This window comes from Streptomyces sp. NRRL F-5123, from assembly GCF_000721495.1.
Lineage (GTDB): Bacteria > Actinomycetota > Actinomycetes > Streptomycetales > Streptomycetaceae > Actinacidiphila.
In genome coordinates, this window is record NZ_JOHY01000032.1 from 1 (window position 1) to 57,139 (window position 57,139).

Here is a 57,139-nt window from a genome sequence, read left to right on the forward strand (position 1 = left end):
GAGATTTCTGCCTGTCTCGTGGGCTCGGAGATGTGTATAAGAGACAGGTGTGGCTCTGGGGCGGGGCCGGGGGGATCCCCTAATGTGTGGGTTTGTCGGCCACGCGGAGTTGGGGAAGGGGCTACATGGAGCGCACTGTTCGTTGTGCGGAGGGGCATGTGTTCACCACCGGGTCGTTTCCGTTGCAGCAGTTGGGGGCTGAGCGGCTGGGGCCGGGGCGGTTGGTGAGGTGTCCGCGGTGTGCGCGGCTGCGGCACGCGGTGCCCGTCGGAGAGGGTGCCCGCGGGGAGAAGTGAGGCGGGGGAGGCGTCGGGGCGCCTTGGGTTAGGGTCGGTCTGTGCTTCTCTCAGACAAGGACATCCGGACCGAAATCGACAACGGGCGCGTACGCGTCGACCCGTTCGAACCGTCGATGGTGCAGCCGTCGAGTATCGACGTGCGGCTGGACCGCTTCTTCCGGGTGTTCGAGAACCACCGGTACCCGCACATCGACCCGGCGGTCGAGCAGCCGGATCTCACGCGGCTGGTGGAGCCCGAGGGGGACGACGCCTTCATCCTGCATCCCGGCGAATTCGTGCTGGCCTCGACGTACGAGGTCATCACGCTGCCGGACGACGTCGCCTCGCGGCTGGAGGGGAAGTCGAGCCTCGGGCGGCTGGGGCTGCTCACGCACTCCACCGCCGGGTTCATCGACCCGGGCTTCTCCGGGCACGTGACCCTGGAGCTGTCGAACGTCGCGACGCTGCCGATCAAGCTGTGGCCGGGGATGAAGATCGGGCAGCTGTGCCTGTTCCGGCTCACCTCCCCGGCCGAATTCCCGTACGGCTCGCAGCAGTACGGCTCCCGCTACCAGGGGCAGCGCGGGCCGACCGCCTCCCGCTCGTACCTGAACTTCCACCGCACGCAGGTGTGACCCGCTGGTGCTGTGACCGGGAGGGTTTGCCAATAGCTTGCGGCGTCCGGTGCGGTGCGTCGCAAGGCGCCGGATCGGCCTCGTAGCGGGCTACTCGGTCGATGCGGCAACGCAGCGAGGTGCCGGGCCGGGCGTCGCAAGCCGGTGAACCCTCCCGGTCACAGCACTAGATCAGCGGGAGCTTGAACAGCATCAGCAGCGCGATCAGCTGGATCGCCGACGCGCCCAGCGCCTTCGGCCACGGCAGGTCGTGGGATTTCGCGACCATCGACGTCATGAGCGCCACGCACGCGAGCCAGGTGAGCCAGCCCAGCAGTTGGACGAAGCTGTTGGCGCCGCCGAGGAAGAGCGCGAAGAACAGGCGCGGGGCGTCGGTCACGGCCGTGACGAGGAGGGCCAGGCCCACCGTCGGGGCCCAGGCGCCGTCGCCGCCGAGCTGGCGGGCCAGCGTGGTGGTGACCGCGCTGAGCAGCACGCCGCTCAGGGTGACGGCGACGGCCGTCATCACCACCAGCGGGATGCTCGCGGACAGCGTCGCGCCGAGGACGTCGTGGCGGGCGCTGTCGAAACCGAAGACGGCGAGCAGGCCGTAGACGAACGTCACGGTGAGGGCGGGGGTCCACATCGTGTGGTCGCGCATCTGCCAGAACGTCCGGCCGGGGCGCAGCACGATGCCGCTGAGCAGCTGCTTCCAGTGCAGCCGCGGGCCGGAGGGCGGGGCCGCGCTCTGGCCGGCGCGGTAGGTCGCCACGTTGTCGTCGGCGTAGGCGTTCGCGTAGCCGCCGCCGTCCGCGTAGCCGGGGCCCGCGCCGCCGCCGTCCGCGTAGCCGTCGCCGTACGCGTACGGGTCCGCGAGCTGCGCCGGCTCGCCCATCGTGAAGGCCCGCGTGTGGCCGGGCGCGTCGTCGTACGCGGGCGCCTGCTCGAAATACTCCGGCTCGCCCGGCGCGGCGTACGGGCCCTGGGGCCCGCCGTAGGGCGCCCCCTGCGGACCCCGGGCCGGACCGCGGGGCGGGCCGCCGGCGGGGCGCCCGGCCGGGCCCCGACCCCGGCCCGGACCCCCGTACGGCGGAGGCGGCGGGTAACCCGCCGCGTTCGGGTCCTGCCCTCGTCGGTCGCGGTTCTCGAATCCAGCCACGATTCGAACGTACCCGCTGCCGCGAAAGGCCGGGCCCGGCGGGAAGCCGGGCCCGGCCTTTGCTGCCAACCTGTGACACGCCCTGTGACACGCCCTGTGACACGCCCTGTGGCACGCCCCGCCGGGCCGCGCCTCAGCCCGCCGCGGAGTCCGCCCCCGCGGCCGCCGCCGAGGCGACGGGCGCGGGCCTGACGGAGTCGAGCAGCAGCTGCGCGACGTCCACCACCTGCACGGACTCCTTCGCCTTGCCCTCGTTCTTCTTCCCGTTGACGGAGTCGGTCAGCATCACCAGGCAGAACGGGCAGGCCGTCGAGACGATGTCCGGGTCGAGGGACAGCGCCTCGTCGACGCGCTCGTTGTTGATGCGCTTGCCGATCCGCTCCTCCATCCACATCCGGGCGCCGCCCGCGCCGCAGCAGAAGCCGCGGTCCTTGTGGCGGTGCATCTCCTCGCTGCGCAGGCCCGGAACCTTCGCGATGATCTCGCGCGGCGGTGTGTAGACCTTGTTGTGCCGGCCCAGGTAGCACGGGTCGTGGTAGGTGATGAGCCCCTCGACCGGGGTGACGGGGACGAGCCGGCCTTCGTCCACGAGCGTCTGCAGCAGCTGCGTGTGGTGGATGACCTCGTACTCGCCGCCGAGCTGCGGGTATTCGTTGGCGATCGTGTTGAAGCAGTGCGGGCAGGTCGCGACGATCTTCTTCGACGAGCGCGGCTTGCGGCTCGCGGCGACGGTCCTGCCGTCGTCGTCCAGCTCCTCGCCGAAGGCCGTGTTGAGCATGGCGACGTTCTCGGCGCCGAGCTGCTGGAAGAGGAACTCGTTGCCGAGGCGGCGCGGCGAGTCGCCGGTGCAGTTCTCCTCGCCGCCCATGATCGCGAAGTTGACGCCCGCCATGTGCAGCAGCTCGGCGAAGGCCTTGGTGGTCTTCTTGGCGCGGTCCTCCAGGGAGCCCGCGCAGCCGACCCAGTACAGGTAGTCGACCGACGTCAGGTCCTCGACGTCCTCGCCCACGACGGGCACGGGGAAGTCGACCTCCTTCACCCACGCCAGCCGCTGCTTCTTCGGCAGGCCCCAGGGGTTGCCCTTCTTCTCCAGGTTCTTGAGCATCGTGCCCGCCTCGGACGGGAAGGACGACTCGATCATCACCTGGTAGCGGCGCATGTCGATGATGTGGTCGATGTGCTCGATGTCGACCGGGCACTGCTCGACGCACGCACCGCACGTGGTGCAGGACCACAGCACGTCGGGGTCGATGACGCCGTTCTCCTCGGCGGTGCCGATCAGCGGCCGCTCGGCCTCGGCGAGCGCGGCGGCGGGGACGCCGGCCAGCTGCTCGGGCGTGGCGCGCTCCTCGCCCTCCGCGGACTTGCCGCCGCCGGCCAGCAGGTAGGGGGCTTTGGCGTTGGCGTGGTCGCGCAGCGACATGATCAGCAGCTTGGGCGACAGCGGCTTGCCGGTGTTCCAGGCCGGGCACTGCGACTGGCAGCGGCCGCACTCGGTGCAGGTGGAGAAGTCGAGGATGCCCTTCCAGGAGAACTCCTCGATCTTGGAGACGCCGAAGACGTCGTCCTCGCCCGGGTCCTCGAAGTCGATCGGCTTGCCCTCGCTGGTCATGGGCTGCAGGGCGCCCAGCGAGACCTCGCCGCGCGCGTTGCGCTTGAACCAGATGTTGAAGAAAGCCAGGAAGCGGTGCCAGGCCACCGACATGTCGGTGTTGAGGCCGACGACGATCGCCCACGTCATGGTGACGGCGAGCTTGACCATGGCCACGGCGTACACGAGGTTCTGCAGCGTGTCCGTGCTCAGCCCGCGGAAGCCCGCGACGAGCGGGTACGAGGCGAAGTACGCGGCCTCGTAGCCGTCCACGCCGTGCAGCGCGCCCTCCAGGCCGCGCAGCGTGAGGATCGCCAGGCCGATGACGAGGATGACGTACTCGACGAAATACGCCTGCCAGGCCGTGGAGCCGGCGAAGCGGGACTTGCGGCCCGCCCGCGAGGGCAGGCTCAGCAGCCGGATCGCGATGAGGGTGACGATGCCGAGCGTGGTGAACAGGGCGATGAACTCGGTGTAGAGCTCGTACGGCAGCCAGTCGCCGATCACCGGCAGCATCCAGTCGGCCTTGAAGAGCTGGCCGTAGGCGTTGACGATCGTCAGGCCCAGGGTCAGGAAGCCGACCGCGACGAACCAGTGGGCGACGCCGACGACGCCCCACTTGTTCATCCGGGTGTGGCCGACGAACTCCCGCAGCATCGTCGTCGTACGGGCCTTGGGGTCGTTCGTGCGGCTGCCGGCCGGCACCGGCTTGCCCAGCCGGACGAACCGGTAGATCTGCGCGACGGCGAGGCTGAAGAGCGCGACGCCGACCGCGGTGAGGACCAGCGACACGATGATCGCGGCGAGTTGCATGGGGGCTCCTCGGGCCTGCGCACGGTACGAAATTCTACTAAGCGGTAACTTACTGCGGTCCTGGCTGAGGGTACCCGGGATCGGGGGGCCCATAAAGCCGCATCACTGGTGATCTGTGTCGCGCGTCGCGCCGGGCCCGGGTGCGCGGGGCCCACGCGGCTAAGTTGAGTCGACCGGACTCACCTCTGTTGACACGATCGCGGACCTCGTGCACTCTTGAGTCAGTTCCACTCAAGTAGTCAGCAGGAGGAATCCACCATGGCACGTGCGGTCGGCATCGACCTGGGCACGACAAACTCCGTCGTCAGCGTTCTCGAAGGCGGCGAGCCCACCGTCATCACCAACGCAGAGGGTGCCAGGACCACGCCGTCCGTCGTCGCCTTCGCCAAGAACGGCGAGGTGCTGGTCGGTGAGGTGGCCAAGCGCCAGGCGGTCACCAACGTCGACAGGACCGTCCGGTCGGTCAAGCGCCACATGGGCACCGACTGGAAGATCAACCTGGACGGCAAGGACTTCAACCCGCAGCAGATGAGCGCCTTCATCCTGCAGAAGCTCAAGCGGGACGCGGAGTCCTACCTCGGTGAGAAGGTCACCGACGCGGTTATCACCGTGCCGGCGTACTTCAACGACTCCGAGCGGCAGGCCACCAAGGAGGCCGGCGAGATCGCGGGCCTGAACGTGCTGCGGATCGTCAACGAGCCGACCGCGGCCGCGCTCGCGTACGGCCTGGACAAGGACGACCAGACGATCCTGGTCTTCGACCTCGGCGGCGGCACCTTCGACGTCTCGCTGCTGGAGATCGGCGACGGCGTCGTGGAGGTCAAGGCCACCAACGGCGACAACCACCTCGGTGGTGACGACTGGGACCAGCGCGTCGTCGACTACCTGGTCAAGCAGTTCCAGTCCGGCCACGGCGTGGACCTGGGCAAGGACAAGATGGCCCTCCAGCGCCTGCGCGAGGCGGCGGAGAAGGCGAAGATCGAGCTGTCGAGCTCGACCGAGACGTCCATCAACCTGCCCTACATCACGGCGTCCGCCGAGGGCCCGCTGCACCTGGACGAGAAGCTCACCCGGGCGCAGTTCCAGCAGCTGACCAGCGACCTGCTGGAGCGCTGCAAGACGCCCTTCCACAACGTGATCAAGGACGCCGGCATCCAGCTGTCCGAGATCGACCACGTCGTCCTCGTCGGCGGCTCCACCCGTATGCCCGCCGTCGCCGAGCTGGTGCGCGAGCTGACCGGCGGCAAGGAGGCCAACAAGGGCGTCAACCCGGACGAGGTCGTCGCCATCGGCGCGTCCCTCCAGGCCGGCGTGCTCAAGGGCGAGGTCAAGGACGTCCTGCTGCTCGACGTCACCCCGCTGTCCCTCGGTATCGAGACCAAGGGCGGCATCATGACCAAGCTCATCGAGCGCAACACCACGATCCCGACCAAGCGCTCGGAGATCTTCACGACGGCCGAGGACAACCAGCCGTCCGTGCAGATCCAGGTCTACCAGGGCGAGCGCGAGATCGCCGCGTACAACAAGAAGCTCGGGATGTTCGAGCTGACCGGTCTGCCGCCGGCCCCGCGCGGCATGCCCCAGATCGAGGTCACCTTCGACATCGACGCCAACGGCATCATGCACGTCGGCGCGAAGGACCTGGGCACGGGCAAGGAGCAGCGGATGACCGTCACCGGCGGCTCCTCGCTGCCGAAGGACGAGGTCGACCGCATGCGGTCCGAGGCCGAGCAGTACGCGGAGGAGGACCACCGCCGCCGCGAGGCCGCCGAGACCCGCAACCAGGGCGAGCAGCTGGCCTACCAGACCGAGAAGTTCATCGCGGACAACAAGGACAAGCTCCCCGAGGACGTGAAGTCCGAGGTCGAGGCCGCCATCGCGGACCTCAAGGAGAAGCTGAAGAACGAGTCGACCGACGCCGACAACACCGCGTCGATCCGCGAGGCCACCGAGAAGGTCGCCGCCGTCAGCCAGAAGCTGGGCCAGGCGCTCTACGCCAACGCCCCCGGTGACGGCGCCGCCCAGGCGGGTGCCGGCGCGCCCGAGGGCGAGCAGGCCGGGGCCGCGGACGACGACGTCGTGGACGCCGAGATCGTCGACGACGAGAAGAGGGACGGTGCCGCGTGACGGAGGAGCCGAAGGGCTTCGAGCAGGAGCCCGACGTCCCTTCCGAGGCCGGTGACGCCAAGCCGGGCAAGGGCCCGGCAGCAGGCAAGGACTCCGGGACCGCCGACGAGGCGGCCCCGGGGGCCGGCGGCGGGGACGCCCAGGAGCTGACCGCGCTGCGGGCACAGCTGGACCAGGTGCGCACCGCGCTCAACGAGCGCACCGCGGACCTCCAGCGCCTGCAGGCCGAATACCAGAACTACCGCCGCAGGGTGGAGCGCGACCGGGTCGCCGTCAAGGAGATCGCGGTGGCCAACCTGCTCACCGAGCTGCTCCCGGTGCTCGACGACATCGGCCGGGCGCGTGAGCACGGCGAGCTGGTCGGCGGCTTCAAGTCGGTGGCCGAGTCGCTGGAGACGGTCGCGGCGAAGCTGGGGCTGCAGCAGTTCGGCAAGGAGGGTGAAGCCTTCGACCCGCTGGTGCACGAAGCCCTGATGCACAGCTATTCGCCGGATGTCACGCAGACGACATGCGTGCAGATCCTCCAGCCCGGGTACCGCCTCGGTGAGCGCAATCTGCGGCCCGCCCGGGTCGCGGTCGCCGAACCGCAGCCGGGCTCCGGGAAGGCCGGCGACGAGACGGCGGACGACCGGGACGCGAAGGCGGACACGGCGGACGACGAGGAGAACGGTGGCCCGGAGCAGGGCTGACGGTGTAGAGAGAGCCTTCAAGGCCGGAAGGAGGGACGCCGGGGATGAGCATCAGTAGGGACCTGCTGGAAAAGGACCTGTACAAGGTCCTCGGCGTCCCCAAGGACGCCACGGAAGCCGAGATCAAGAAGGCGTACCGGAAGCTCGCCCGCGAGTTCCACCCGGACGCCAACAAGGGCGACGCGAAGGCGGAGGAGCGCTTCAAGGAGATCTCCGAGGCCAACGACGTCCTCTCGGACGCCAAGCGGCGCAAGGAGTACGACGAGGGCCGCGCGCTCTTCGGGAACGGCGGCTTCCGCCCGGGCCCGGGCGCGGGCGGCACCGGCGGCTTCAACTTCGACCTCGGCGACCTCTTCGGCGGCGGCGGCCAGGCCCCCGGCGGGGGCCAGGGCGGCGGCTTCGGCGGCGGGCTCGGAGACGTCTTCGGCGGGCTCTTCAACCGCGGCGGCGGCACCCGGGTGCAGCCGCGGCGGGGCCAGGACATCGAGTCCGAGGTCACGCTGAGCTTCACCGAGGCCGTCGACGGGGCCACGGTCCCGCTGCGGATGTCCTCGCAGGCCCCCTGCAAGGCCTGCTCCGGCACCGGCGACAGGAACGGCACGCCCCGGGTGTGCCCGACCTGCGTCGGTACGGGCCAGGTCTCGCGCGGCGGCGGGGGCGGCTTCTCGCTCACCGACCCCTGCGTGGACTGCAAGGGCCGCGGCCTGATCGCGGAGAACCCCTGCGAGGTCTGCCACGGCAGCGGGCGCGCCAAGAGCTCGCGCACCATGCAGGTCCGCATCCCGGCGGGCGTCACCGACGGGCAGCGCATCCGGTTGCGCGGCAAGGGCGCCCCCGGCGAGCGCGGCGGCCCGGCGGGCGACCTCTACGTTGTCGTGCACGTCGGGCAGCACCCGGTCTTCGGCCGCAAGGACGCCAACCTCACGGTGACCGTACCGGTCAGCTTCCCGGAGGCGGCGCTCGGCGGCGAGGTCAAGGTGCCCACGCTCGGCGGCCCGCCGGTCACCCTCAAGCTCCCGCCGGGCACCCCCAACGGCCGCACCCTGCGCGCCCGCGGCAAGGGCGCCGTCCGCAAGGACGGCACGCGCGGCGACCTGCTCGTCACCGTCGAGGTGGCGGTGCCGGACAAGAGCGAGGGCAAGGCGCTCGACGCGCTGGAGGCCTACCGGGAGGCGACCGCGGACTTCGACCCGCGGGCCGAGCTGTTCAAGGCGGCAAAGGGAGTGTGAACGGATGAGCATCGACGGCCGGACGGACGGTACGGCGCCGGGCCCGCGTGGCACCGGCACCGGCGGCGCGCGCGTTCCGCGGGGTCCGGGCGGTGCCCCGCGCGGGCGCAACCCGTACCAGCTCACCGAGGAGACCCCGGTCTACGTCATCTCCGTGGCGGCCGAGCTGTCCGGGCTGCACCCGCAGACCCTGCGGCAGTACGACCGCCTGGGCCTGGTCTCGCCCGACCGCACGGCCGGGCGGGGCCGCCGCTACTCCGCACGCGACATCGAGCAGCTGCGCGAGGTGCAGCGGCTCTCCCAGGACGACGGCATCAACCTGGCCGGCATCAAGCGCATCATCGAGCTGGAGAACCAGGTCGCCGCCCTCCAGGCGCGCGTCGCCGAGCTGTCCGCGACGGTGGAGGGCGCGGCGGCCCTCATCCAGCAGCGCGAGGCGGCGGTCCACGCGTCGTACCGCCGCGATCTCGTCCCCTACCAGGACGTCCAGCACACCAGCGCGCTGGTGGTGTGGCGCCCCAAGCGCGATGGCGCCTGACGGCGCCTTATGACGAAGGGGCTCGGCCCCTCTCCCCGCCCGCCGGGCGCGCGGTCCGGGCTGCGGCTGCGCCGCCGGGCACGCCAGGGGCGCGTGGGGGCACCTCCCGGGCGAAGCCTGGGGGAGAACTGCGTGCTCAGCCCACCACCGGCCGGTGGTCCGGGAACGACAGCAACTGCCCCCTTTCGGTCGGTGACGACCCGCGCCACCGTCGTGGCTGGTCGCGCAGTCTCCCGCGCCCCTGAAAACGTGTGCCCCGCGGCGCAGCCGCAGCCCGGAAACGCCCACCCCGCGGCGCAGCCGCGCCCGCGGCGCCGCCGCGCCCTCATGGCAGGGACGGGCCAGAATGGAAAACGCACCTCCGAGGAGGATCCGACCCGTGGACGCCGAGCTGACGAACAAGAGCCGGGAAGCGCTCAACGCCGCCAACACCCGGGCGGTCTCCGAGGGCAACCCGGACCTCACTCCCGCGCACCTGCTGCTCGCGCTGCTGAGCGGCGCGGACAACGAGAACGTCCTGGACCTGCTCACCGCCGTCGGGGCCGACCCGGCGGCGCTGCGCGCGGAGGCCGGGGAGCTCGTCGAGCGGCTGCCGAAGGTCCAGGGCTCGACCGTGGCCCCGCCGCAGGCCAACCGCGAGCTGCTCGCGGTCATCGCGGACGCGGCGGAGCGGGCGAAGGAGCTCGGGGACGCATATCTTTCCACCGAGCACCTGCTCATCGGTATCGCCGTCAAGGGCGGCGCGGCCGGCGAGCTGCTCACCCGCCAGGGGGCCGGCGGCAAGCAGTTGCTGGCCGCCTTCGAGACCGCCCGTGGGGGGCAGCGCGTGACCAGCCAGGACCCGGAAGGCACGTACAAGGCGCTGGAGAAGTACGGCACCGACTTCACCGCGGCAGCCCGCGAGGGCCGGCTCGACCCGGTGATCGGCCGCGACCAGGAGATCCGCCGGGTCGTGCAGGTGCTCTCCCGGCGCACCAAGAACAACCCGGTGCTGATCGGCGAGCCCGGCGTCGGCAAGACCGCCGTCGTCGAGGGCCTGGCGCAGCGCATCGTCAAGGGCGACGTGCCCGAGTCGCTGCGCAACAAGCGGCTGGTCTCGCTCGACCTCGGCGCGATGGTCGCGGGCGCGAAGTACCGCGGCGAGTTCGAGGAGCGGCTGAAGGCCGTGCTCGCCGAGATCAAGGACAGCGACGGGCGGATCGTCACCTTCATCGACGAGCTGCACACGGTCGTCGGCGCGGGCGCCGGTGGCGACTCGGCGATGGACGCGGGCAACATGCTCAAGCCGATGCTGGCGCGCGGCGAGCTGCGCATGGTCGGCGCGACGACGCTGGACGAATACCGCGAGCGGATCGAGAAGGACCCGGCGCTGGAGCGCCGCTTCCAGCAGGTGCTGGTCGCCGAGCCGACCGTGGAGGACACCGTCGCGATCCTGCGCGGACTCAAGGGCCGCTACGAGGCGCACCACAAGGTCCAGATCGCCGACTCCGCGCTGGTCGCCGCGGCGACCCTGTCCGACCGCTACATCACCTCGCGCTTCCTGCCCGACAAGGCCATCGACCTGGTCGACGAGTCCGCGTCCCGGCTGCGGATGGAGATCGACTCCTCGCCCGTCGAGATCGACGAGCTGCAGCGCTCCGTCGACCGGCTGCGCATGGAGGAGATGGCGCTGCGCAGCGAGACGGACCCGGCGTCCGTCCAGCGGCTGGAAAAGCTGCGCAAGGACCTCGCCGACCGCGAGGAGGAGCTGCGCGGCCTGACCGCCCGCTGGGAGAAGGAGAAGCAGGGCCTCAACCGGGTCGGCGAGCTCAAGGAGCACCTCGACGACATCGACACCCGGATCGAGCGCGCCCAGCGCGACGGCGACTTCGAGACCGCCTCCAAGCTGCTCTACGCCGAGAAGCCCAAGCTGGAGGCCGAGCTGGAGGAGGCCACCAGGGAGGAGCAGGAGGCCGCCGCGCAGGAGACGATGGTCAAGGAGGAGGTCGGCCCGGACGACATCGCCGACGTCGTCGCCGCCTGGACCGGCATCCCGGCCGGCCGGCTGCTGGAGGGCGAGACGCAGAAGCTGCTGCGGATGGAGGACGAGCTGGGCCGCCGGCTCATCGGCCAGGCCGAGGCGGTGCGCGCGGTGTCCGACGCGGTACGCCGCTCCCGCTCCGGCATCGCCGACCCCGACCGCCCGACCGGCTCCTTCCTCTTCCTCGGCCCGACCGGCGTCGGCAAGACCGAGCTGGCCAAGGCGCTCGCCGACTTCCTCTTCGACGACGAGCGGGCCATGGTCCGCATCGACATGAGCGAGTACGGCGAGAAGCACTCCGTCGCCCGGCTCGTCGGCGCCCCGCCCGGGTACGTGGGCTACGAGGAGGGCGGCCAGCTCACCGAGGCGGTGCGCCGCCGCCCGTACAGCGTGGTGCTGCTCGATGAGGTCGAGAAGGCGCACCCGGAGGTCTTCGACGTCCTGCTCCAGGTGCTCGACGACGGGCGGCTCACCGACGGCCAGGGCCGTACGGTCGACTTCCGGAACGTGATCCTCGTCCTGACCTCCAACCTCGGCAGCCAGTACCTGGTGGACCCGGCGCTCACCGAGGAGCAGAAGCGGGAGAACGTGCTGGCCACGGTGCGGGCGTCCTTCAAGCCTGAGTTCCTCAACCGGCTCGACGACACCGTGGTCTTCTCCGCGCTCAGCAAGGACGAGCTGCGCAGGATCGCCCGGCTGCAGACCGACCGGCTCGCCGCCCGACTCAAGGACCGCAGGCTCGGCCTCGACGTCACCGACGCGGCGCTGGACTGGCTGGCCGACGAGGGCAACGACCCGGCGTACGGCGCCCGGCCGCTGCGCCGCCTGGTGCAGACCGCCATCGGCGACCCGCTGGCCCGCGAGCTGCTCGCCGGGGAGATCAGGGACGGGCAGACCGTACGGGTCGACCGCGCCGCGGACGGGCTGATCGTGGGCGCGGCCACCGGTCCGGCGGGGCCCGACCTCAGCAAGTGACGGCCGCCGGTCCCGGTCGGTGACGGCCGCTGCCGCCCGGTGACCAGCGCCGGACCCGCGCACCCCCGGGGTTTCCCCCTGGGGGTGCGGATGAGGGAGGATGGCAGTCAGACGTCACGAAGGGACTTCACGGTGAGCATCGACCCGTCCTCGATTCCTAATTTCGGGGGACAGCCGGACCCCTCGTCCGCTGGCAACAGCGGTGTGGTCATCCCCGACCAGGACCTGGTCAAGCAGCTGCTCGACCAGATGGAGCTGAAGTACCTGGTCGACGAGGAGGGTGACCTCGTCGCGCCCTGGGAGGACTTCCGCACCTACTTCATGTTCCGTGGCGAGGGCGAGCAGGCGGTCTTCGCCGTCCGGACGTTCTACGACCGCCCGTTCGAGGTCGACGACAAGACGCAGCTGCACGAGGTCATCGACGACTGGAACCGCCGCACGCTGTGGCCGAAGGTCTACACCCACACCAACGACGACGGCGGCGTCCGCCTCGTCGGCGAGGCCCAGCTGATGGTCGGGCTGGGCGTCGGCCTGGAGCACTTCGTGTCCAGCACGGTGAGCTGGGTGCGCGCCTCGATCGAGTTCGACAAGTGGGTCGTGGACACGCTGGGCCTGGCGAAGGACGCTGACGAGGCCGCCGAGGGCGGCGAGGGCGGCGACGAGTCCGCGGAGGACTGACCCGCGCGGAGGGCCTGAGCCGCGCGGGGGACTGGCCTGCGCGGAGGGGACCACCGCCGCCCGTCCCGAGTACCTACGGAAAAGCCCGGCCCCCCGTGTGGCCGGGCTTTTCCGCGCTCCCGCGGTGGCTCCGCGGTGCGTCGGGGTGCCTCAGACGGGCTGCTCCAGCACGGAGAGCACGTTGCCCGCAGGATCGGTGAACCAGGCGATGAGCGGGCCGCCGCCGCGGAAGATCCCCCGCTCGTCCGTGGGCAGCTGCTCGTACCGCGCGAAGCGCACCCCGCGCCGCCCCAGCTCGTCGACCGCCGCCTCGATGTCGGGGACGGGGAAGTTGAGGACGGTGAACGTCGCGGGCGTGTGGTCCGGCTTCGGGTAGACCAGGACGTCCCGGCCACCCGCGATGTGCAGCGTCAGCAGCCCGTTCTCCCGCGACACCTTCAGCCCCAGCGTGTCGCCGTAGAACGCCGCCGCGGCCTCGATGTCGTCCACCGAGAAACCGCTGAACGCCTTGGTCGACTCGAACATGATCGCCTCCTGTGGGTCGTGCCTACGAGTGCAGACCGCGCCGGCGCCGGGAAGTCATCGGTGGCCGCCCCGGCCGTGACCCGGGAGGCGGGAAGGAGGAGAATCCGGGCCCATGGCCATCGACTACCGCAAGGCGCCCCGGATCGACTACCGCAAGCCGCCCAGGGCCGAGCGGCGCGGGACCGGGCCCGCCGTCAGCCTGGAGAAGGTCGCCGCCAGCGCCCCCGGGCTCGTCGACCTGTTCAAGACCGCGGCCGTCTCGCTGCAGAAGCACGCGGTCGGGGGCGAGCGGGCGGCCGTCTACCTCGTGCTGGACCGCTCCGGCAGCATGAGGCCGTACTACCGGGACGGCTCCGTCCAGCACCTGGCCGAGCAGACCCTCGCGCTCGCCGCCAACCTCGACGACGACGGTGTGGTGCCCGTCGTCTTCTTCTCCACCGAGGTGGACGGCACGGCTGAGATAGCCCTCGACGCCTACCGCGACCGCATCGGCCCGCTGCACGAGTCGCTGGGGCACATGGGCCGCACCAACTACCACCTCGCCATGCAGGCCGTGATCGACCACTACGAGGCGAGCGGCGCGGCCGATCCCGCCTTCGTCGTCTTCCAGACGGACGGGTCGCCGACCTCGAAGGCCGCGGCCGAGCACGTGCTGTGCGTGTCCGCGCGGCTGCCGGTCTTCTGGCAGTTCGTGGGCTTCGGCGCCGACGAATTCCGCTTCCTCCGCAAGCTCGACGACCTGCCGGTGCCGGGACGCCGGGTCGTCGACAACGCAGGCTTCTTCGCCGCGGGCAGCGACCCGAAGGCGCTCTCCGACGCGGAGCTGTACGACCGCCTGCTCGGCGAATTCCCCGGCTGGCTCACCGCGGCCCGCGCCGCGGGCATCCTGCCCGAGGCGTGACCGCGTCCCGGCTCCGGTGTCCCCCGGGACGGGGCTCCGGGAAGGGGCTTTGCATGAGCATGCGTTGGTGTGCATAATATTTCCATGTCCAAGGTCCTCACCTCCCTTCCTGTCGGCGAGCGCGTCGGCATCGCCTTCTCCGGTGGCCTCGACACGTCGGTCGCGGTCGCGTGGATGCGCGACAAGGGCGCCGTCCCGTGCACCTACACCGCCGACATAGGCCAGTACGACGAGCCCGACATCGCGTCGGTGCCCGGGCGTGCCAAGGCCTACGGTGCCGAGGTCGCGCGGCTGGTCGACTGCCGTGCGGCACTGGTCGAGGAGGGCCTCGCCGCCCTCACCTGCGGGGCGTTCCACATCCGCTCCGGTGGGCGGGCGTACTTCAACACCACCCCGCTCGGCCGCGCCGTCACCGGCACCATGCTGGTGCGGGCGATGCTGGAGGACGACGTCCAGATCTGGGGCGACGGCTCGACCTTCAAGGGCAACGACATCGAGCGGTTCTACCGCTACGGCCTGCTCGCCAACCCGCACCTGCGGATCTACAAGCCGTGGCTGGACGCGGACTTCGTGACCGAGCTGGGCGGCCGCAAGGAGATGTCGGAGTGGCTGCTCGCCCACGAGCTGCCCTACCGCGACAGCACGGAGAAGGCGTACTCCACCGACGCCAACATCTGGGGCGCCACCCACGAGGCGAAGACGCTGGAGCACCTGAACACGGGTGTCGAGACCGTCGACCCGATCATGGGCGTGCGCTTCTGGGACCCGTCGGTCGAGATCGCCACCGAGGACGTGACGATCGGCTTCGACCAGGGCCGCCCGGTCAGCGTCAACGGCAAGGACTTCGCGACCCCCGTCGACCTGGTGTCCGAGGTGAACGCGATCGGCGGGCGGCACGGCCTGGGCATGTCCGACCAGATCGAGAACCGGATCATCGAGGCCAAGAGCCGCGGCATCTACGAGGCCCCGGGCATGGCGCTGCTGCACGCGGCGTACGAGCGCCTCGTCAACGCGATCCACAACGAGGACACCCTCGCGCAGTACCACACCGAGGGACGGCGCCTCGGCCGGCTGATGTACGAGGGCCGCTGGCTGGACCCGCAGGCGCTGATGATCCGCGAGTCCCTGCAGCGCTGGGTCGGCGCCGCCGTCACCGGCGAGGTGACCCTGCGGCTGCGGCGCGGCGAGGACTACTCCGTCCTCGACACGACGGGCCCGGCCTTCAGCTACCACCCGGACAAGCTCTCCATGGAGCGCACCGAGGACTCCGCCTTCGGCCCGGTGGACCGGATCGGCCAGCTCACCATGCGCAACCTGGACATCGCCGACTCCCGCGCCAAGCTGGAGCAGTACGCGCAGCTCGGCCTCGTCGGCTCCGGCAGCCTGGTCCTCGGCCCGGCGCAGGAGATCGCGACCGGCCTGATCGAGACCATGCCGGAGCTGCCGGAGGGCGGCGCCGAGGTCATCGCCTCCCGCGGCGAGCCGGAGCCCGACGACGCGCTGCTGGACCGCGCGGCGATGGAGTTCGGCACCGACTGACCTCCCCGGAGGATTCCACCGGGCCCGCCCCCGCACGCGCAGACCCGCGTGCGGGGCCGGGCCCTTTCCGATTAGCGGCCGACCTGGACGGTGGCGCTCGCCGTGGCCGCCGCCAGATGCGCGCCCCCGGCGTACGCCACCTGGTAGGTGACGGTGCCGGAGACCGGCGGGGTGTCGGTGACGGTGAACGTGCCGTCGGCGGCCGTCGTGACGGCGGGCAGCGCGACGCCCGCCGGGTGGCTCCGGTCGACCCGGGTGACCTGCACGGTCTGCCCCGCGGTGTACGGCGACGGGCCGCTGAGCGTGCCGGTCAGGGTGACCTTCCCGTGCAGGTGGACGCTCGCCGGGCCGGAGAGGGCCAGGCCGGCGGCCGCCTGCGCGGGGTTCGCTATGACGTGGAGCACGGGGTCCGCCCCGTACGGGTCCGCGCTGACGGCGAACAGCGTGCTGTTGTCGGGCGTGACGGCCAGGCCCGCGTCCGCCTCGAAGGCGTTGGGGGCGACGGGGTAGGACACGACCGAGCTCGCGCTGCCGGGTGCGAAGACGAAGACCTGGTCGCCGTACAGGTTCTCCGACCCCGCGAACACGGTGCCGTCGGCGCCGAGCGCGACCGAGTTGGGGTAGGTCGCGGTGGGGTACGCCCCGTCCGGGCTGAGGTCGGCGACCTTGAACACCTGGTGCTCGTACGGCGCGCCGCACGCGGTGATCACGTCCTTGCCGTCCGGGGTGATCGCCAGGTCCGCCAGGTTGCTGCTCACCGTGGGCGAGGTCAGGTAGAGCGGCGCGTGCAGCACCTGCGCGCTGCCGCTGGAGACGTCGTAACTGGCCAGCTCTGCCGGGCTCTGGCCGGGCTCGCCCGCCACCAGTTCGCCGCCCGGTGTGGCGGCGAGGATCGGGGCGCTGTACCAGCTGTCGCCCGTCGCCCGGAGGGCCACCGCGGCCGGGTCGACGGCCGGGTCGACGGAGCCGATCCCGCCCTGCGCGGCCCCGCCGTAGCCGAACCAGAGCTTGCCGGCACTCCACACCACCGACTGCGGGTCGGTGCCCGCGCCCGTGCCGTAACGGGCGGTCTCGGTGAGCGTGCCGGTGTCGACGGCCGAGATCGCGTCGGCGCCGCCGAGGGCGGCGTACACCGTGCTCCCGTCCGGCGAGAGCGCCAGCCCGTCGGCCCCGGTCTCCCCGTCTATCGTGGCGATCGTCTGCCCCGCGTAGTCGGTGACCAGGATGCTGCCGGAATCCGCCCCGCCGCTGATGAACAGGTGCTGGTGGACCGGATCGACGAGCATGTGCGCGTAGTGCGGAATCGGCAGCGGAACTGCCGTGGAAGCGGTCTGTGCGGAGGCGGTCTGTGCGGAGGCGGTCGACAGACCGAGCGACGCGAGCCCGGTCGCGAACGCGACGGCCGTAGCCTGCGAAATGCGCTTGGTGCGCATGGGACTCCTGACTTCCGGTTGGTGATGGGCACTCAGATTCGAGCGCGATCCGAGTAGATCACCCACCACTGACAACGCCCGGCGCGCACGCCCCATGCGGTGACCCAGGCCTCGGCGAGGGCGTGCGGTGGACCCGCGGAAGGTGAAGCGGGCCCGGCCGCGGCCCGCGGTGGTGAGCTCGTCGCCGAGGCCGCCGCCGTCGGCGATCCCGCCGGGTGAACTCGACATCATCCCAATGTGAGCGTTAATAAATAGGTGGTCCGAAAGGGGTATATGCCGTACCTCAGGAGCACATCGCGGGCCCGGTCGTGCCGCCGGTCCTGACGCCCCGACATGCGAACTCCTGGGAACGAAGTTTGTCGTCGGCATTGCGGAACCGAGGGCGCCGGTTTAGCGTGACGTGCAAAGTTCATTGTGAGCGCTAACAAAATGGGCCTCTGTGCAAGGGAGCACACATGATCTCAACCCGCGTGAGATTCCGCGTCGGTATGACGGTCGCCGCCCTGGCGGCGGTGGCCGCCCTGGCCTCGCCGGCGGGAGCCGCCACCGCGCCGACCTCGTTCCAGTGGACCTCCAGCGGGGCGCTCATCGGGCCGAAGCCGGATGCCACCCACGCCTCGCTGGCGGTCAAGGACCCCTCCGTCATCTATGTGCACGGCAAATACCACGTCTTCATGACCACTGCTGACGGCAACGGATGGGGTCTGGCCACCACCAGTTTCACCGACTGGTCGCAGGCCGCCGACGCCCCGATCACCTACCTGGACCGGTCCGGCATCGGGACGGGGTACCGCGCCGCACCGGAGGTCTTCTGGTTCGAGCCGCAGAAGGTCTGGTACCTGGTCTTCCAGGACGGCCAGGGCGGTGCCTACTCGACGACCGAGAACATCGACGACCCGCTGTCGTGGAGCCCGGTCGGCCACTTCTACCCGGGCGGTATGCCGGACATCATCCAGCAGAACATCGGCAACGGGTACTGGGTCGACTTCTTCAACACCTGCGACGAGGAGAACTGCTACCTGTTCTCCTCCGACGACAACGGCCACCTCTACCGGTCGGAGACGACCGTCGAGGACTTCCCGAACGGCTTCCACAACACCGTCGTCGCCCTCCAGGACCCCAACCGCTTCGCGCTGTTCGAGGCGAGCAACATCTACAAGATCCAGCGCTCGGGGCAGTACCTGCTCGTCGTCGAGGCCATCGGGGACGACGGCCGCAGGATGTTCCGCTCCTGGACCGGTGACAGCCTTGCCGGTCAGTGGAAGCCGCTCGCCGACACGGCCGAGAACCCCTTCGCGCGGTCGACCAACGTCACCTTCGACGGCGCGCCCTGGACGCAGGACATCTCGCACGGCGAGGTGGTGCGGCACCACGTGAACCAGGAAATGATCATCGACCCGTGCGAGCCGCTGCAGTACCTGTACCAGGGCCTCGACCCCGCCGCGCAGGCGCCCTACGGCGAGCTGCCGTACCGTCTCGGCCTGCTCACGGCCAAGGGCCCGAACCCCGTCAGCGCGTTCTGCAAGAAGCCCTCCGCGAAGACCCCCTGAGGAGTGTGATCCCGGATGTCCTGGTCCTCTCACATACGCAGCCGGCGACAGGTGCTGGCGGCCGGCACCGGGCTGGCCGTCGCCGCCGCGGCTTCCGCGGGACACATCCCGCAGGCCGCCGCCGAGTCCGCCGGCGCGGCGGGGCCCACCCCGTGGCCTCCGGCCGCCCAGTACGACAACCCGGTGTTCTGGCAGGACTTCGCGGACATCGACATCATCCGCGTGGGTGACACGTACTACTACTCGGCCTCGACCATGCACTACTCGCCGGGTGCACCCGTCCTACGCTCGTACGACCTGGTCAACTGGGAGTTCGCGGGCCACTCGGTGCCCGTCCTGGACTTCGGGTCCAAGTACGACCTGGACGGCGGACGCGGATACGTCAGGGGAATCTGGGCGTCCACCCTCAACTACCGGCCGAGCAACGAGACGTTCTACTGGCTGGGCCACATCGACTTCGCCAAGACCTACGTCTACACCGCCAAGTCGGTGGAAGGCCCCTGGAGCAGGCACACCACGATCGACAACGTCTACTACGACGCGGGGATGCTCGTCGACGACGACGACACCATCTACGTGGCGTACGGAAACACCGAGATCCACGTGGCCCAGCTCTCGCCCGACGCGCGCAGCGAGGTCCGGTCGGAGTCCGTGTTCAGCACGCCGTCGAGTGTCGGAGTCCTGGAGGGCTCCCGCTTCTACAAGATCAACGGGAACTACTACATCTTCGTCACCCGGCCGGCCAACGGCCAGTACATCCTGAAGTCCACGACCGGTCCCTTCGGGCCGTACACGATGCAGCAGCTCCTCCTCGACCTGAAAGGACCCATTCCCGGGGGCGGAGTTCCGCATCAGGGCGGACTCGTGCAGACCCAGAGGGGCGACTGGTTCTACATGGCCTTCGTGGACGCCTTCCCCGGCGGCCGTGTCCCGGCCATGGCTCCGGTCACCTGGACCCCGGACGGCTGGCCCGTCGTCCAACTCGTCGACGGGGCCTGGGGTACGTCGTATCCCTACCCCGACATCGCCCCGCCGCCCCGGCAGGTCGAACCGCTCATCGGAGTCGACACCTTCAAAGGCCCGGTCCTCGGGCCGCAGTGGGAGTGGAACCACAACCCGGACAACAGCAAGTGGGCGTTGAACGGCCAACTGCGGCTGGGGACCGCGACGGTGACGGAGGACCTCTACTCGGCCCGGAACACCCTGACCCATCGCATCCAGGGCCCCACGTCCACCGCGACCGTCGTCCTGAACTATGCCCGGATGAAGTCCGGGGACCGGGCAGGACTGGCACTGCTGCGTGACCTGTCCGCGTGGATCGGCGTCAGGCGCGACGGCGACACCTACACGCTGGCGACCGTCGACGGCATCGCCATGGACGCGGACTGGAACACCACCAGCACAGGCACCGAGACTGCGAGCACCGATGTCTCGGACCGTCGCCGGATATGGCTGCGCGTCCACGCGGACATCCACCCCGGGCCGGGCCGTCAGGGGAACTTCTCCTACAGCACCGACGGCACCCACTTCACACCCCTCGGGCCGGCTTTCACCCTGAAGGACAACTGGCAGTTCTTCATGGGCTACCGGTTCGGCATCTTCAACTACGCCACCGAGGCGCTGGGCGGCCAAGTGGAGGTGCAGCAGTTCGCGTTGACAACCCCGTGACGCGGCAGGCCACAGAGGCCGAAGCGCGTCCCGCCGAGCCCGCCTCCACCGCGCCCGCGGCCGCCTCGTGCGACCGCGGGCGGGACTTCGTGGGGCCGGATCAGGGGCTGTCCTCACCTCCGCCCGCCGCGCCACCGTTCGCCAGCCACTGACGGTAGGCAATCAGGGCCTGCACGGTCGAGAAGGCGTTCTGGCGTGCGGTGGCGGGTGTGGCGGCCACGGTGCCGGCGGCCGCGGCGAGGCCGGCGGCCGGTGTGTACATGGCCTCGTGGAAGGCAGTGCCGGAGGGAGCCGAGGCCACGGCGAAGACGGGATGTGCCGTGCCGCCGGAGAAGGAGGTCGAGATGTAGTCGCCGACCATGGTCCCCTGCGTGGTGCTCGCCAGCCACGAGTGGGTCATCGGTCCGGCCAGCTGGGTGGGGGCGGTCCAGGTGGCGCCGCCGTCCGTGGACGACACGTATCCGACGTCCAGCTGGCAGCTCGCGGCCGTGCAGTTGGCAGCCGGGTGGTAGTAGTACGCCAGCGCCAGGTGCGCGGTGCTGCCGGACGTCGAACTGTCGACCGCGAGGCCGGGGATGAAGTGATCGACCGTGGTGGTCGTCGCGTCGATCGGGATGCGGACCACCGAGGACCAGGTGGTCCCGTTGGTGGTGGTCGACATCACGATGTCGTTGGAGGTGCACGAGCCACGGAAGCGGCAGTCCTGCCAGACCACGTAGACCTTGCCCGACGAGTCGATCTCCGCGGAGGGCAGCGGGCCGCTGCGCAGGGACCCGTGGACGGTGTACGTGCTGACGGTGGCGACGGTCCTGGTCGAACTCCAGCTGCTGCCGCCGTTGGTGGACTGGAAGGCCAGGATCGCCGTCTCCGAGGCGTTGGCAGCGGGAACGATCACCGTACCGTTGGGCTGCACCACGGGCTGGCCGCCGATGCCGGTGGCGTTGTTGCCGGTGTTTTTCGACGCGCCCCAGGTCAGCCCGCCGTCGGACGAGGTGGTCATCTTCAGGCGGTCGCCGTCGGCGGGGCTGTCGTACTCGGTGTAGCAGTTGCCGTAGAAGGCGCTGGACGAGGTGTTGTCGCAGACGATCCAGTTCTTGTCCAGGTCCGAACCGGTCGCGGTGGTCACCGGGTTGCTCCAGGTCAGCCCGCCGTCGGTGGAGCGGCTGGTGTAGACGAGCGGCACGGTGACGGACGAGGTGATCGGGATACTGGAGATCAGCCAGACGTTGTGCTTCGCGTCGTAGCCCACCGCTGCGTCGCTGACCCGGGCGTAGGTGCCGCCGGCGGCCGTGGTGATCCCGGGCAGGAAGCCCTTGGTCCAGGTGGAGCCGCCGTCGGTGGAGGTGGCGAAGCCGATGTTGGAGCCGCCGCCGTCGTTGAACCGGCCGACCTGGAAGGCGGAGACGATGGTGGAGCCGTAGGCGAGGGTGTCGGGCTCGACCTCGGTGGCGTGCTGGCTGCTGGAGTTGGTGTACGGGTCGGTGCTGACCTGGGTGAGTGCGGGCGCGGCGTCAGCGGCACCGGTGGACACGACGAGCGCGACGGCGGTCGCAGTCACCATGACCAGGCCGGGACTGACCATGCGCCGGAATAAGGAGCCCAAGGACATGTTCCCATCCTCTGCCGAGGGGACGGAGCACGTCCGGCATCGGTGGGCCGCCGGGTGGGGAGCAGCTTGTACACGTCCCGCCGTGGGGCAGGTCGTTCCCGCCGGACCGAACCAGGTGCAGGACGTGCGCAAGAACTCCCACTCTCCTACTTGGGCATGCGCACGTCAATTAAAGTTCTCGCTGCTCGTAGCTGTCCCTTGCTGCCGTGCGCGTCCTCGTTGAGGCAGACCTCGAAGTCGGCGACGGGGAGGCGGTCGGCGAGCAGATCGCGTTTGGCCTGGAGGTGGCCGCGGAACGCGGCGTAGTACGCGGAAGTCGCGACGGTCGAGGGTGAGGACGGCGTCGCGCCGGGCTGCACGGGGAACCGTTGGGACATGGCCGACTCCGAAGAACAACCGCTTGCAGCCGATGACCTCGGTAACGCCCTGCTTTCCTTCACGCCGGGGAACGAGGGAACGGCACCGAACGACGCCCCGATGCCGGCAGCGCTCGTTGCCCTGTGGCACGCCGGTCGGGTCCTCATGGTCTTCGACCGATATCGCCGTACCTGGGAGCTGCCCGGCGGACACATCGAAACGGGCGAATCCCCTCGTCAGGCGGCCGCGCGTGAACTTCTGGAAGAGAGCGGGCAGGAGCCCGGCGGCTCGTTGCAGTTCGTCGGCTACGCGAGGTCCGTACTGGCACCCGACCAGCGCATTGAATACGCGGCACTCTTCACAGGGCACTGCGCGGAACTCCGCGAATTCCGTGCCAACGAGGAGATCGCGGCCGTCCGCTGGTGGGATCTCCTCGAAATTCTTCCAGGACGTCTTCAGCCCATGGACGCCTACCTCGCCGCGCTCACACGTGAGTGGCGCACTCCCGGTCGGCCGTAGGCCGGTCCTTGCTGCAGCCGGCGAACTGTTGTCGTCGGGGGCGGGCTGCCGCTTCAAGGAGCTGTCGTCACGTACCCGGTCGGGAGACGCCTGCCCACCCGGGAACATGCCGGCGCCGCGTATTCCTCGTCCTGCCTGCGGCACTCACGATCGTCACGGCGCCGGCTTGGTGTCGCGCGGACCGCGTCAGCGACCGCGTTGGCGCGCAGCCGGAGCCACCACGCGGCCGTACCGGCGCAGCCGGCGGTGGGGTGGTCGTGGAAGACGGAGTGGGGGACGGCGACGCCTGCGCGTTCGGGGAGGGCGCGGCAGAGGGCCAGGGCGTCGGTGATCGCGTACCGGAAGGGGCCCGAGGTCACGTACGTGAGGAACTGCTCGGCCGCCCGCGCGGCGGTGACCAGTTCGCGTGAACCCGGGCACCGCCAAGAGCGCGGGTGAGGAACTGCTTCGTCGTGCGCACAGCTGCGACCAGCTCGCGCGAGCCGGTCACCCAGGCCACGCGTCGTTCACACACTCATTGCAGCGGCAAATCGTCGGGCAGTAGGCGGAAGCACTTGTGCCGGCCCAGGGGGCGCAGGGCGCGGAAGTCGCGACGGTCCAGAGTGAGGACGGTGTCGGTGTCGTATTCCGCGGCCAGCGCGACGTTCACGGCGTCGGCCAGATCGAGGTTGAGCGACGCGTATCCGGCACGCAGGGATTGGGCCGTCGCCAGGTGGGTCTCGGTGATCTCCGGCACGACGATGCGGCTCACCCGCATCCAGCGCCGGATGTCGTCGACGGCGCTGACCGCGGCCTGCCGTCCCAGCTCACGGGTGGCGACGTGGTCGATCTCGGCGAGAAGCAGCGGGGACATCACGAGGAGGCCGGCAGCCGTCAGTGCTTCTGTGGCTCCCTCGTGTTCCGGGTGCGCGGAGTCGAGCGCGGCCAGGAGGCCTGAGGTGTCGGCGACGACGATGATCACGCAGCGGTCCCGGACCCGTTCTCTCCTCGGGCGGAGTCGGCCACCGCGTTGCGTACGTCCTCCTTGGAGGGAGTACGCCCGGGGCCCTCGAAGGTGCGCGAGAAGAGCGGTTCGTCCCAGACGCGGTTTGCCATGGCGGCCAAGTGGATCCCCTGGCGAATGATCTCGGCCTCGCTGATCCCACGACGAGCCGCCGCCTCCTTGATGATGGCCAGGTCCTCGGGGTCTGCGTAGACGTTGGTGCGCTTCATGGACATGTACCAAGCATAGGTCATGTACCACCGGTGGTGCCTAATCCTCGCACGGCGCCATCACATGTCTCTCGTTCGACGGCACACGGCTGCTTGCGGGCACTGCCAATGGTGACCTCACGCTGACGAAGGCGCGTTTCGTGCACGCGTCAGTTGTTGGCTGAGACGTATGGCCGGACCTTGTCCACGAGTCTCCGGCGGGCTCAGCCGCTGAACGCCTTCCGCAGCCGTTGGGCGGCCTCCGCGAGGACCTCGGGGCGTTTGCAGAAGGCGAAGCGGACCTGGGTGCGGCCGGCGGTGGGGTGGTCGTGGAAGACGGAGTTGGGGACGGCGACGACGCCTGCGCGTTCGGGGAGGGTGCGGCAGAAGGCGAGGGCGTCGGTCTCGCCGAGGGGGGTGATGTCGGTGGTGATGAAGTAGGTGCCCTGGGGTTCGTAGACCTGGAGGCCCGCGTCGCGCAGGCCCGCGTCGAGGATGTCGCGCTTGGCCTGGAGGTCGTCGCGGAAGGCGGCGTAGTACGTGTCGGGCAGGGCCAGGGCCTCCGCGATCGCGTACTGGAACGGGCCCGAGGCGACGTAGGTGAGGAACTGCTTCGTCGTGCGCACCGCCGCGACCAGCTCGCGCGAGCCCGTCACCCAGCCGACCTTCCAGCCGGTGAAGGAGAAGGTCTTGCCCCCGGAGGAGATGGAGACCGTGCGGTCGCGCATGCCGGGGAGGGCGATGAGGGGGACGTGGCGGGCGCCGTCGAAGGTGAGGTGCTCGTAGACCTCGTCGGTCACGACGATGAGGTCGCGCTCCACGGCGAGTTCGGCGATTGCCGTCAGTTCCTCTCGCGTGAGGACCGTGCCGGTCGGGTTGTGCGGGCTGTTGAGGAGCAGGAGGCGGGTGCGCGGGGTGACCAGGTCGCGCAGCCGGTCCAGGTCGGGGCGGAAGTCGGGGGCGTGCAGGGTGAGGGGGACGCGGACGCCGCCGGCCATCGCGACGCAGGCGGCGTAGGAGTCGTAGAAGGGCTCGAACGCGATGACCTCGTCGCCCGGTTCGAGCAGCGCGAGCATCGCCGCCGCGATGGCCTCGGTCGCGCCCGCGGTGACCATGACCTCGGTGTCGGGGTCGAACTCCAGCCCGTAGAAGCGGCGTTGGTGCTCGGCGACGGCGGCGCGCAGCTCGGGCACGCCCGCGCCGGGCGGGTACTGGTTGCCGCGGCCGTCGCGCAGCGCACGTACGGCTGCCTCGCGGACTGCCTCCGGCCCGTCCGTGTCGGGGAAGCCCTGGCCGAGGTTGATCGCGCCCGTCGCCAGAGCAAGGGCGGACATCTCCGCGAAGATCGTCGTCCCGAGCCCGTCCAGCCTGCGGTTCAGCAGCGGCCTGCCGTTCATCTGTGCACCGTCCTCGGAAGTGATGCCCTGCGCGTGGCGCCCTTCGCCAGACGATACGGGGCCGGTCCCGCGCCGTGCTGCGCCGCCGCTCGGCGGGCCGCGCCGCCGTACCTCAAGTTCCTTGATCTTGTGGCCGGTTGGCCGTACTCGCGGAGGCCGGCAACCGGGGGCGTCAGGGTGGGCCAAGGTGAACACGTGACCTCGTGGGCGCTCCAAGGGATGGAAAGTGCGCACAGATCCGCAAAAACGCTGAAGGCAGCGAGTGATTCATGATTCCGTAGTTCTCGGACCCATTTCGAGGGCTTCGGCGGGGACCATCCGAAGGCTGCGCAGAGTCCTTCGCTGGCTTCGCCGGCTCCTCGCGCCGCCGGGTCCAGGACCCCACGTGGGCACGAGCCGACGCGCGCCCGCCCCGTTGCCGGGCGCGACCGGCCCATGACATTCCACTGCGTGCTTGCGGAGCCGACCCATGCTCACCACCCTGCAAACCTCCTACACCGACACCCGCGCGGGCGACCTCGCGTGGTGTCTCGGCAAAGACCCGCTACCCGCGCTCGCCGTGCTGAACGTCGAGGTCGGGGACGGCCGCCGGCTGCGTGCCAAGGTCGAATTACGCCTGCTGGGCGCCTCCCACCAGGTCCTTGTGGACGCGGGCGGCGGCGACTGCTCGGAGACCGTGGCCTGCATGCCCGGCAGCCAGGCACCGCTGCCCTTTGGGGTCGCCCGCCGGGTGGGGGCCTGGGACTACGAGTTCGCGGCGCGTATCGAGACGCTGTCGCAGGGTTCGTTCGCAGGCCGCGCCCAGGAGCTGCTCGCGCTGGTCGCCGACCATCCGCACGGCCTGGCCGGGACCTTCCCGGGCGACCCGCACGCGTTCACCGCGATGCTCGTGCAGTACGCCGACGGGGGAGTGCGCTGGCGTACCTGGCACGCCTACCCGCAGGAGGGGCGGCTGGTCACCACCAGAACCCGGGTGAACGCGCTGGCCTGACCCGAACGATGCCCCTGGCACGCCGCCGGCCGCCCATTTTGCACTCCTGTGGGTGACCGGCGGAGGCTCCGCACTGACATAGCGTGCACTCATGATCGACCAGCGCCACCGCAGCGAATTTCCGCGCCTCGCCCCGCGGTTACCGGTGACGGCACGGGCGGCGAGGGCGCTGGTGCTCGCCGCCGTCTTCGTGTGCGCCGCCTGCGGGCTGGTCTACGAGCTGGAACTCGTCGCGCTCGCCTCCTCCCTGCTGGGCGACTCGGTCACGCAGGCGTCGGTGATCCTGTCGGTGATGGTCTTCGCGATGGGCTGCGGCTCGCTGCTGGCAAAACGGTTACGCGCCCGGGCCGCCGCCGCGTTCGCCGCCGTCGAGACCGGACTCGCCCTGATCGGCGGGCTGTCGGTGATGGTGCTCTACGCGTTCTTCGCCTGGTTCGGGCACGCGACCGCGCCCATAGTCGGCTGCGCCTTCGCCATCGGTGTGCTCACCGGGGCCGAGGTGCCGCTGCTGATGACGCTGGTGCAGCGGGTACGGCAGCAGGACGCGGGCGGCGCGGTCGCCGACCTCTTCGCCGCCGACTACGTGGGCGCGCTGGTCGGCGGGCTCGCCTTCCCGTTCCTGCTGCTGCCGCACGCCGGGCAGCTCACCGGCGCGCTCGCCACCGGCGCGGTCAACGCGGTGGCCGGCGGCGCGACCGTGCTGTGGCTCTTCCGCGGCGACCTGACCCGGCGCGCCCGCGGCTGGCTGCTGCTCGGATACGTCCTGGTCCTCGCGCTGCTCGCGGGCGCCGCCGCGGTGGCCGGGCCCTTCGAGCGGGCCGCCCGCCGCGAGGTCTACGGCGGGGACGTACGGCTCGCCGAGCAGACCGCCGTCGAGGAGATCGTCCTCACCGGCGGCGACACCCCCCGCCACCCGCTGCGGCTCTACCTCGACGGCCGGCTGCGGGTCTGCGGCGCCACCACCGCCCGCTACGCCCAGGCCCTGGTCCACCCGGCGATGAACGGCACCCGCGCCCGCGTGCTGCTGCTCGGCGGCGGTGACGGCCAGGCCCTGCGCGAGGTGCTGCGCTACCCGGACGTCGGCGGCGTCACCGTCGTCCAGCCCGACGCCGAGCTGCTCCGGCTCGCCCGCACCGACCCCGGCCTCAGCCGCGCCAACGGCCGCGCCTTCGCGGACCCGCGGGTGCACACCGTCACCGCCGACCCCTTCGACTGGCTGCGCCGCGGCCGCACCGCGCCGTACGACGTGGTCGTCGCCGACCTCCCGGACCCGGGGACGACGGCCAGCGCGAAGCTCTACTCACAGGAGTTCTTCGGGCTCGCCGCCCGCGCGCTGGCCCCCGGCGGGCGGCTCGCCGTGCACGCCGGGACGGCGGCGGGCACGGCGCACACGTTCTGGACGATCGAGGCGACCGTGACCGCGGTGGGGCTGCGCGCCTCGCCGTACTGGCTGCCCGCGGCCGCCCCCGGCACGGCACTCGCGCCCGCCACCGCCGGCCGGCCCGACCAGGCCTACCTGCTCGCCGCCCGCACCGCGCCGCCCGTGCTGGGGTTGCCGTCCCGCACGCCGCCCACCCTCACCGCCCGCGCCCTGCGGCAGGCCGCCCGCGCCCCGCTCCCCACCCGGCCCAGCCGCGCCCTGCCGCCCTCGACCCTGCTGCGGCCGCGCGTCCCGACGGGGTGACGGGGGGCGAGGAGAACGGGGAGCCGGCCCGGACCGACGGCCACTTCATCCAGTTCTTCGGCACGCTGCCGAACAATCCGCAGGCCGCGGGCGGGTCCACCGCGGCCCACCCCGGCGTGGCCAACCGCTCGCCTGCCCCGGCCTGCGCAGCGCGGACGAGCGCGACGCGTCGTTCGCCCCGATGCTGAAGACCGGCACGGTCGGTCTGACGGCGGCGGGCCGCGCGCCGGACCGGCGGCCCGCCGCGCACCGCCGGGCGAAAGTGCTGGGCGCGGGAGCGTCATCGCCGGGGCTGGGTGGGTAGGCTCCGCCGCATGGAGCATGAGTCGTTCGTTCCGGGGATGACCACGGCGCGCATGGTGCAGGCCCTGCGCACGCCGGAGGTGGTGTCGGCCTGCCTGCCCGGCTGGCAGCCGGACGCCGCCGCGGGCGGGAGCGACGCGGGGGCTGCGGGCGCCGCCGTGGGGCGGCTGCGGCTGCGGGTGGGCGGGTCCACGATCACCTACCGCGGCACGATCGCGGTGGACGGTACGGGGCCGGGCTTCACCCTGACGGCCGCGGGTACGGAGGTGCGCGGCGGGGGCGGTGTGACGGTGGCCGCCGAGCTGGGCGTCGTCGCCGCGGTGCAGCCCGAGCCCGGGGTGACGGTCGTCTGGCGGGGCGAGGCGGCGGCGCAGGGGCGGATCACGACGTACGAGCCGGCGCTCGTGGAAGCGGCCGTACGGCGGCTGCTGGACCGTTTCTGTACGGATCTGGCCGCGCACGCGCCGGACGCGGAGCCGGGGCCCGACGCGGCGGCCGGGACCGAAGCCGTGCCCGGGGCCGGGCTGGACGCGGACCCGAAGGCCGATGTCGTCGACGACGACGGCGAGCCCGTGCCGGGTGCCGAGCTGGAGGACTTCGACCTCGTCGAGGTCGAGGTGGAGGTCCCGGAGAGCGCCGCCGCCCTCGACGACCTCGTCCCGCCCGCCGAGGCCGCGCACGCCCGCCGGACGATGATCGGTCGCAGCGCGGAGGAGGTCGACCACGCCCCGCCGCGCGGCCGCTACGCGCCCGTGCCCGCGCCGGACAGCCCGTCGGCCGCGGCGACCCTGCGCTGGGCGGCCCCGGTGGCGGCGGCGCTGGTCGCCTCCGCGGTGGTGGTGAGCCGGGCGCTGCGCCGCCGCGGGTGAGCGGTGCGGGTGGACCGCCGCGGGGGAGCGGCGCGTACGGGCGGCCGCGGGCGAGCCGCCCCGGGCGAGCGGTGCAGGCGGACCGCCGCCTACGGGGAGCGCGGATGCGTCCGTACGGGGCGTCAGCCCGGCCGCGCCACCCGGCTGCGGGACCATAAGTGAACGTCAGAGGGCCCGCCCGCTAGGCTCGTGACGTGGAGAATGAGACGAAGCTGACGGCGGGCGACGCCGAACTGACCTTGGAGCCCGGGAACGGCTGCCGGATCGCCTCCCTCAAGGTCGCCGGGACGGAACTCCTGCGCCAGGGCGACCGATTCGGCGCCTTTCTTATGGTGCCGTGGGCGGGCCGGACCGAGAACGGGGTCTTCCGCAACGGCGGCGTCACCCACCAGCTTCCGGTGGACGCCGCGCCCCACGCCATTCACGGCACCGTGCGGCACCGCGCGTGGCAGGAGGCGGCACCGGCCACCGCGACCACCGCCTCGTACCACGTCGAGCTGACCGACCCCTGGCCCTACCCCGGCCGGGTCACGCACACCGTGGAGCTGGCCCCGCACTCGGTGAAGCTCACGCTGAGCGTCGAGGTCGCCCCGGGCGGCGACTCCTTCCCGGCGCAGGCCGGCTGGCACCCCTGGTGGAACCGCAACCTCGGCAAGGGCGGCCAGGACGTCGAGCTGGCCTTCCGCGCCGACTGGCAGGAGGAGCGCGGCGACAACCACCTGCCCAACGGCAACCGCATCACCCCGAAGCCCGGCCCCTGGGACGACTGCTTCGGCATGCCCGACGGCGTCGACGTGACGCTGACCTGGCCCGGCGAGCTGCGCCTGGAGGTGCAGAGCCCGGCGCAGTGGGTCGTGGTCTACGACGAGCAGCCCGAGGCGGTGTGCGTCGAGCCGCAGTCCGGGCCGCCGAACGGCCTCAACACCACCCCGCGCCTGGTCACCCCCATCGACCCGCTGGAGATCACCACCACCTGGAGCTGGCACCGCATCGGCTGACCTGCGGGGCGGTGCGCCGGCCGGTACGCCCACAGCCGAGGCCGGGGCGCCCATGGCCGGGCCGGTACGTCCACCGCCGTGCGGCAGGGCAGGTCCGGGGGCCGGATACTGGTCGGCATGAGTGACGACGTACGCAGTGCACTGCTGCAGCAGATCCAGGACAAGGCCGTGGTGCACGGCAAGGTGACCCTCTCCTCCGGGCTGGAGGCCGATTTCTACATCGACCTGCGCCGCATCACGCTGGACGGCCAGGCCGCGCCGCTGGTCGGCCAGGCGATGCTGGACCTGACCGCCGAGCTGGACTACGACGCGGTCGGCGGTCTCACGCTCGGCGCGGACCCGGTGGCCGGGGCGATGCTGCACGCCGCTGCGGCACGCGGGAAGCGGCTGGACGCCTTCGTGGTGCGCAAGGCCACCAAGGCGCACGGGATGCAGCGCCGGATCGAGGGCCCGGACATCGCGGGCCGCCGGGTGCTGGTCGTCGAGGACACCTCGACCACCGGCGGTTCGCCGCTGACCGCCGTCGAGGCGGCGCGCGAGGCGGGCGCCGAGGTCGTCGCCGTCGCGGTCATCGTGGACCGCGGCGCCGAGCCGAAGGTTACGGAGACGGGTCTGCCGTATCTCGCGGTGTACTCGCTGGCCGACCTCGGACTGGACTGAGCGGCGGCCGCCGCCGACCCGTAAAGGGCCCGGCGGCGGCCCGGCCCCCGCTGCGTACACCTCTCGAAAGCGCTGTGACCTGCGGTTTCGCCACGCTTGGGGTGTTTCACGTGAAACACCCGGTCGATTGCGGCGGATGCCCCCTGCACCGAGGTGGTGTATCCGTTCGAGAATGGGAAGATAGGGCCGACGATGACGTCGCCACGCCTAGCACCACCACCCCGCGGAATCTGAGGAGCGGAAACGATGCCCATCGCTACCCCCGAGGTCTACAACGACATGCTCGACCGGGCGAAGGCGGGGAAGTTCGCCTACCCGGCCATCAACGTCACGTCGTCGCAGACGCTGCACGCCGCGCTGCGCGGCCTGGCCGAGGCGGAGAGCGACGGCATCATCCAGATCTCCACGGGCGGTGCGGAGTTCCTCGGCGGCCAGTACAAGAAGGACATGGTGACGGGCGCGGTCGCGCTCGCCGAGTTCGCGCACGTCGTCGCCGAGAAGTACCCGGTCACCGTCGCCCTGCACACCGACCACTGTCCCAAGGACAAGCTGGACGGCTACGTCCGCCCGCTGCTGGCCATCTCGCAGGAGCGCGTGGCCGCCGGCCGCAACCCGCTCTTCCAGTCCCACATGTGGGACGGCTCCGCCGAGACCCTGGACGACAACCTCGCCATCGCCAAGGAGCTGCTGGCCGAGGCCGTCAAGGCCCGGATCATCCTGGAGATGGAGATCACCCCGACCGGCGGTGAGGAGGACGGCGTCTCGCACGAGATCAACGAGAGCCTCTACACCACCGTCGACGACGCCTACCGCACCGTCGAGGCCGTGGGTCTGGGCGAGCAGGGCCGCTACCTGCTGGCCGCCTCCTTCGGCAACGTGCACGGCGTCTACAAGCCGGGCAACGTCGTGCTGCGCCCCGGCATCCTCAAGGAGCTGCAGGACGCGGTCGCGCAGAAGTACGGCAAGGCGAACGCCTTCGACTTCGTCTTCCACGGCGGCTCCGGCTCCACGCAGGAGGAGATCGACGAGGCGCTGGAGAACGGCGTCGTGAAGATGAACATCGACACCGACCTGCAGTACGCCTTCACCCGGCCCGTCGCCGCGCACATGTTCGAGAACTACGACGGTGTGCTGAAGGTCGACGGCGAGGTCGGCAACAAGAAGGCCTACGACCCGCGCGTCTGGGGCAAGTCCGCCGAGGCGGGCATGGCCGCGCGCGTCGTCGTCGCCGCCGAGAACCTGCGGTCGGCCGGCAACAAGCGCAAGTGACCTCCGGCGGTACGCGCCCCGCGTCCGTGTGAGGGCGACGCCCGACTGGGACCTCCGGCAAGTGCCGGGGGTCCCTTCGCATGCCGGCTCGGGCAGACTGGAACCCATGGCAATCCACGAGAACCTGCTCGGGGGCCCCGCCCCCACGCACCTGCCCGACGACCCCGAGCCGCGCGAACTGCTCGCCTCCGGCACCGCCCCCGCCGATGTGGCGGCCAAGTACCCGGCCTCCTCGCTGGCCTGGGCGCAGCTCGCGGACGAGGCGTACGAGGGCGGCCGGGTGGTCGAGTCCTACGCCTACGCCCGCACCGGCTACCACCGCGGCCTGGACGCGCTGCGCCGGGCCGGCTGGCGTGGTCAGGGCCCGGTGCCCTTCGAGCACGAGCCGAACCGCGGCTTCCTGCGGGCGCTGCACGCCCTCGCCCGGGCCGCCCACGCGATCGGCGAGCAGGAGGAGTACGAGCGCTGCACCGCCTTCCTGCGGGACAGCTCGCCGACCGCCGCCGACATCCTGGGCTGACCGACCCGGCCCCGACCCGGCCCCCGCTCCCGCCCGGCCCCCCGCGCTGTACGCGACCCGTACCGTCCGCCCGGCCTCCCGGTCCTGCCGTGAGTCAATGTGACGGTACTGCCACAGATGGGGGGCAGTCGGCCTGCGCGCGTATCCGTGTGCGATTGTTGGCGCGATTGGTTGTCGTTAGCACGCACATATGAGCGCGTGTCCGCAGGCAGCACGGTTGCGCCGCAGGGAGCCGGGTCGGGGCCCGGTGGTGGCGCCCGGAGCTGCCCGTTCGCAGGGGGAGTCGTGGCAGCACCGGACAGGCGGCGTCGGCACGGGCGCCGGCGCGCGAAGCAGCGCGCCTCCATAGCCGGGCCGCTCGCGCTCGCCGTCGTGCTCGTGGTCGGCGCCGGGGCCGGATACGCCGCGTGGCACAAATCCCGCGCGACCGAGGGCAGCGCGACGCTCGACACCGGCATCACCGACACCACCACGCCGCCCGCGTCCAGCGCCCTGGCCGACGGCGACAGCAGCCCCTCGCCGGAGGGGACGACGGCGAGCCCCAAGGCCTCCAAGAAGGCCACCAAGCCCAGCGCGTCGGCGACCACGAGCGCGCCCCCGACGTCGGTGCCGAAGCACGGCACCGGGATATTCAGCATCGCCCGCGCCAGCGGCAGCGCCTCCGGGCAAGGCACGATCCGCCGCTACAAGGTCGAGGTGGAGGGCGGGATCTCGCTGTCCGCGACGGACGCGGCGCACGAGATCGCCGACATCCTCGCCGACCCGCGCGGCTGGACCGCGGACGGCCACGACGGCTTCCAGCTGGTCTCCTCCGGCCCCGCCGACTTCGTCATCAAGATCGCCACCCCCGACACCGTGGACCGCATCTGCGGCGCCGCAGGCCTGCTCACCCACGGCGAGGTCAACTGCGACGTCGGTGCCACCGTCGTGGTGAACCTCAAGCGCTGGATGCTCGGCTCGCCCGAGTTCGACGGCCCGATATCCGGCTACCGCGCGCTGATCATCAACCACGAGGTCGGCCACCGCATCGGCCACCACCACGAGGGCTGCCCCGGCCCCGGCAAGCCCGCCCCGGTCATGATGCAGCAGATCAAGGGCCTGCACGGCTGCGTGGCGAACCAGTGGCCGTACGACTCCCAGGGCCGCTACATCTCCGGGCCCCCGGTCGCCTGACGGCCGCCGCCCGACCCCCGGTCGCCTGACGGCCGGCCCCCGGCGCGCCGCGACCGCCGCCCGCCTGCTGACGACCGCCTCCCGGCCGCCGCCTCCCGCGGCGCGCCGGGGAAGGGCCCGGCCCTTGCCGGATCAGCGCCCACCGCCGATGATCGCGGCGTGACCCGGTGATCCCGGGTACCCGCACACGGAGGTACACCATGTCCGACCACCCGACCGACGAGGCGGCGACCCCGAACCTCTCGTTCGAGGGCAGCACACCGTACGAGGACTACGTCCAGGCGTCCGTCCTCACCCATCTGCAGCACCCCCTGTCCGACGAGCCCGGCGAGCTGGCCTTCCTGGTCACCACCCAGGTCATGGAGCTGTGGTTCACCCTGCTGGTGCACGAGTGGACCACCGCGGCCCGCGCACTGCGCAAGGACGACCTGCCCACCGCGATGGCGGCGCTGCACCGCAGCCTGCCCGAGCTGGAGTCGCTCAACGCCTCCTGGAAGCCCATCGCGCACCTCACCCCCGGGCAGTTCAACGCCTACCGCTCCGCGCTCGGCGAGGGCTCAGGCTTCCAGTCCGCGATGTACCGCCGGCTGGAATTCCTGCTCGGCGAGAAATCCGCCTCCATGCTCGTCCCGCACCGCGGCACCCCGCGCGCCTACCGCGAGCTGGAGAAGGCGCTCACCGAGCCGAGCCTCTACGACGAGGCCCTGCGGCTGCTCGACCGGCGCGGCTACCGCATCCCCGCCGCCGTGCTCGACCGCGACCCGGCCCTGCACTACGAGCCGCACCGCGAGGTCGAGGCCGCCTGGCAGCGCGTCTACGCCGCCTCCGACCAGGACTCCGACCTCATCCGGCTCGGCGAGACCCTCACCGACATCGCCGAATACGTGTGGCGGTGGCGCAACGACCACCTGGTGGCGACCCGGCGCGCGATGGGGGCCAAGACCGGCACCGGCGGCTCCGCGGGGGTGGCCTGGCTGGAGAAACGCGCCACCAAGAACGTCTTCCCCGAGCTGTGGACGGCCCGAAGCCATGTCTGAGCCCGTCGCACCGCCCGCCGTCGTCCAGGACCTGGAGGCGCGCGCCGCCGAGCTGGACGCGGCGGACCCGCTCGCCGCCGTCCGCGACCGCTTCGCCCTCGACGACTCCACCGTCTACCTCGACGGCAACTCGCTGGGCGCGCTGCCCCGCGGGGTGCTGCCGCGGCTCGGCGACGTCGTCAGCCGCGAATGGGGCGAGCTGCGCATCCGCTCGTGGGAGGAGAGCGGCTGGTGGACCGCCCCCGAGCGGGTCGGCGACCGTATCGCGCCCCTCGTCGGCGCGGCGGCCGGGCAGATCGTCGTCGGCGACTCGACCAGCGTCAACGTCTTCAAAGCGCTCGTCGCCGCGATCCGCATGGCGCGGCCCGGCAGGTCCGAGATCCTCGTCGATGCCACGACCTTCCCCACCGACGGCTACATCGCCGCCTCCGCCGCCCGGCTCACCGGCCGCACCGTACGGGCCGTGCCGCCCGCGGAGATCGCCGGCGCGGCCGACGAGCGGACGGCGGCGGCGCTGGTCAACCACGTCGACTACCGCACCGGGCGGCTCTACGACCTGCCGGGCATCACCGCCGCGCTGCACGAGGCGGGGGCCCTTGCCGTCTGGGACCTGTGCCACAGCGCGGGGGCCCTGCCGGTCGGCCTCGACGCCGCGGAGGCCGACCTCGCGGTCGGCTGCACGTACAAATACCTCAACGGCGGGCCCGGCGCGCCTGCGTACCTCTACGTCCGGCGCGCCCTCCAGCCGCTCTTCGACTCGCCGCTGCCCGGCTGGAACTCACACGCCGACCCCTTCGGGATGGCCCCCGGCTACCAGCCCGCCGACGGCGCACCGCGCGGCCGCGTCGGCACCCCCGAGATCCTCTCGCTGCTCGCCCTGGACGCCGCCCTCGACGCCTGGGACGGCGTGGACATCGAAGCGGTGCGCGCGAAGAGCCTCACGCTCACCGACTTCTTCCTCGGCTGCGTGACCGCCCTCGTGCCGCCCCGGCTGGTCGAGCCCGTCACACCCGCGGGCCACGCCGACCGCGGCAGCCAGGTTTCGCTGCGCTGCGAGGGCGCGGGAGCGGTGATGCGCGACCTCGTCGCGCGCGGTGTCGTCGGCGACTTCCGCCGCCCCGACATCCTGCGGTTCGGCTTCACCCCGCTCTACACCCGCCACGCCGACGCCCTCCGTGCCGCCCGAACCCTGGCGGACGTGATCCCCGCATCCGGAGCGTCCTGAACGATGACCCACGACCCCGCACTCACCCAGCCCGACGCCGCCGCGGAGGTCGCCGACCCGGAGGACGCCGCCGGGCCGGCGCCGGTCGCGGGCGGCGGGCGGCGCGCTGCCGCTGCCACCGCTGCCGCGGCCGCCGCCGCTGAAGAGGCGTCGGCCTTCGCGCACCCCGCCGTGCCGCCGGACGCCACCGCGGCGTACGGGGAGCACCCCGACCAGGTCGTCGACTTCTACCGGCCCCTCCCGGGGCGCGGGGACGCGCGGGGCGCCCCGCTGGTCGCGCTGCTGCACGGCGGGGCGTGGCGGGCCCGCTACGACCGCGCCCACATCTCGCCGCTGGCGGCCCACCTGGCCGGGCGGGGCTTCGCGGTGGCGTCGGTGGAATACCGCCGCGGCGCACCGCCGCAGGTCGCCCAGGACGGGCCCGAGCCGCCCGTCGCCGGGCGCTGGCCCGAGACCTTCGACGACGTCGCCGCCGCAGTCGACGCCCTGCCCGCGCTCGCCGTCGGCACGCTGGGGGCGGACGTGGTGGACCCGAGGCGCTTCCTGCTCAGCGGGCACAGCGCGGGCGGCCACCTCGCGCTGTGGGCCGCCGCGCGCCACACCCTGCCGCCCGACTCGCGCTGGCACACCGGCTCACCTCCCCCGCTGCGGGGCGTCGTCGCCCTCGCCCCGATCGCCGACCTCACCTCCGCGATCCGGCTGGGCGTGTGCTCCGACGCCGTGACCGAGCTGCTCGGAGGTCCCGACCACCTCGCCGCCCGGCTCGCGCACGCCGATCCCGCCGCCCTCCTCCCCACCGGTATCGCCGTCACCATCGTGCACGGCACCACCGACAACGAGGTCCCGCCGGCCGTCAGCCGCGCGTACGCCGAAGCGGCGGCGGCCGCGGGCGAGGAAGCCACGGCGGTGTGGCTGCCCGGCCGCGGGCACTTCGCCCTCATCGACCCGGCGAACCCGGCGGTGTCGGCTGTCGCCGACGAACTCGACCAACTCGCCTGGTAGCCATCCCCGGGCCTTCCGGACCCGGGCCCGTTGCGCTCCGGGTGCCACTTGCGGTGGCATGCGCGACCTTGCGCTGGGTGGGTGGCTTGTCGCGCAGTTCCCCGCGCCCCTGTTTCGTCCCCCTGCGCGGCATCCGCGAGCCCTCGCCGGGCGCTTCCGCTGCGGGGTGGGCCTTGCCGGGCGAGGGCAAGCGTTTTCAGGGGCGCGGGGAACTGCGCGCGCCAGCCACGACGGCGAGAAGATCGCGGCGACCTCGGCAAGGCGCCGCCCGGGGCGAAGGGGGCCGCGCGGGTATCCCGAGGCGAAGCCCCGGGGCAGCCCGGCGGGTCCGGGCTCAACCCCGGCGGTCAGCGGCTGCGCTTCGCCAGGCGCTCCACGTCGAGCAGGATCACCGCGCGGGCCTCCAGGCGGAGCCACCCGCGGCCGGCGAAGTCGGCGAGCGCCTTGTTCACCGTCTCCCGCGACGCGCCCACGAGCTGGGCCAGCTCTTCCTGCGTCAGGTCGTGCACGACGTGAATACCCTCTTCCGACTGGACGCCGAAGCGGCGGGAGAGGTCGAGCAGGGCCTTCGCGACGCGCCCGGGGACGTCGGAGAAGACCAGGTCGGACATGACGTCGTTGGTCCGCCGCAGCCGGCGCGCGACCGCGCGCAGCAGCGCGGTGGAGACCTCGGGCCGGACGTTCAGCCAGGGCTGGAGGTCGCCGTGGCCGAGGCCCAGCAGCTTGACCTCGGTGAGCGCCGTGGCGGTCGCCGTCCGCGGACCGGGGTCGAAGAGCGACAGCTCGCCGATGAGCTCACCGGGTCCGACGACGGCCAGCATGTTCTCGCGGCCGTCGGGGGAGGTGCGGTGCAGCTTCACCTTGCCTTCGGTGACGACGTACAGCCGGTCCCCGGGGTCGCCCTCGTGGAACAGCGAATCGCCACGCGCGAGCGTGACCTCGGTCATGGAGGCGCGCAGTTCAGCGGCCTGCTCGTCGTCGAGCGCCGCGAAAAGCGGGGCACGGCGCAGAACGTCGTCCACGAGCTCTCTCCTTGTCGGCATCGCTGGGTTGTCCCCATGATGCATGACGTATCAAACAGTGCGATCAATCACAAGGATGTCTTATCAGGGGCCGGATGAGTGCCCCGGGGGGCCGATTGGGGGCCGCCGGCCCCGCACTCGGCGGCCGAACGAGTGGGCCCGCACCCCGTTTTCCGCTCTCAGCGAACGCTCCCGGCGGCGGGTCGGCCGCCCCGCGCGGGTCCGGCGGCGGCCCCCGCCGGACCCGCGCCGCGCCCGGCGGCGCGGGCTCGCTGGGATCACTGCCGGGTGTCGGTGGCGGCCCGTAGTCTGGCGGCATGGCGACGAGGAGTGGCGCGACGAGCCCGGCCCCGGCCGGTCCGGCCGCGGTCAAGAAGAAGGCGAAGGTCGCGCAGACGCACACCGGGCTCGTGCGGCAGGCCCGGCGGATCAACCGCGAGCTGGCCGAGGTCTATCCGTATGCCCATCCGGAGCTGGATTTCGAGAATCCCTTCCAGCTGCTGATCGCCACCGTGCTGTCGGCGCAGACCACCGACCTGCGGGTGAACCAGACGACGCCCGCGCTGTTCGAGGCGTATCCGACGCCGGAGGCGATGGCCGGGGCGAATCCGGTGGAGATGGAGGAGATCCTCCGGCCCACCGGCTTCTTCCGCGCCAAGACGCGCGCGGTGATCGGCCTGTCCGCGGCCCTGCGGGACGACTTCGGCGGTGAGGTGCCCGGCCGCATAGAGGATCTCGTGAAGCTGCCCGGCGTCGGCCGCAAGACCGCCAACGTCGTGCTGGGCAATGCCTTCGGGGTGCCCGGCATCACCGTGGACACGCACTTCGGACGGCTCTCGCGGCGCTTCGGGTGGACGACGTCGGAGGATCCGGAGCAGGTCGAGAAGGACGTCGCGAGCCTCTTCCCGAAGTCGGAGTGGACGATGCTGTCGCACCGCGTCGTCTTCCACGGCCGCCGCATCTGCCACGCCCGCAAGCCCGCGTGCGGCGCCTGCCCCATCGCGCCGCTGTGCCCGTCGTACGGGGAGGGCGAGATGGATCCGGAGAAGGCGCGGAAGCTGCTCAAGTACGAGAAGGGCGGAGCGCCCGGCCAGCGCCTGAAGCCCCCGCCGGACTACCCCGGGCAGCCCGCGCCCCCGCTGGCCGCCTCATGACCCAGGCGCGGGGCGCGGGGGCGGACGTGCGGGTCAGCCGGGAGGGCCTGCCCGGCTGGCTCGCCCCGGTCGCGGACGCGGCGGAGCGGATACGCCCCGAGCAGCTCAGCCGCTTCCTGCCCCCGGCGTCGGGCGGGCGCCAGTCCGCGGTGCTCATCCTCTTCGGCGAGAGCCCCACGGCCCCCGACGCCCCCGCGAGCCCGCACGCCCCCGCGCGCCCCGCCCCCACCGGAGCCGCCCCCGGGACGGTCCCCGGCGAGCCCCCCGGCCCGCGCCCCGACCTGCTGCTCATCGAGCGCTCCGCCGCCCTGCGCTCGCACGCCGGCCAGCCCTCCTTCCCCGGCGGCGCGCTCGACCCCGAGGACGGCGACCCGGAGGGCGAGGGCCCGCTGCGTGCGGCCCTGCGCGAGGCGCACGAGGAGACCGGCCTGGATCCGTCCGGCGTCCAGCTCTTCGGCGTCCTGCCGCGCCTCTACATTCCCGTCAGCGGCTTCGTCGTCACCCCGGTGCTGGGCTGGTGGCGCGAGCCCAGCCCGGTCGGCGTCGTCGACCCGGCGGAGACGGCCCGGGTCTTCCGCACCACCGTCGCGGATCTCACCGACCCGGCCAACCGCGCGACGCTCACCCATCCGAGCGGCTTCCGCGGCCCGGCCTTCCTGGTCGAGGGCGCCCTCGTATGGGGATTCACCGCAGGCCTGATCGACAAGATCCTGCACTACGCGGGCTGGGAGGTCCCCTGGGACCGCGAGCGGACCGTCCCACTCGGCTGACAGCGGCGCCCCGGCCCGCGCCGCTGCGTCCCGGCCCGCCCCGACTGCTCCCGCCCCGCCCGCTCCCGGCCCGCCCGCGCGGACCTGCCCCGGAGTTCCGGCCGAATCCGGCTGCCCCGCTGCTTCGTACGCTCCCGCGCGCTCAGGTCGCCATGAGACCGTGTCCCTCGTGAACGTGCTGGACTTCCTGCTCATCCTCGCCGCTGTCTGGTTCGCCGTGGTCGGCTACCGGCAGGGCTTCGTCGTCGGCGTCATGTCGGTGGTCGGCTTCATCGGCGGCGGCCTCGTCGCGATCTACCTGCTGCCGCTGCTGTGGGACAAGGCGACCGGTGACGCCACCCCGGGCTCGGTCGCGGTCGTCACGGCCGTGGCGATCGTCATCGTGTGCGCGTCGGTGGGTCAGGCGTTCACCACGCACCTCGGCAACAAGCTCCGTACGAAGATCACCTGGTCGCCTGCCCGCGCGGTCGACGCGAGCGGCGGGGCGCTGGTCAACGTGCTGGCGATGCTGCTGGTGGCCTGGCTGATAGGCAGTGCGCTGGCCACCACGGCCCTGCCGACGATAGGGCGCGAGGTGCGCTCGTCGAAGGTGCTGCTCGGGGTGTCGCGGGTGATGCCGTCGCAGGCCGACACGTGGTTCGACAACTTCAGCACGACACTGGCGCAGAACGGCCTGCCGCAGGTCTTCGGCACCTTCGGCGCCGAGCCGATCACCTCGGTGCCCGCGCCCGACCCGGCGCTGGTCGACAACCCGGTGGTGACGACCGCGCGGCGCAGCATCGTCAAGGTCGTCGGCACCGCACCGGGCTGCGGCAAGGTGCTGGAGGGCTCCGGCTTCGTCTTCGCGCCGGGCAAGGTCATGACGAACGCGCACGTCGTCGGCGGCGTCTCCGAGCCGACCGTGCAGGTCGGCGGCAAGGGCAGACTGCACGACGCGCGCGTGGTGCTCTACGACTGGCAGCGCGACATCGCGGTGCTGGACGTCCCCGGCCTGGACGCGCCCGCGCTGCACTTCGCCACCACCGACGAGCACACGCGCGACGACGCGATCGTGGCCGGCTTCCCGGAGAACGGCGGCTTCGACGTGCGGGCGGCGCGCGTCCGCGACCGGATCACGGCCAACGGCCCGGACATCTACCACCGGGGCACCGTCCACCGCGACGTGTACTCGCTGTACGCGACGGTCCGGCAGGGCAATTCCGGCGGCCCGCTGCTCACCCCGGACGGCAAGGTCGCGGGCGTCGTCTTCGCCAAGTCGCTGGACGACTCCAACACCGGCTACGCGCTGACCGCCGACGAGGTCGCGCCCGACGCGAAGGCCGGGCTCACCGCGGACCGGCGGGTCGACAGCGAGAGCTGCGCGCTGTGACGAGGGGCCGGGTGGCGGCGGACGAAAGCGGCGTCCGCCGCCACCCGGCCCGTACGGCCGTCAGCCGCGCGGATGGCGGAGCCGGGCGCCGACCCAGCGGGCGCGGCGCCTGAGGATACGGGGAATCCCCAGCGGGGCCTCGCCCGGCGGGAAGAGGTCCATGGGCGCCGTACTGCTGACGGCGGCGGGGGTGCTTCGGCGAGTGCGTGACCCATCACGGTAGTCGTGCGTCCAACCCATACCGAGCTACGTGCCCGCCCCCGTTGGTCCGTAATCGCCGTTTGGTGGTCCTGTTGGCCTATGCGTCCGGCAATTCAAATGACCATGAGCTTGTCGTATCGGCGTGTCCCGGCGTGTCGCAGCGTTTCGCGAGCCGCCGCCCTGTCATGCTCACGGGCGGATACGGACAGCTCCCGTACGGATACGGGCCGCCGCCGCTCAGCGGTCCGGCTCGGGGTCCCGCAGCCAGTTGATCAGCTCGGCGGAGAACGCCGCCGGATCCTCCTCGTGCGGGAAGTGCCCCAGCCCGTCGAAGAGCCGCCAGCGGTAGGGCGCCTCGACGTACTCCCCGCTGCCCGCCGCGCTGCCGGTGCGCAGCGCCGGGTCCAGCGAGCCGTGCAGATGCAGGGTCGGCACCCTGACCGGCCGCTTCATCCGGCGGTTGAACTGGATGCCGTCCGGCCGGGCCATCGACCGCACCATCCACCGGTAGGGCTCGATCGCGCAGTGCGCGGTCGACGGGACCTGCATCGCCTGCCGGTAGACCGCGATGGCCTCCTCGTCCGGCAGCTGGGGCCCGGACCAGCCGGTGATCAGCTCGCCGACGAGCGCCGCGCCGTCCGCGACGAGCTGCCGCTCGGGGATCCACGGCCGCTGGAAGCCCCAGATGTACGCCCCGGCGCGGCTCTGCCGCAGGTCGGTGAGCATCGCGGTGCGCCAGCGGCGCGGGTGCGGCATCGAGACGACCGCGAGCCGGCGGACGAGCTTGGGCCGCATCGCCGCGGCCGTCCAGGCGAGGTAGCCGCCCAGGTCGTGGCCGACGACGGCGGCGTCCGGCTCGCCGAGCGAGCGGATCACCCCGGTGACGTCGAGGGCGAGGTTGCCCGGGTCGTAGCCGCGCGGGGTGCGGTCGCTGCCCCCGACGCCGCGCAGATCCATCGCGACCGCGCGGAAGCCGGCGTCGGCGAGCGCGGTGAGCTGGTGCCGCCAGGTCCACCAGAACTGCGGGAAGCCGTGCAGGAGCAGGACGAGCGGCCCGTCGCCGGCCTCCGCGATGTGGAAGCGGGCGCCGTTGGCCGCGACGTCACGGTGGGTCCACGGGCCGTCCGGCCGGATCACCGACGCGCTCGACCCGCCCTTGGTCCACGGGCTCGCGGGCCGGTCGGCGGAGTTCATGCCCCAGAGCGTGTCACACCTTCGCGTCCGCCGGGGCGTCGGCGGAGGGCAGAGCGCGTCCGGAACGTGACGATTCGGTGGCGCCGCCGCGCAGCGCCGCGGCGCCGTCCGGCAGCTCGCGCGGGCGGGGCTTGGCCTTCTGCAGCACCGCGGCCGTCTGCTTCGCCGAGTTGATCGACCGCTCGGGCTTCTTGACGGCCTTGAAGCGCAGGAGGCCGATCGCGCCGACGAGCAGCGCGAGGAACACGTACGCGCCGAACACGAGCAGGAACGCCCAGCCGGTGGTCATACCGAGCGCCTTCAGGCCCCATGCGGCGGCCAGGCTCAGCATGGGCACGGAGAACAGCGCGAGCGCCAGCGCGGCGACCATCGCGGCGCTGCCGAAGGCCACCCGCTTGGCGTCCGCCCGCAGCTCCGCCTTGGCCAGCGCGATCTCGTCGTGCACCAGGGCGCTCATCTCCGCCGTGGCGGCGGCGAACAGCTGCCCGACGCTGCGGCTGTCACCGTTGTGGGCTGCGCTCATCGTGTCGTCCTCCGTCATTCCGTCGTCCACTGTCGAGCGGCCCGTTCCGTGGCGGTTCGACCGTCCGCTGTCCGATCATGCCTCAGATCGTGTCAGGTCCGCTGTCGCGGCGGGCCAGTTGGGCGAGCCTGCGGTGTTCGGCGGCCTTCGCCTCCAGGATCTCGGCCATCCTGAGGTGGTAGGCGGGGTCGTCCTCCTCGTAGACGTCGGGGACGCCGTCGCCGTCCTCGTCGCGCTCCTCGTCCTCCGACAGCCGCCGGTAGGTCGTGTCGCGCAGCTTGAGCAGGACCGAGGCCAGCAGCGCGGAGACCACCGAGCCGACCAGCACCGCCGCCTTGGTCTCGGCGGTGAGCGCGGGGTCGGACGCGAAGGCCAGCTCGCCGATCAGCAGTGCGACGGTGAAGCCGATGCCGCCGAGCGCGGCCATCGCGAAGACGTCCGGCCAGGCCAGGTCGGGGTTGAGGGACGCGCGGGTGAAGCGGGCGGCGGCCCAGGTGCCGCCGAAGATGCCGGCGGTCTTGCCGGCCACCAGACCGAGCACGACGCCGAGGGTCTCCGGCCGGGTGAAGACGCCGGAAAGAGCCGTCCCCGACACCGCGACCCCCGCGTTGAACAGCGCGAAGAGCGGCACCGCGAGCCCCGCCGACAGCGGCCGCAGCAGATGCTCGACGTGCTCGGCCTGCGAGGGCCCGGCCACCTCCGCGGTCGTGCCGGTGCCTTCCGGGCGCGGGCGCGGGGTGCAGCGCAGCATGAGCCCCAGGGCCACGCCCGCGACGGTCGCGTGGATCCCGCTGTTGACCGTCAGCGCCCAGGTGACGAGGGCGAGCGGCACGTACACGTACCAGCCGCGCACCCTGGCGTGCAGCAGGAGCCAGAAGAGGACCAGGCAGGCGGCGGCGCCCACCAGGGCGGCGACGTTGACGGTGGAGGTGAAGAAGATCGCGATGACCAGGATCGCGCACAGGTCGTCCACGACGGCGAGGGTGAGCAGGAAGGCGCGCAGGGCGGCGGGCAGCGCGGTGCCGATGACGGCGAGCACGCCGAGCGCGAACGCGATGTCGGTGGCCGTCGGCACCGCCCAGCCGCGCAGCGAGCCGCCGCCCGCCGCGGCCGTCACGGCGTAGACCCCCGCCGGGACGGCCATGCCGCACAGCGCCGCGACGACGGGGAGGGCGGCGGCGGAGGGCGTGCGCAGCTCGCCGGTGACCAGCTCGCGCTTGAGTTCGATGCCGGCGACGAAGAAGAAGACGGCGAGCAGGCCGTCGGACGCCCAGTGCGCGACCGACAGGTGCAGGCCGAGGGCGGCGGGGCCGACATGGTGGTGGACGACGGTGCCGTAGCCGCGCTGGGCGGTGTTCGCCCAGATGAGGGCGGCGGCCGCGGCCGCGAGGAGCAGTAGGCCGCCGACGGTCTCCGCGCGCAGGGCGTCGAGGAGGGCGTTGCGCTCGGGGAGCGGGAGGCGGCCGAGCAGGACGGCGGGGCGGCGGCGCCGCGGCTCGGGCACGGGCGACCTCCAGGGCGCTCAGCGGCGACGGCACCGGTCTGACAAGGGGCACCCTTGCCCTGTGTGCGGTCCGTGTCGTCCTCCCAGCGTGCCCCGCACCCGCGGGGCGCGGGCCCTTGTGCTGGCCCGAACGGGGGGGCGCGTGCCGGAGGTGGTGCGAGCGGCGCGGGCGGGCGGGAGGGGCGCAGCAGCGTGCGCGACGGGGGCGCAGGTCGGCACACGCGAGCGCCGCCGGCAGGACACGGGTGGCGCGGGGAACGCGCGAGGGCGCCCCGCCGGTCACCGGCGGGGCGCCCTCGAAGGCGGCAGCGGTCAGTCCTCGCTGGGCGCGCTCGGCAGCTTGGTCTGGATCAGCTCCATCACCGACGAGTCGGTGAGCGTGGTGACGTCACCCAGTTCGCGGTTCTCCGCGACGTCCCGCAGCAGGCGGCGCATGATCTTGCCGGACCGCGTCTTGGGCAGTTCGGAGACCACCAGGACGCGCTTGGGCTTGGCGATCGGGCCGAGCGTCCTGCCCACGTGGTCGCGCAGCGACGCCACCAGGTCGGCGCTGTCCTCCGCGGAGCCGCGCAGGATCACGAACGCGACGATGGCCTGCCCCGTCGTCTCGTCGGCGGCGCCGACGACCGCGGACTCGGCGACCTTCGGGTGCGACACGAGTGCCGACTCGACCTCGGTCGTCGAGATGTTGTGACCGGACACCAGCATGACGTCGTCGACCCGGCCGAGCAGCCAGATGTCGCCGTCGTCGTCCTTCTTGGCGCCGTCGCCCGCGAAGTAGCGGCCGGGGAAGCGGGACCAGTACGTGTCGAGGTAGCGCTGGTCGTCGCCCCAGATGGTGCGCAGCATCGACGGCCACGGCTCGGTCAGCACCAGGTAGCCGCCGGAGCCGTCGGGCACCTCGTGACCCTCGTCGTCCACGACGGTGGCCGCGATGCCGGGCAGCGGGGTCTGCGCCGAGCCGGGCTTGGCGGCGGTGACGCCGGGCAGCGGGCTGATCATCATCGCGCCCGTCTCCGTCTGCCACCATGTGTCGACGACCGGGGTCTTGCTCGCGCCGATGTTCTCGCGGTACCAGACCCACGCCTCGGGGTTGATCGGCTCGCCGACGCTGCCCAGCACGCGCAGGCTGCTCAGGTCGAACTTCGCCGGGATCGCGTCGCCCCACTTCATGAACGTGCGGATCGCGGTGGGCGCGGTGTAGAGGATCGTCACACCGTACTTCTGCACGATCTCCCAGAAGCGGCCCTGGTGCGGGGTGTCCGGGGTGCCCTCGTAGATCACCTGGGTGGCGCCGTTGGAGAGCGGGCCGTAGACGATGTACGAGTGCCCGGTGACCCAGCCGATGTCGGCGGTGCACCAGTAGACGTCCGTGTCCGGCTTGAGGTCGAAGACGGCGTGGTGGGTGTAGCTGACTTGCGTCAGGTAGCCGCCGGAGGTGTGCAGGATGCCCTTCGGCTTACCCGTGGTGCCCGAGGTGTAGAGGATGAACAGCGGGTGCTCGGCCTCGAAGGGCTCCGGGGTGTGCTCGGTCGACTGGCGGCCGGTCACCTCGTGCCACCACAGGTCGCGTCCCTCGGTCCAGGCCACGTCCTGCCCGGTGCGGCGGACCACCAGCACGTGCTCGACCTGCGGGGTGCGCGCGACCGCGTCATCTATGGCGGGCTTCAGCGCGGAGGGCTTGCCGCGCCGGTAGCCGCCGTCCGCGGTGATGACCAGCTTGGCGTCGGCGTCGTCGATACGGGACGCGACGGCGTCGGCCGAGAAGCCGCCGAAGACGACGGAGTGGGCCGCGCCGATCCGCGCGCACGCCAGCATCGCCACGACGGCCTCGGGGATCATCGGCAGGTAGACCGCGACCCGGTCGCCCTTGCCCACGCCCAGCTCGGCCAGCGCGTTGGCGGCGCGGCAGACCTCGTCCTTCAGCTCGGCGTAGCTGATCGCCCGGCTGTCGCCCGGCTCTCCCTCGAAGTGCAGGGCGATGCGGTCGCCGTGGCCGGCCTCGACGTGCCGGTCGACGCAGTTGTACGCCACGTTCAGCTCGCCGTCCGCGAACCACTTCGCGAACGGCGGGTTCGACCAGTCCAGCGTCTGGGTCGGCTCGGTCGCCCAGGTCAGCCGCCGGGCCTGCTCGGCCCAGAAGCCCAGCCGGTCGGCCGCGGCCTGCTCGTACGCCGCCGCGGTGACATTCGCGGCGGCGGCCAGCTCTGCCGGCGGCTCGAACCGCCGCTCCTCCTTCAGCAGGTTGGCCAGGCTCTCATTGCTGCTCACGCCAGCTCCTTGTCAGGGTCTCCCAGATGTCCCGCCACTACCTCACCAGTCCGCGGGGCACCCTGACAAGGGTTCGCCCGGAAGTGGTTTAGACCTTTGTGGTCAGTTCGTACGCCGTCGGACCGTCGCCGCCCGGCCCCGCCGGCGGTGCTGCCGGGGGAGCCGGGGCCGCGGTCTCGGCAGGGGGTGCGGGGTCCGGCCGTACTGCGGTGAATATGCCAGAAGCATGATCGAGTAGATAAGCCTGGGCCTCGCCGACGTGGAAGTACATCCCGTGCAGCTGCAGCCTGCCCTCGGTGATGCGGCGGGCCACGCCCGGGTGCGCGGCGAGGTGGTCGAGCTGCTGCATCACGTTGGCCAGGCTGAGGGCTTCGTGGTCGTCGGCTACGGGCCGGTCGGCCAGTGCCGCCCCGCCGTCCGGCCCGCCGAGGTCACGTGCCATACGGGCCAGGCTCGGACGGCCGTGCCGCAGCCAGCGGGCCAGGGGGGTCTGCGCGCCCGGCTCGGGGGCCGCGGCGAGCAGCGCGGCCATCGCCCCGCAGCCGGAGTGCCCGCACACCGTGATGCTGCTGACCTCCAGCACCTCCACCGCGTACTCGACGGCGGCGGCCACCGAGTCGCAGGAGGCGTCCGAGCCGGGCGGCGGCAGCAGATTGCCCACGTTGCGCACCGTGAAGAGATCTCCCGGGCCGCTGGAGGTGATCATGCTCGTGACCAGCCGGGAGTCGGCGCAGGTGAGGAAGAGCTGGGTCGGCCGCTGGCCCTCACGGGCCAGCCGCGCCAGCTCCTCGCGCACCAGCGGTGCGGTGTGCCGCTGGAAGGCGCTGACCCCGCCGAGCAACTGCCCGCCGCCGGTGGCCGGCTGCCGCTCCGGGCGAGTGCAGTGGTGGTTGCGCCAGGGCGTCCAGGGGCGGCAGGTGTGCGTGTGGGCCGGCTCGCGGAGGGCGCGGCCCGCCCCGTCGCCGAGCGAGACCCGGCCGCCGCGGGCGCGGTGCCGCGCGCACCAGCCGCGCAGCGCCTCGGAGGCCGCGTGGTCCATGAACGACCCGTCCAGCTCCACCACCGCCTCCGCCCCGTCCGGCACCTGCGCGAGCGCCCGCACCAGCCGCGGGACCGCGAGGAAGGTCAACTGCCCCGTCACGCGTACCGATACCCGCGCACACGCGTCCTGCACCTTTTCCTGGCTTTCTTCTTTTTCTTCTGATTTATCGCTTTTTAGGCTTTCTTTGATTTCCCCGGCATATACCTTGGTGACGGTGACCCGGGTGTGCGTCAGCCGGCGCAGGGCCAGCACGGCCGCCAGGGCGATGCCCGCCGCCACCCCCTGGAGCACCCCGAGGACCACGACCGTGCCCAGCGTGGCCGCGTAGACCGGGAATTCGCGGTGCCGCCGCACGTGGCGGATGTGCGCGAAGCTCACCATGCGCACCCCGACCAGCATCACCAGTGCCGCCAGCGCGGCCAGCGGGATCGCCTCCAGCGCGCCGGCGGCGAGCCCCGCGCACACCAGCACCCACACGCCGTGCAGCACGGTGGCCCGGCGCGTCCGCGCGCCCGCCGCGACATTCGCCGAGCCGCGCATCGCGCCGCCCGCGATCGGCAGGCCTCCCAGCAGGCCTGACACCACGTTGGCCGCGCCCTGCCCCAGCAGCTCGCGGTCCAGCCGGACCGGCGCGACCTGCGCCGCCGGCTGCCGGGTGGCCTGCAGGGCGTCCACCGCGAGCGCCGACAGCAGTGACTCCATGCTCGCCACCAGTGTCACCGTCAGGACCACCGCGACGACGCCGAGGACCGGCCCGTCCGGCATCTCCGGCAGCCCGGGAGCCCGCCACGCGGGCAGCTCGACACGCGGTACGGACAGGCCCGCGGCCGCCGCCGTCGCGACCGCGACCGCCGCGAGCGGCGCCGGGACCGTACGCAGCACGCCGCCCGCGCGGCCCCCCACCCGGTCGCCCACCCGGTCGCGCAGCCGCGGCCAGCCCAGCAGGACGGCCACGGTGACAGCGCCGACGAGCGGTGCGACGGGATGGCTGTCGGTCAGTTGCCCCGGGAGCGCCTTGATGTTGGCGACCGCGGAATTCTGCGGGCTGCCGCCGAGCACCACGTGCAGCTGGCCGACCGCGATGACCACGCCGATGCCGGCGAGCATGCCGTGCACGACGGCCGGGCTCACCGCGAGCGCCGCCCTGGCCACCCGCAGCACCCCCAGCAGCAGTTGTGCGAGCCCCGCGAGCACGGTGACGGCGCAGGTGGCCCGCCAGCCGTAGCGGTCGACGAGCCCGGCGGTGACGACGACCAGGCTGGTGGCGGCCCCGCTGACCTGGAGCGGCGCGCCGCCGAGCGCACCCGCGACGACACCGCCGACAACCGCGGCGACCAGGCCGGACTGCGGCGGTGCGCCGGTGGCCAGCGCGATGCCGAGGGAGAGCGGGACGGCGATCAGGAAGACGGTGATCGAGGCGGGCAGATCGCCGGGTGCCCGGAGCGGTGGGCGGACCGCTGAGCGGGCCGGCATGGGGGCCGGTGCACGGGCTGGGGTGGGGTTTTTCAACTTCCCGTCTCCTTCGGTGGGCGGCGGGACCCGGTGGCGCAGCGTCATCACTCGCTACCGCCAAGAGGCAGTAAAGAGATAGTAATGGCTCGAATGCGGAGAGTGAAGTGCGGAGGTTTGTTCGGGACCTTTTTTACGTCTATCGAGTGATTTGAATGATGAAACGGCCCGGCGAGGCGGACGCGGAGGGTGAGCGTGCCAGCGTGGGTCGGCGTGCGGCCGCCTGATGCCGACGCCCTGCCGCGATGCGAGGTACGAATGCACTCCGTACGCAAGCCGCTCCCCGCTTCCCGTGCCCGCCGCGCTTCCGCGGGCCGCGCCGCCCGGGCCCGTCTGCTCGGCCCTCCCGCGCGGCTGCGGACCGGGATCGCCGCCGCCACCGCCGTCGTGTTGGCCCTCGCCGCCGCCGCGTGCTCGTCGCCCGGCGGCGGGGCGGGGGCCGACGGGCCGGGCGCCCGCGGGGTCGAGGGCGTACCCCAGGTGCCGCCGGTGCTGCGGCTCATCGGCGACGGCTCCACCGCCGACACCGGCGCCCAGCCCCGTCAACCCGACGCCCGCAAGCTGCGCCCGGGGGAGCGGCCGCCGCAGTTCGTCGTCTTCTCCTGGGACGGCGCCGTCCAGGACGACCGGCGGCTGCTGTCGTACGTACGCGAGTTCGGCGAGCGCGACGGCGCCGCGATGACGTACTTCGTGAGTGGCGTCAGCCTGCTGCCCGCCGGGCACGCGGACCGCTACGCGCCGCCCCGGCACCCGCGCGGCACCTCCGACACCGGCCTGCCGCGCGACCCGGCGACCGTCGCCGGAACCGTCCGGGAGTTGCGGCTCGCCTGGGCGGACGGCAGCGAGATCGGCACGTATTTCAACGGGCACTTCTGCGGGCAGGACGCGGGTGCGTCCCCCGACACGGCGGACGTATCGGGCGGCGCCGGTGGCGCGGACGGTGCCGGTGGTACGGGTGAGGCCGCCGGCGCGGAGAGCCCCGGTGGTACGGGCCCCGCCGAGGCCGAGGACGGCCCCGACACCGCGTCCGGCGGGTGGACCGCGGCCGAGTGGGGGGCGGAGATCCGGCAGGCCGGGGAATTCACGCGGCAGTGGAAGACCAACACCGGCCTGGTCGCGTCCGACCCGCTCCCCTTCGACTACGCCAAGGCCGTCGTCGGCGGTCGCCCGCCGTGCCTGACGGACCCGGCGGGCCTGCCCGCGGCGGCTGCGGCGGCCGGCTTCCGCTACCTCGCGGACCCGACCCCGCAGCCGCAGGTGTGGCCCGCGAGGTCCGGCGGCCTGTGGCGCTTCCCGCTCCAGGAGGTGCCCGTCCCCGGGCGGGACACCGAGACACCCGCCTCCGACCAGGGCTTCCTGTCGGTCCAGTCCGGCACCCCGGTCGCCGGCGCCCAGGACCCGCAGCGGAACGCCGCGTGGCAGGAGCAGATGCACGACGGCCTGATGGCCGGTTTCGAGCGCGCGTACCAGGGCAATCGCGCGCCGCTGGTCGTCGCGAGCCGGCTGGAGTCGTGGAACGGCGGGGCCTACCTCAAGGCCGTCGAGGACACCGTCCGGGATGTGTGCGGCAAACCCGACGTGCGGTGCGTGTCCTTCGAGCAGCTCGCCGACTGGCTGGACGCACAGGATCCGAAGGTGCTGGACCGGCTGCGCGGGCTGGACGTCGGGCAGGCCCCGCGGGGCGGCTGGACCGCTCTGATGCGCCCGACACCGTCGTCGCCGCCGGGCGCGCCCGCCGCCACCGCCCCCGCGCCGGCCGAGCCCGTCAGGCCGGACGGGCGCTGAGCGACTCCTCGCGGGCGGCCGTGGGAACCGTCCCCAGCAGGCTCTCGTCCAGGACGAAGCCGGGGTCGATCTGCGCGGCCAGGTCGGCCCCCGTCTTCGAGTTTCCCCAGCTTTCCGCGTTCTTCCTGTGGAAAAGTGCCATCTGCTGCGTGTAGCGCTGCCAGTCGCGCCGCTCGTACGCCGCGTCGGCCCGCTCGTGCATGGCGCGCAGGGCCCGCCGGTTGACGTCCTCCAGTTGCTCGAACCGCGGCGGGCGGCCCTTCTCCATCGCCCGCACCCAGTCCGAGTGCCCGACCGTGACCAGCAGGTCGTCGCCCACCTCGGCACGGAGGAAGGCCAGGTCGTCCGCACCCTGCACCTTGTTCCCGATCACGGCGAGCTCGACCCCGTAATCCCGCGCGTAGTCGCGGTACTGCCGGTAGACGGCGACGCCCTTGCGGGTGGGTTCGGCGACCAGGAAGGTGAGGTCGAAGCGGGTGAACATGCCCGAGGCGAAGGAGTCACTGCCCGCCGTCATGTCGACGACCAGGTATTCGTCCCGGCCGTCGACGAGGTGGTTCAGGCACAGCTCCACCGCGCCGACCTTGGAGTGGTAGCAGGCCACGCCGAGGTCCGACTCGTTGAAGGGGCCCGTCACCATCAGCCGCACCGTGCCGGCGTCCAGCGCCACGGGGTGGGCGCAGGCCGCGTAGACGGGGTTGTCCTCGTCCCCGGTGAGCCGCAGCAGGCGGGAGCCGGGGCCGGGCGGAGTCGTCTTGATCATCGTCTCGGCGGAGGCGATCCGCGGGTTGGCGCCGCGCAGATACTCCTTGATCTGCGGCAGGTGCGCGCCCAGCGCGGGAAGTGCGGCGGCCTCGTCCTCACCGAGGCCGAGCGCCGGGCCGAGGTGCTGGTTGATGTCGGCGTCGACGGCGACGACCGGCACCTGCGAGGCGGCGAGATGGCGGATGAAGAGCGAGGACAGCGTGGTCTTGCCGCTGCCGCCCTTCCCGACGAAAGCGATCTTCATGTTCGCCAAGAGTAGCCGGACGGCTACGCATGTTGTCCAAACGGAGTGGGGAAGGCCACTCGTTCGTGGTCGTTTGCCGTGTCGCAGGATGCGTAGGGTCTTGGGCATGGCTACGAACGCTGCCCAGCCAGCCGCCCAGGAACTCTCGGCGACCGACCCGCTGGCCGCCCTCGGCATCCTGCCGGGCGTCCCCGAGGCGGTCGACGCCGTGCGCCGGGCAGTGGACGCGGTGTACGGGCACCGGGTGATGCGCCGCAGGTCGGACGAGGTCACCGCGGAGGCCGCACTGCGTGGCGCGCGCGGTTCCGCGGCGCTGGCCGGCGCCGACTGGCCGCTGGAGGAGCTGCGCCGCCGCAGCGACTTCTCCGCGGACGAGCAGGCCCGTACGGTCGGCGCGGCGCTGCGGCTCACCGCCGAGGCCGGCGGGCTGCTGGGCGTCTGGCGGCGCTCGCCGCTGCAGGCGCTGGCCCGGCTGCACCTGGTGGCGGCCGGCGGTGCGGCGGTGGACGCCACCGTCGGGCGGCCGCGGCTGGCCGGGGAGCCGGTGGACGAGCCGCTGGTCGGCGCCGCCGAACTGGATCTGCCGAAGCCGCCGGAGGTCACCGCACGGCTTGACGGCCTGACCGCGCTGCTGCTGGCGGGGACGTCCGCCCCCGCGCTGGTCGTTGCGGCGGTCGTCCACGGCGAACTGCTGAGCCTGCGCCCCTTCGGCTCGTTCAACGGGCCCGTCGCGAGGGCGGCGGAACGGATCGTCCTGGTCGGCACGGGGCTGGACCCGAAGTCCATCTGCCCGGCCGAGGTCGGCTACGCGGAACTGGGCACAGCCGCCTACCTCACCGCTCTGGAGGGCTACGCCTCGGGCACCGCCGAGGGCATGGCGGAATGGATCGGCCACTGCGGGCGGGCGCTGGAGCTGGGCGTACGCGAGAGCGTCGCCGTCTGCGAGGCGCTGCAGCGCGGCGCCGCCTGAGGGCGGCCGACCTGCTGCCGGCGGCCTGCCGTTGGGGGTCCGGACACGGCATTGTGGGTCCGGACACGGCAATGCGGCGACATCTCGCGATGCCGCCGCTGGCACGTCTGCCCGGTGACCAGTGCGTGCACGATGTCTGCCGTGATCAGGGCGGGGTCTTAGCCCGCTGCCTGGTACGGCTGGCCCGGTTGGCGGGTCGGCTGCGCGTGGGTGCCCGGCTTCCGTGCTCGGTCCGTGGGGCCTACTGCTGTGAACTGCGGTCTTCCTCTCGGAAGTCCGTGGTCTCGCGGGCCGTTAAGTCCTTTGTACCCCCAACCGCGCCCTGATGGAACCTCTGCTTCCACTTCTTTGTCCTTGTTGCCGCCGCCGACGATCAGGACACGGTGGCCCCGGGGTGCGACGGCCTCTCAGGACAAGGCGGCCGGACGGCGGCGCCGCGCCGCGAGCCAGACCAGCCCCGCGGTGGCGGCTGCGGCGCCGACCGCGGCGGCGGCGAGCACCGGGGCGGACGGCATGGCCAGGGTGGGGATCCGCTGGTTCAGCCGGACCGGGCGGTTGAAGGTGAGCGCGGGCCACCCGCGGGCCACCGCCTCCTTGCGCAGCGCCCGGTCGGGGTTGACCGCGTAGGGGTGGCCGACCGTCTCCAGCATCGGGATGTCGGTCACCGAATCGCTGTAGGCGAAGGAGCGCTCCAGGTCGTAGCCCTGCGAGCGGGCCAGCTCCTCGATCGCCTCCGCCTTCGCCGGGCCGTAGACGTAGTGCTCGATCTCGCCGTTGTACGCCCCGTCCTCGACCACCATCCGGGTGGCCACGACGTGGTCGGCGCCGAGCATCTCGCCGATCGGCTCGACCACCTCGGAGCCGGACGCGCTGACGATGACGACGTCACGCCCGGCGGCGTGGTGCTCCTCGATCAGCGAGGCCGCCTCGTCGTAGATGATCGGATCGATGAGGTCGTGCAGGGTCTCGGCGACGATCTCCCGCACCTGCTGGACATTCCATCCCTTGCACAGATCGGACAGGTATTTGCGCATGCCTTCCATCTGGTCGTGATCCGCACCCCCGACGAGGTACACGAACTGGGCATATGCGGTACGCAAAACCGCCCGCCTGTTGATGAGACCGCCCTGGTAGAAGGACCGCCCGAAGGCGAGTGTGCTGGACTTGGCGATCACGGTCTTGTCGAGATCGAAGAAGGCCGCGGTGCGCGGTGGCAGGTGGTTTTCCACGGGACGAGCATAGGCAACCACCATTCGGCGTAAGGTCAGGCGCGTGGGTTTGCTCTCGAAGGCCATCGGGTACACCATGGAAGTCACGGATCGTTCGCGACCGTGCTAACCCGGTCTGGCTCCTCCCCCCCCGAGTCGGACCGTGGGGACGACCCCCGCTCTCCCCCCCGGCGGGGGTCGTCGCATGTCCGGACCCGTTCTGCCGCTCTCGGCCGGGTCCCGCGCCGTCCTCGATCACACCAGCCTCCCTTGTCCACATGTGGGCCCCTACGGGTACTGCGTGTGACGGTCCGTAATCGTTGCGAGGTCGGCGTGAAGTCACCTGTGTGAGTGACGAGTTATCCACAATCGTCGAGTTGTCCACAGTTTCCGACCAAGATCATCTCAATTCCCTCTTCTCGCCCCAAGCTGATGTCGGCGACACGCACCGGTGCGCCGCAAGGCAAGCGAAGGGGAAGAGAAATGTTTGGTTCCACCACGCCCGGACCGCGTCCCGACGCCCTCGAAGGGGCCGGCGGACCCCTGATTGTCACGGAGGATGAAAGCCTCCTCGACGATCTGCTACGGCTGTGCGCGGCCGCCGGCTCGGAACCGGAAGTCGTCTTCGGGGCGCCACCGCGCGCGCCGAGTTGGGAAGGCGCGCCGCTCGTCCTCGTCGGCGTGGAGTCGGCCGCCCGGATCCGCGGGATCCCGCGCAGGAAGGGGGTCCTCCTCATCGGTCGGGATCCGGACGACGCGGAGGTCTGGCGCACCGCCCACGACATCGGGGCCGACCACGTTCTGCTGCTGCCCGACGCCGAGCCCTGGCTCGTCGACCGGCTCGCCGACATCGCCGAGGGGGTCGGGCAGCCCGCCCTGACCGTCGGGGTGGTCGGCGGTCGCGGCGGCGCCGGAGCCAGCACCCTGGCGTGCGCCCTCGCGGTCACCTCCGCGCGGGCCGGGCGGCGCACCATGCTCATCGACGGCGATCCGCTCGGCGGCGGCCTCGACATCCTCGTCGGGGCCGAGCGCTCCGGCGGGCTGCGCTGGCCCGCGCTCGCCGATTCCCGCGGCCGCGTCAACAGCGGGGCCCTTGAGGAGTCCCTGCCGCGGCTGGACGCGCTGAGCGTCCTCAGCTGGGACCGCGGCGACTCCGTCGTCATCCCGGCCCCCGCCATGCGGTCCGTGCTGAGCGCCGCCCGGCGGCGCGGCGGCCTCGTGGTCGTCGACCTGCCGCGCCGGGTGGACGACGCGGTGGCCGAGACGCTGGCGCAGATCGACATCGGCCTGCTCGTCGTGCCCGCCGAGCTGCGCGCGGTCGCCGCGGCCACCCGGGTCGCCTCGGCCTTCACGATGGTGCTGAAGGACCTGCGGGTGGTGGTCCGCGGCCCCTTCGCCGACGGGCTCGACGGCCGCGAGACTTCCCGGCTCGTCGGACTGCCGGCCGCGGGCGAACTGCCCCCGGAGCGCGGGCCCGACGCCCTCGGCAGCAGCGGCCCCCCGGGCTCCTCCGGCCGCGGCCCGCTGGCCCGCTTCTGCACCGCCTTCCTCGCCGCGGCCCTCACTGACGACGGGAGCGTGGCGGCATGACCACGCCCCTGCTGGACGCCGTACGCCTCCGCCTGGCCGAGCACGGCGGCGAGGCGACACCCGCCGGGGTCGCCGCCGCGCTGCGCGCGCAGGGCCGGCTGCTCGGCGACACCGAAGTCCTCGGCGTGGTCGGCGCCCTCCGGTCCGAACTGGTCGGAGCGGGCCCGCTGGAAGCCCTGCTGGCCGACCCGGAGGTCACCGACATCCTGGTCAACGGCCCGGACGAGGTCTGGACCGACCGCGGCCGGGGCCTGGAGCGCGCCGCCGTCCGCTTCCCCGACACGGCGGCCGTCCGCAGGCTCGCGCAGCGGCTCGCGACCACCGCGGGCCGCCGGCTGGACGACGCCCGCCCCTGGGTCGACGCCCGGCTGCCGGACGGCACCCGGCTGCACGCCGTGCTGCCGCCCGTCGTCGTCGGATCCCCGTGCCTGTCCCTGCGGGTGGTGCGCTCGCGCGCCTTCACCCTCGCCGAACTGGTCGCCGCCGGCACGGTGGACGCAGGGACGGCCGAGGTGCTGCGGGCGGTGCTCGACGCACGGCTGTCCTTCATGATCAGTGGCGGTACGGGATCGGGGAAGACGACGCTGCTCAGCTGCCTGCTGGGCCTGGTGGACCCCGGGGCGCGCATCGTCCTGGCCGAGGATTCCGCCGAGCTGCGCCCCGACCACCCGCACGTCGTCCGGCTGGAGGCCCGCCCGGCCAACCAGGAGGGCGCAGGCGAGGTCACCCTGCGGGAGCTGGTGCGGCAGGCGCTGCGGATGCGGCCCGACCGACTCGTGGTCGGCGAGGTGCGCGGAGCCGAGGTGACGGATCTGCTCAGCGCCCTGAACACGGGCCACGAGGGCGGCTGCGGCACGGTCCATGCCAATGCCGCGTCCGACGTCCCG

General features: G+C 72.4%; 48 protein-coding genes (1 of these 48 cut by a window edge). 30 read left to right on the plus strand and 18 right to left on the minus strand.

Annotation, left to right across the window (positions count from 1 at the left end; genetic code table 11):
* Window positions 1-337: 337 nt before the first annotated feature.
* On the plus strand, window positions 338-913 hold the full coding sequence (gene dcd, locus IH54_RS0123415; protein ID WP_031520058.1) for a dCTP deaminase: 576 nt from the start codon (window positions 338-340) through the stop codon (window positions 911-913).
* Window positions 914-1,079: 166 nt separating this feature from the next.
* Here dcd and IH54_RS0123420 read toward each other — a convergent pair whose 3' ends face one another.
* Both IH54_RS0123420 and IH54_RS0123425 read right to left on the minus strand, forming a co-directional pair.
* Window positions 1,080-2,051 (minus strand): Yip1 family protein, encoded by a 972-nt coding sequence (locus IH54_RS0123420; protein WP_043181989.1) that lies wholly within the window; start codon window positions 2,049-2,051, stop codon window positions 1,080-1,082.
* 133 nt (window positions 2,052-2,184) lie between these two features.
* On the minus strand, window positions 2,185-4,455 hold the full coding sequence (locus tag IH54_RS0123425; RefSeq protein WP_052397786.1) for a (Fe-S)-binding protein: 2,271 nt from the start codon (window positions 4,453-4,455) through the stop codon (window positions 2,185-2,187).
* A 258-nt stretch (window positions 4,456-4,713) separates the two neighbouring features.
* On the opposite strand from IH54_RS0123425, the gene dnaK reads away from it, so the two are divergent.
* The 6 genes from dnaK (at window position 4,714) to IH54_RS0123455 (ending at window position 12,711) form a co-directional block, all read left to right on the plus strand.
* Entirely contained in the window at window positions 4,714-6,582 is a 1,869-nt protein-coding gene (gene dnaK / locus IH54_RS0123430; RefSeq protein ID WP_031520065.1) for a molecular chaperone DnaK, read from the plus strand.
* Entirely contained in the window at window positions 6,579-7,271 is a 693-nt protein-coding gene (gene grpE, locus IH54_RS0123435; protein WP_031520067.1) for a nucleotide exchange factor GrpE, read from the plus strand. Before dnaK ends, grpE begins: the two co-directional genes overlap by 4 nt.
* 44 nt (window positions 7,272-7,315) lie before the next feature.
* Complete coding sequence (gene dnaJ, locus IH54_RS0123440; protein WP_031520069.1) at window positions 7,316-8,500, plus strand: molecular chaperone DnaJ; 1,185 nt, start codon at window positions 7,316-7,318, stop codon at window positions 8,498-8,500.
* Window positions 8,501-8,504: 4 nt separating this feature from the next.
* Window positions 8,505-9,038, plus strand: coding sequence for a heat shock protein transcriptional repressor HspR (locus tag IH54_RS0123445; protein WP_324607813.1), 534 nt, complete (start codon window positions 8,505-8,507; stop codon window positions 9,036-9,038).
* Window positions 9,039-9,417: 379 nt separating this feature from the next.
* A complete protein-coding gene (gene clpB / locus IH54_RS0123450) occupies window positions 9,418-12,033 on the plus strand; it encodes an ATP-dependent chaperone ClpB (protein ID WP_031520073.1) in 2,616 nt (871 codons plus the stop codon).
* Window positions 12,034-12,165: 132 nt separating this feature from the next.
* Window positions 12,166-12,711, plus strand: a complete 546-nt coding sequence (locus IH54_RS0123455; protein ID WP_031520075.1) for a YbjN domain-containing protein — start codon at window positions 12,166-12,168, stop codon at window positions 12,709-12,711.
* Between the two features lie 150 nt (window positions 12,712-12,861).
* On the opposite strand, the gene IH54_RS0123460 is transcribed toward IH54_RS0123455, so the two are convergent.
* On the minus strand, window positions 12,862-13,236 hold the full coding sequence (locus IH54_RS0123460; RefSeq protein ID WP_031520077.1) for a VOC family protein: 375 nt from the start codon (window positions 13,234-13,236) through the stop codon (window positions 12,862-12,864).
* Between the two features lie 112 nt (window positions 13,237-13,348).
* Here IH54_RS0123460 and IH54_RS0123465 point away from each other — a divergent pair, with 112 nt between their 5' ends.
* Window positions 13,349-14,137: a vWA domain-containing protein gene (locus IH54_RS0123465; RefSeq protein WP_031520079.1), complete on the plus strand. Its 789-nt coding sequence runs from the start codon at window positions 13,349-13,351 to the stop codon at window positions 14,135-14,137.
* Between the two features lie 84 nt (window positions 14,138-14,221).
* Window positions 14,222-15,676 (plus strand): argininosuccinate synthase, encoded by a 1,455-nt coding sequence (gene argG / locus IH54_RS0123470; protein ID WP_031520081.1) that lies wholly within the window; start codon window positions 14,222-14,224, stop codon window positions 15,674-15,676.
* A 71-nt stretch (window positions 15,677-15,747) separates the two neighbouring features.
* Here argG and IH54_RS0123475 read toward each other — a convergent pair whose 3' ends face one another.
* Complete coding sequence (locus tag IH54_RS0123475) at window positions 15,748-17,109, minus strand: hypothetical protein (RefSeq protein WP_031520083.1); 1,362 nt, start codon at window positions 17,107-17,109, stop codon at window positions 15,748-15,750.
* Between the two features lie 455 nt (window positions 17,110-17,564).
* On the opposite strand from IH54_RS0123475, the gene IH54_RS0123480 reads away from it, so the two are divergent.
* Together IH54_RS0123480 and IH54_RS0123485 are read left to right on the plus strand one after the other, a co-directional pair.
* Window positions 17,565-18,659: a non-reducing end alpha-L-arabinofuranosidase family hydrolase gene (locus IH54_RS0123480; RefSeq protein WP_078862467.1), complete on the plus strand. Its 1,095-nt coding sequence runs from the start codon at window positions 17,565-17,567 to the stop codon at window positions 18,657-18,659.
* 15 nt (window positions 18,660-18,674) lie between these two features.
* Complete coding sequence (locus tag IH54_RS0123485; protein WP_031520087.1) at window positions 18,675-20,327, plus strand: glycoside hydrolase 43 family protein; 1,653 nt, start codon at window positions 18,675-18,677, stop codon at window positions 20,325-20,327.
* Window positions 20,328-20,427: 100 nt separating this feature from the next.
* Here the strand turns inward: IH54_RS0123485 and IH54_RS0123490 are convergent, their stop codons facing one another.
* A complete protein-coding gene (locus tag IH54_RS0123490) occupies window positions 20,428-21,909 on the minus strand; it encodes a sialidase family protein (RefSeq protein ID WP_234343722.1) in 1,482 nt (493 codons plus the stop codon).
* 173 nt (window positions 21,910-22,082) lie between these two features.
* On the minus strand, window positions 22,083-22,313 hold the full coding sequence (locus tag IH54_RS0123495; protein ID WP_031520092.1) for a hypothetical protein: 231 nt from the start codon (window positions 22,311-22,313) through the stop codon (window positions 22,083-22,085).
* Between IH54_RS0123495 and IH54_RS0123500 the strand changes: the two genes are divergently transcribed.
* On the plus strand, window positions 22,312-22,812 hold the full coding sequence (locus IH54_RS0123500) for an NUDIX hydrolase (RefSeq protein ID WP_043181993.1): 501 nt from the start codon (window positions 22,312-22,314) through the stop codon (window positions 22,810-22,812). The two genes, IH54_RS0123495 and IH54_RS0123500, sit on opposite strands and share 2 nt — an antisense overlap.
* Before the next feature lie 514 nt (window positions 22,813-23,326).
* Here the strand turns inward: IH54_RS0123500 and IH54_RS0123505 are convergent.
* The 3 genes from IH54_RS0123505 to IH54_RS0123515 all read right to left on the minus strand — a co-directional run bounded on the left by IH54_RS0123505 (window position 23,327) and on the right by IH54_RS0123515 (window position 25,400).
* Window positions 23,327-23,773: a type II toxin-antitoxin system VapC family toxin gene (locus tag IH54_RS0123505; RefSeq protein ID WP_031520096.1), complete on the minus strand. Its 447-nt coding sequence runs from the start codon at window positions 23,771-23,773 to the stop codon at window positions 23,327-23,329.
* Window positions 23,770-24,030, minus strand: a complete 261-nt coding sequence (locus tag IH54_RS0123510) for a CopG family transcriptional regulator (RefSeq protein ID WP_031520098.1) — start codon at window positions 24,028-24,030, stop codon at window positions 23,770-23,772. The genes IH54_RS0123505 and IH54_RS0123510 overlap by 4 nt, the downstream gene beginning before the upstream one ends.
* 197 nt (window positions 24,031-24,227) lie before the next feature.
* Complete coding sequence (locus IH54_RS0123515; RefSeq protein WP_031520100.1) at window positions 24,228-25,400, minus strand: pyridoxal phosphate-dependent aminotransferase; 1,173 nt, start codon at window positions 25,398-25,400, stop codon at window positions 24,228-24,230.
* Window positions 25,401-25,869: 469 nt separating this feature from the next.
* Here IH54_RS0123515 and IH54_RS0123520 point away from each other — a divergent pair, with 469 nt between their 5' ends.
* The 11 genes from IH54_RS0123520 (at window position 25,870) to IH54_RS0123570 (ending at window position 37,131) form a co-directional block, all read left to right on the plus strand.
* Window positions 25,870-26,391, plus strand: a complete 522-nt coding sequence (locus IH54_RS0123520; RefSeq protein ID WP_031520102.1) for a DUF2617 family protein — start codon at window positions 25,870-25,872, stop codon at window positions 26,389-26,391.
* A gap of 91 nt (window positions 26,392-26,482) precedes the next feature.
* Window positions 26,483-28,075 (plus strand): polyamine aminopropyltransferase, encoded by a 1,593-nt coding sequence (locus IH54_RS0123525; RefSeq protein ID WP_031520104.1) that lies wholly within the window; start codon window positions 26,483-26,485, stop codon window positions 28,073-28,075.
* A gap of 314 nt (window positions 28,076-28,389) precedes the next feature.
* Window positions 28,390-29,247 (plus strand): SRPBCC domain-containing protein, encoded by an 858-nt coding sequence (locus IH54_RS0123530; protein ID WP_031520106.1) that lies wholly within the window; start codon window positions 28,390-28,392, stop codon window positions 29,245-29,247.
* 194 nt (window positions 29,248-29,441) lie between these two features.
* Window positions 29,442-30,245: an aldose epimerase gene (locus tag IH54_RS0123535; RefSeq protein WP_031520108.1), complete on the plus strand. Its 804-nt coding sequence runs from the start codon at window positions 29,442-29,444 to the stop codon at window positions 30,243-30,245.
* Window positions 30,246-30,362: 117 nt separating this feature from the next.
* Window positions 30,363-30,905 (plus strand): orotate phosphoribosyltransferase, encoded by a 543-nt coding sequence (pyrE, locus tag IH54_RS0123540; RefSeq protein WP_031520110.1) that lies wholly within the window; start codon window positions 30,363-30,365, stop codon window positions 30,903-30,905.
* Window positions 30,906-31,151: 246 nt separating this feature from the next.
* Window positions 31,152-32,174, plus strand: coding sequence for a class II fructose-bisphosphate aldolase (fbaA, locus tag IH54_RS0123545; protein ID WP_031520112.1), 1,023 nt, complete (start codon window positions 31,152-31,154; stop codon window positions 32,172-32,174).
* Between the two features lie 106 nt (window positions 32,175-32,280).
* Window positions 32,281-32,694, plus strand: coding sequence for a DUF3151 domain-containing protein (locus IH54_RS0123550; RefSeq protein WP_031520115.1), 414 nt, complete (start codon window positions 32,281-32,283; stop codon window positions 32,692-32,694).
* A 285-nt stretch (window positions 32,695-32,979) separates the two neighbouring features.
* Window positions 32,980-33,867, plus strand: a complete 888-nt coding sequence (locus IH54_RS0123555; protein WP_031520117.1) for a DUF3152 domain-containing protein — start codon at window positions 32,980-32,982, stop codon at window positions 33,865-33,867.
* 200 nt (window positions 33,868-34,067) lie between these two features.
* Window positions 34,068-34,904 carry a tryptophan 2,3-dioxygenase family protein gene (locus tag IH54_RS0123560; RefSeq protein WP_031520119.1) on the plus strand — a complete coding sequence of 279 codons (837 nt, stop codon included), beginning with the start codon at window positions 34,068-34,070 and terminating at the stop codon, window positions 34,902-34,904.
* Window positions 34,897-36,129 (plus strand): kynureninase, encoded by a 1,233-nt coding sequence (gene kynU, locus IH54_RS0123565; protein ID WP_031520122.1) that lies wholly within the window; start codon window positions 34,897-34,899, stop codon window positions 36,127-36,129. The genes IH54_RS0123560 and kynU overlap by 8 nt, the downstream gene beginning before the upstream one ends.
* Window positions 36,130-36,132: 3 nt before the next feature.
* On the plus strand, window positions 36,133-37,131 hold the full coding sequence (locus tag IH54_RS0123570) for an alpha/beta hydrolase family protein (RefSeq protein WP_031520124.1): 999 nt from the start codon (window positions 36,133-36,135) through the stop codon (window positions 37,129-37,131).
* Window positions 37,132-37,478: 347 nt separating this feature from the next.
* On the opposite strand, the gene IH54_RS0123575 is transcribed toward IH54_RS0123570, so the two are convergent.
* Window positions 37,479-38,153 (minus strand): Crp/Fnr family transcriptional regulator, encoded by a 675-nt coding sequence (locus tag IH54_RS0123575; protein WP_031520125.1) that lies wholly within the window; start codon window positions 38,151-38,153, stop codon window positions 37,479-37,481.
* Between the two features lie 317 nt (window positions 38,154-38,470).
* On the opposite strand from IH54_RS0123575, the gene nth reads away from it, so the two are divergent.
* The 3 genes from nth (at window position 38,471) to IH54_RS0123590 (ending at window position 41,446) form a co-directional block, all read left to right on the plus strand.
* The gene (gene nth / locus IH54_RS0123580) at window positions 38,471-39,307 is read left to right on the plus strand and encodes an endonuclease III (RefSeq protein WP_031520127.1); all 837 of its coding nucleotides are present in this window, start codon (window positions 38,471-38,473) and stop codon (window positions 39,305-39,307) included.
* Window positions 39,304-40,077, plus strand: a complete 774-nt coding sequence (locus tag IH54_RS0123585) for an NUDIX hydrolase (protein WP_031520129.1) — start codon at window positions 39,304-39,306, stop codon at window positions 40,075-40,077. The genes nth and IH54_RS0123585 overlap by 4 nt, the downstream gene beginning before the upstream one ends.
* Before the next feature lie 169 nt (window positions 40,078-40,246).
* Entirely contained in the window at window positions 40,247-41,446 is a 1,200-nt protein-coding gene (locus IH54_RS0123590) for a MarP family serine protease (protein WP_031520131.1), read from the plus strand.
* Window positions 41,447-41,506: 60 nt separating this feature from the next.
* On the opposite strand, the gene IH54_RS47050 is transcribed toward IH54_RS0123590, so the two are convergent.
* From IH54_RS47050 to IH54_RS0123615, 6 genes are all read right to left on the minus strand, one after another.
* The gene (locus IH54_RS47050) at window positions 41,507-41,686 is read right to left on the minus strand and encodes a hypothetical protein (protein WP_078862470.1); all 180 of its coding nucleotides are present in this window, start codon (window positions 41,684-41,686) and stop codon (window positions 41,507-41,509) included.
* Window positions 41,687-41,884: 198 nt separating this feature from the next.
* Window positions 41,885-42,841 carry an alpha/beta fold hydrolase gene (locus IH54_RS0123595; protein ID WP_031520133.1) on the minus strand — a complete coding sequence of 319 codons (957 nt, stop codon included), beginning with the start codon at window positions 42,839-42,841 and terminating at the stop codon, window positions 41,885-41,887.
* Between the two features lie 13 nt (window positions 42,842-42,854).
* Window positions 42,855-43,364, minus strand: a complete 510-nt coding sequence (locus IH54_RS0123600) for a phage holin family protein (RefSeq protein WP_031520135.1) — start codon at window positions 43,362-43,364, stop codon at window positions 42,855-42,857.
* Window positions 43,365-43,446: 82 nt separating this feature from the next.
* On the minus strand, window positions 43,447-44,868 hold the full coding sequence (gene nhaA / locus IH54_RS0123605; RefSeq protein WP_031520137.1) for a Na+/H+ antiporter NhaA: 1,422 nt from the start codon (window positions 44,866-44,868) through the stop codon (window positions 43,447-43,449).
* Window positions 44,869-45,180: 312 nt separating this feature from the next.
* Entirely contained in the window at window positions 45,181-47,139 is a 1,959-nt protein-coding gene (gene acs, locus IH54_RS0123610) for an acetate--CoA ligase (RefSeq protein ID WP_031520139.1), read from the minus strand.
* 88 nt (window positions 47,140-47,227) lie between these two features.
* Window positions 47,228-49,654 (minus strand): bifunctional SulP family inorganic anion transporter/carbonic anhydrase, encoded by a 2,427-nt coding sequence (locus IH54_RS0123615; RefSeq protein ID WP_234343724.1) that lies wholly within the window; start codon window positions 49,652-49,654, stop codon window positions 47,228-47,230.
* 294 nt (window positions 49,655-49,948) lie between these two features.
* Between IH54_RS0123615 and IH54_RS40125 the strand changes: the two genes are divergently transcribed.
* Window positions 49,949-51,475, plus strand: coding sequence for a hypothetical protein (locus IH54_RS40125; protein ID WP_052397787.1), 1,527 nt, complete (start codon window positions 49,949-49,951; stop codon window positions 51,473-51,475).
* Here the strand turns inward: IH54_RS40125 and IH54_RS0123630 are convergent.
* Window positions 51,456-52,484: an ATP-binding protein gene (locus tag IH54_RS0123630; RefSeq protein WP_052397788.1), complete on the minus strand. Its 1,029-nt coding sequence runs from the start codon at window positions 52,482-52,484 to the stop codon at window positions 51,456-51,458. The genes IH54_RS40125 and IH54_RS0123630 overlap by 20 nt on opposite strands.
* A 106-nt stretch (window positions 52,485-52,590) precedes the next feature.
* Between IH54_RS0123630 and IH54_RS0123635 the strand changes: the two genes are divergently transcribed.
* Window positions 52,591-53,454 (plus strand): hypothetical protein, encoded by an 864-nt coding sequence (locus tag IH54_RS0123635; protein ID WP_052397789.1) that lies wholly within the window; start codon window positions 52,591-52,593, stop codon window positions 53,452-53,454.
* A 407-nt stretch (window positions 53,455-53,861) separates the two neighbouring features.
* Here IH54_RS0123635 and IH54_RS0123640 read toward each other — a convergent pair whose 3' ends face one another.
* On the minus strand, window positions 53,862-54,707 hold the full coding sequence (locus IH54_RS0123640) for an HAD family hydrolase (protein ID WP_031520150.1): 846 nt from the start codon (window positions 54,705-54,707) through the stop codon (window positions 53,862-53,864).
* A gap of 438 nt (window positions 54,708-55,145) precedes the next feature.
* Here IH54_RS0123640 and ssd point away from each other — a divergent pair, with 438 nt between their 5' ends.
* Window positions 55,146-56,252 (plus strand): septum site-determining protein Ssd, encoded by a 1,107-nt coding sequence (ssd, locus tag IH54_RS0123645; RefSeq protein WP_031520152.1) that lies wholly within the window; start codon window positions 55,146-55,148, stop codon window positions 56,250-56,252.
* On the plus strand, window positions 56,249-57,139 hold the 5' portion of the coding sequence (locus IH54_RS0123650; RefSeq protein ID WP_031520155.1) for a TadA family conjugal transfer-associated ATPase. It continues 261 nt past the right edge of the window; only the first 891 of its 1,152 coding nucleotides appear in the window; the start codon lies at window positions 56,249-56,251; the stop codon falls past the right edge of the window. The genes ssd and IH54_RS0123650 overlap by 4 nt, the downstream gene beginning before the upstream one ends.

Coding starts and splice junctions, on each gene's coding strand:
- dnaJ (WP_031520069.1), top strand. CDS start 7,316: ATGAGCATCAGTAGGGACCTGCTGGAAAAGGACCTGTACAAGGTCCTC.
- IH54_RS0123520 (WP_031520102.1), top strand. CDS start 25,870: ATGCTCACCACCCTGCAAACCTCCTACACCGACACCCGCGCGGGCGAC.
- argG (WP_031520081.1), top strand. CDS start 14,222: ATGTCCAAGGTCCTCACCTCCCTTCCTGTCGGCGAGCGCGTCGGCATC.
- IH54_RS0123600 (WP_031520135.1), bottom strand. CDS start 43,364: ATGAGCGCAGCCCACAACGGTGACAGCCGCAGCGTCGGGCAGCTGTTC.
- IH54_RS40125 (WP_052397787.1), top strand. CDS start 49,949: ATGCACTCCGTACGCAAGCCGCTCCCCGCTTCCCGTGCCCGCCGCGCT.
- IH54_RS0123530 (WP_031520106.1), top strand. CDS start 28,390: ATGGAGCATGAGTCGTTCGTTCCGGGGATGACCACGGCGCGCATGGTG.
- IH54_RS0123550 (WP_031520115.1), top strand. CDS start 32,281: ATGGCAATCCACGAGAACCTGCTCGGGGGCCCCGCCCCCACGCACCTG.
- IH54_RS0123480 (WP_078862467.1), top strand. CDS start 17,565: ATGATCTCAACCCGCGTGAGATTCCGCGTCGGTATGACGGTCGCCGCC.
- IH54_RS0123510 (WP_031520098.1), bottom strand. CDS start 24,030: ATGTCCATGAAGCGCACCAACGTCTACGCAGACCCCGAGGACCTGGCC.
- IH54_RS0123515 (WP_031520100.1), bottom strand. CDS start 25,400: ATGAACGGCAGGCCGCTGCTGAACCGCAGGCTGGACGGGCTCGGGACG.
- IH54_RS0123525 (WP_031520104.1), top strand. CDS start 26,483: ATGATCGACCAGCGCCACCGCAGCGAATTTCCGCGCCTCGCCCCGCGG.
- IH54_RS0123630 (WP_052397788.1), bottom strand. CDS start 52,484: ATGAAGATCGCTTTCGTCGGGAAGGGCGGCAGCGGCAAGACCACGCTG.
- IH54_RS0123640 (WP_031520150.1), bottom strand. CDS start 54,707: ATGGTGGTTGCCTATGCTCGTCCCGTGGAAAACCACCTGCCACCGCGC.
- IH54_RS0123500 (WP_043181993.1), top strand. CDS start 22,312: ATGGCCGACTCCGAAGAACAACCGCTTGCAGCCGATGACCTCGGTAAC.
- IH54_RS0123485 (WP_031520087.1), top strand. CDS start 18,675: ATGTCCTGGTCCTCTCACATACGCAGCCGGCGACAGGTGCTGGCGGCC.
- IH54_RS0123635 (WP_052397789.1), top strand. CDS start 52,591: ATGGCTACGAACGCTGCCCAGCCAGCCGCCCAGGAACTCTCGGCGACC.
- IH54_RS0123595 (WP_031520133.1), bottom strand. CDS start 42,841: ATGAACTCCGCCGACCGGCCCGCGAGCCCGTGGACCAAGGGCGGGTCG.
- IH54_RS0123560 (WP_031520119.1), top strand. CDS start 34,068: ATGTCCGACCACCCGACCGACGAGGCGGCGACCCCGAACCTCTCGTTC.
- IH54_RS0123490 (WP_234343722.1), bottom strand. CDS start 21,909: ATGGTCAGTCCCGGCCTGGTCATGGTGACTGCGACCGCCGTCGCGCTC.
- IH54_RS0123445 (WP_324607813.1), top strand. CDS start 8,505: ATGAGCATCGACGGCCGGACGGACGGTACGGCGCCGGGCCCGCGTGGC.
- fbaA (WP_031520112.1), top strand. CDS start 31,152: ATGCCCATCGCTACCCCCGAGGTCTACAACGACATGCTCGACCGGGCG.
- IH54_RS0123585 (WP_031520129.1), top strand. CDS start 39,304: ATGACCCAGGCGCGGGGCGCGGGGGCGGACGTGCGGGTCAGCCGGGAG.
- IH54_RS0123570 (WP_031520124.1), top strand. CDS start 36,133: ATGACCCACGACCCCGCACTCACCCAGCCCGACGCCGCCGCGGAGGTC.
- kynU (WP_031520122.1), top strand. CDS start 34,897: ATGTCTGAGCCCGTCGCACCGCCCGCCGTCGTCCAGGACCTGGAGGCG.
- IH54_RS0123475 (WP_031520083.1), bottom strand. CDS start 17,109: ATGCGCACCAAGCGCATTTCGCAGGCTACGGCCGTCGCGTTCGCGACC.
- IH54_RS0123425 (WP_052397786.1), bottom strand. CDS start 4,455: ATGCAACTCGCCGCGATCATCGTGTCGCTGGTCCTCACCGCGGTCGGC.
- ssd (WP_031520152.1), top strand. CDS start 55,146: ATGTTTGGTTCCACCACGCCCGGACCGCGTCCCGACGCCCTCGAAGGG.
- IH54_RS0123615 (WP_234343724.1), bottom strand. CDS start 49,654: ATGCCGGCCCGCTCAGCGGTCCGCCCACCGCTCCGGGCACCCGGCGAT.
- IH54_RS0123460 (WP_031520077.1), bottom strand. CDS start 13,236: ATGTTCGAGTCGACCAAGGCGTTCAGCGGTTTCTCGGTGGACGACATC.
- dnaK (WP_031520065.1), top strand. CDS start 4,714: ATGGCACGTGCGGTCGGCATCGACCTGGGCACGACAAACTCCGTCGTC.
- nth (WP_031520127.1), top strand. CDS start 38,471: ATGGCGACGAGGAGTGGCGCGACGAGCCCGGCCCCGGCCGGTCCGGCC.
- IH54_RS0123465 (WP_031520079.1), top strand. CDS start 13,349: ATGGCCATCGACTACCGCAAGGCGCCCCGGATCGACTACCGCAAGCCG.
- IH54_RS47050 (WP_078862470.1), bottom strand. CDS start 41,686: ATGGGTTGGACGCACGACTACCGTGATGGGTCACGCACTCGCCGAAGC.
- IH54_RS0123495 (WP_031520092.1), bottom strand. CDS start 22,313: ATGTCCCAACGGTTCCCCGTGCAGCCCGGCGCGACGCCGTCCTCACCC.
- pyrE (WP_031520110.1), top strand. CDS start 30,363: ATGAGTGACGACGTACGCAGTGCACTGCTGCAGCAGATCCAGGACAAG.